Consider the following 57,671-nt stretch of genomic DNA (forward strand, 5'->3'; position numbering starts at 1 on the left):
ACGACGTGACATCATAGACAGAGGAGGCACCCGGAAAATCACCGACCTTTGTTGGGTCGCCGGTTACTGCCAATACGTCGTGAATGCCAAGTTGATGGAGTCCCATCAAGTGTGATTGCAAGCCAATCAGATTGCGGTCCCGGCAGGTAATATGGATCAGCGGTCGCAAGCCAATATCTGATTTCACGATGGATCCAAGAGCAGTGTTGCACACTCTCGGTGAAGCAAGGGAATTGTCCGCTAACGTGAGCGCATCAATGCCTGCGTCCTTCAAGGCTTTTGCTCCAGCCATAAATTTATCTGTGTTCAATTTGCGTGGAGGATCGAGTTCCACGATGATGGATTGTTGTTTTTTTGCCTTTTCAAAGAGGGGTGTGGGAACGTCCTTCTTTTTGGAAGAAGGAAGGATAATCGTTCGTTCCTTTCGCTTCACCTGCTTTTCTTTTAGAGGAGCCACGCCTTCAAGCGCATCGGAAAAGGCCTTGATATGAGCCGGCGTGGTACCGCAACAGCCTCCTATTAATCTTACGCCTTGATCCCGAAACGCTAATGCCGTTTCTTTAAAATAATCCGCATCGCTGTCATACTCAAGCTTTCCATCTACATAAGAGGGAAGACTTGCGTTCGGATAAGCCGAAAGATAAGCAGTCTTTGGAATCGATACCTCTTCCAGGGTGGAAATCATATGATAGGGACCTAAACGGCAGTTGAGCCCCACAATATCAGCACCAAGAGATTCTAAGCGGTTTAAGGCGTCTGTGATGTGCACGCGGTTCTGCAAATAACCAACCTCTTGAAGTGACACTTGCGCAATGATCGGCAAATCCGTTTCTTTTCTAGCAATCTGCAGGACTGTCTCTAATTCCTCCAGGTCATAAAACGTTTCTAGTAAAATACCGTCGACCCCTTCAAGCAGCAGACAGTAGAGCTGCTCGCGGAAGGTACGTTTGATTTCTTCAAGGGGGATGGCTTCTGGTTTGATGGCGCGAATCCCGCCGATTGTACCGACCACATGCGCATCAGGGTGATCCGCCACGGCCCTTTTCGCCAGCCTGACCGCCGCACTGTTTATTTCCTTCACTTGATCCTGCAATCCATAGCGCTCGAGCTTGTGGTAGTTGGCTGCATACGTGTTGGTCTGGATTAGATTGGCGCCGGCGTTCAGATAAGCCTTATGAATATTATAGATTTGGTTTGGTTGCGATAAATTTAATTCCTCAAAGCAGCAATCAGAACCGTAAGAATAGAGGAGGGTCCCCATTGCACCGTCTGCAATTAAAATTTTGTCTTGTTGTAAACTATCTAAGATTCCCATGATATACCCTCCGTTGTTCTTGGTTACCGCTTGCTGCTGTAATGGTATGTTGAAATGCCTGTTCAAAATCTTCTATTAGATCCTCCGCACTTTCAAGTCCTACCGACAGGCGGAGTAGGGAGTTTGTGATGCCACGTTTTAATCGTTCTGATTCCGGCATCGCTGCATGAGACATTTTCGCCGGGAAGGAAAGGATGGATTCAACCGCCCCTAAACTCACAGCAAAAACCGGGATCTCGACCTTGCCGACAAACTTCCGGAGATCCTCTTCGCTGTGCAGTTCGAAAGAAAGAACAGCACCAGGTCCCTGTGCCTGCCTGTGTTGAAGGGTGAAGCCAGGGTGTGTCGTCAATCCTGGAAAATAAACCTTTTTAACGGCAGGATGTTTTTCTAGGTAACTGGCAATTTTATAAGCGGACTTTTGGGACTGCTCCAGCCTTACATGTAACGTTTTGAGCCCTCTTAAGACGAGCCATGCATCTTGGACACCAAGCACCGCGCCGAAGGAATTTTGCAAAAAGGCTAAACGGTCGGCAAGCTCAGGATCCTTTGCCACCGCAAGCCCTGCCACGACATCACTGTGTCCCGACAGGAACTTCGTTGCGCTGTGCAGGACAAGGTCGGCACCAAGCTCCAGCGGCTTTTGCAAGGAGGGCGTCAAGAAGGTGTTGTCGACGAAAGTCCAAGCTCCGATTGTTTTGGCGAGAGTAGACACAGCCGTGATGTCCGTTACTTTTAACAATGGATTGGATGGTGTTTCTACGTAAAGCAGTTTGGTGTTGGCCTGGATGGCCGCCTTTACTTTTCCCAAATCTGTCATATCCACAAACGTATGCGCCACGCCGTAACGGGTAAGAACTTCAGACACCATTCGGTAAGTTCCACCGTACACGTCTTCTGAAATCAATACGTGATCGCCTTGTGATAGAAGGAGGAAAGCAGTCGAGATCGCAGCCATACCAGATGAAAAAGCAAAGCCTCGCGTTCCTTCTTCTAAGTGGGCAATGGTTTCTTCGAGTGCTTCCCGGGTCGGATTGGCAGAGCGTCCATAGTCATATTTGCCAAAGGAATCGATATCAGGCTGATGAAAAGTGGAGGCATGTTGGATGGGCACGCTCACCGCTCCATTACTTTTATCAAACTTATGGCGGTTGTGTAACAGCTTCGTTTGAAAAGAATGGCTCATGATAGGACCTCCTTTTGGATGGAAGCAGCTTTCAGCGCCGCCTCTAAATCTTGTATCAAGTCTTCAGCGTCTTCAATGCCGACCGAAAAACGTAACAATCTGTTGCATACACCGGTCTCTATGCGAATTTTTTCCGGAATGTCCGCATGCGTTTGCGTGGCAGGGTATGTGATGAAGCTTTCCACGCCGCCAAGGCTTTCGGCAAAAGTAATCAGGTTCAAGTTTTGAAGCAGCGGATTGACCCATGCCTCGTCTTGAATGCGGAAGGAGAGCATGCCGCCTCTTCCAGGGTACAGGACGTCTGTGATGGAATCATGTTGAGCTAAGTATGCAGCGATTCGCTTTGCATTATTTTCATGCCTTTCCATGCGAAGGGACAAGGTTTTCATACCGCGGATCAATAGCCAGGAATCGAATGGGCTGAGTACCGCACCTGCTGCATTATGGTGAAGCGATAGCGATTCACAAAGCTCCACGCCTTTTGCGACAATCAGCCCTGCCAGCACATCATTATGCCCGCCAAGATACTTGGTCGCACTGTGAATGACGATGTCCGCACCTAATTTTATGGGATTTAATAGAACAGGAGTGTAAAACGTATTATCACAGATCAGTAGGAGTCCGTGCGCTTTCGCGAGCTCAGAGACTGCTTCTAAGTCTGTTTCTACCATCAGGGGATTGGTTGGAGTCTCTACAAAGATAGCTTGTGTTTGTGAAGTAATGGCTTTTTCGATTTCTGAAAGGTCGGTCGTGTCCACATAGCTACAACACAGTCCCCATTTTTTATAGCCTTCTTCAAAAAGGCGGTATGTGCCGCCATATAAATCCTTACACACGATAAGATGGTCACCGGACTTAAAAAGGGAAAGGATAGTTAGAATCGCCGCCATGCCGGAGCTGCAGGCAAACCCTTGGTCGCCGCTTTCAAGCTCCGCAATCGCCTTTTCCAACACATGTCGAGTGGGATTGCCGGTTCTTGTATAGTCATATCCTGTTGATTGCCCAATACCTTCGTGTCGATAGGCAGTGGAAAAATAAACAGGCGGATTGACAGTTCCAGTGGCAGTTTCTGAGCGATTTCCGATTTGTGCAAGCTTTGTTTCCGTTTTATACATGAATGGGCCTCCTATATGGTAAGTGACAATCGTTTCTTCCAGAGGGCAGGGGCTTTAATGCTTTATCGGATAAAAAGAAAAAGCCTTCTATAAGAAGAAGACTTTTATCGAAAAGTTCATTCTTCTCATCTCTGCAAGCATCACAGCTTGCTGGAATTAGCACCTTTTCAACGTCCGTTCTAACGGGCGCTGCTGGTTGCTGAGGTGTCTTCGGGCCATTCCCTCAACCTCTCTGGATAAGAAAGTTCACTATTTAATTATCTGAACAATTTAATTATTTTACTAATTTACAACAGGTCAGAGTGAAATGCAATGTTTTTTTCTGGATGAATTAATTTTATGCGGTGAAGGAGTGGGGTAGAAGTGAAGTACCAGAAGAATTTTTTTGTCATAAAATGGTCAATCCCAAAAGAGGAAATTAAATGGAGCATGTTATATAATGTTAACTATAAAGTATGTGAAACTTTTCACTAACTAAACTATACAATCCATTTTTCATTAATAGAAAAGAGGGATTTAACATAATGACTGATTTAAAAACGATCGCTAAATCGCATAGAGGCACAAGGGTGACGCTGATCTTGATTGCCATCCTGACAGGGGCAACGGTTATCGGGCAGGCGTATTTTTTCGTCACTATCGTAGATCGAGTCTTCCTAAGGGGCCACACTTTTCAAGAAATCCTGCCATTCCTGGGTGGCCTCCTGGTAGTATTGGCTGCACGAGCGGCCTTGACCTATTGGAGCGGCATTACTGGAGTGAAGCTTGCTGCCAAAGTAAAGCGAGATTTCCGGATTGCGTTGCTGCAGAAATTTTCCAACAGTCCGGTTCAAGCTTCCCTGAAAGGTCAATCCGGCCAAAAGGTGAGCGTGATGATGGATGCGGTGGATGAAATCGATCCGTATTTCAGCAGGTATGTGCCACAAGTCATGCAATCGAGCATCATACCAATCATGATCTTGATTGCGGCATTCAGCCAGCATGTGAATACAGGTTTGATAATACTAATCACAGCGCCGTTCATTCCCATTTTCATGATTGTGGTAGGCTTGAAAACTAAGAAAAAATCAGAAGAGCAGATGGATAAACTGAATGCTTTTTCCGGAACGTTTCTTGATACGTTGCAAGGGCTCACGACGTTAAAGCTTTTCGGTCGCTCAGCCAAGCAACAGAAGACGATTGAAAACAGCAGCTTAAGCTTCCGTGATGCAACAATGGAAGTGTTGAGAATTGCATTTCTGTCTTCGTTGATGCTGGAATTCATTTCGATGCTTGCCATTGGTTTGATCGCACTTGAAGTGGGCTTGCAACTTGTTGTTTTTGAAAATGTTACGTTCTTTACTGCTTTCTTCGTATTGGTATTGGCACCTGAGTTCTACCTGTATCTGAAGGAACTTGGAAGCGCCTTTCATACGGGACGCGGAAGCATGGGAGCAGCGAAAAAGGTAACAGATGAGCTGGCCGAGGAGGAAAATCCTATCGAATGGGGAGACGCTTCATTTCAAAAGGTGCATGGTCCTCCTGCATTACAATTGAACAACCTTGGCTTTCGTTATGGAGATCAAGGGTTTACCATCGAAAATATATCAGTGGATATACCGCCATATACGCAGCTTGCTTTAATTGGGCGTAGTGGAGCAGGAAAATCAACACTGCTCAATCTGATGGCAGGATTGATTCGTCCGTCAGAAGGGGAAGTGCTGGTGGACGGAAAGCCGTTATATGAATACGAAGAAAAAACGTGGTTTGACCAAGTCAGCTATATTTCGCAAAATCCGTATCTTTTTTCAGGAACAATTGCCGATAACATTGCGATTGGCGGGAAGGCGGAAGCTACCCAAGAAGAGATAAGGGATGCTGCGGAAAAAGCAGGTATCCTATCGTTAATTGAATCTTTACCAGAAGGTTTTGAAACGAAGATCGGAGAAGGTGGGAGAGGTTTATCTGGCGGTGAGAAGCAGCGATTAGCGTTGGCGCGGGCCTTTTTGAAAAAGCCGTCGGTCATCCTGTTTGACGAGCCAACAACAGGTCTGGATCTGCAGACGGAGCGTATCTTGCAGGCTTCTATGAAGGAGCTGGCGAAAACGTCGACGGTTATTACGGTTGCTCACAGATTGCATACGATTAAACAGGCAGATACCATTTTACTGCTGGATTCCGGGAGATTGGTCGCCCAAGGGAAGCATGACGAGTTGGTCGAAGCAGTACCGGCTTACCGTGAAATGGTGTCTGTCCAGCAAGGAGGGAGCGCAGGATGAGAGAATTAGCACATGTTGTAAAGCTGGTCATGATGGAGAAGAAGGACATACTCCTCTCCATCTTGCTCGGGTTCTCAGCGGGGATTACGGCAGTGGGACTGTTTGCCTCTAGTGGATATCTCATTTCCAAAGCGGCACTGGCTCCGCCGATCTATACCTTGACCGTGATGATTGCGGTCCTGAAGCTCTTCGGTTTCGCGCGGGCATTTGTTCGTTACGGAGAACGACTATATTCGCACAGGGCAACTTTTACGATTTTAAGTAATCTACGTGTCGCTTTTTATAAAAAAATTGAGCCGCTTGCGCCGCAAATTTTCCAGAAATACAGAAGCGGTGATTTGCTTGCACGAATTGTGGGGGATGTAGAAAGCTTGCAAAACTTCTTTCTACGTGTGTTCTACCCGCCGGTTGTGCTGGTGCTCGTCTTTTTAAGTACGATATTTTTCATTTCCTTTTTCTCTATTTATCTGGCATTGGTAATGTTCGTCGGATTAATTTTGACAGGGTTTGTGGTGCCAGCGTACTTTGCGCTCGGGCAACGCCGATTGCAAAGTCGTGTCAGAGAAGAGAGAGGGGCGCTATCGACAGAGGTGACGGAACTGTTTTATGGGTTCCGCGACTTGAAGATCTATCAGCAACTCGATGTAAAAGAGAAGTTGCTTGCCGATGCTGCCGGTTCTTATGTTGGGGAGCAGGAGCGAGAAGGAAAACAGGCGATGTTCAATCAATCGATGAACACGTTTATTACGTTGCTTGTGTCATGGGCCTTGCTTGCGCTGGGGGCATACCTAACTGTGGAGGGCCAGTTTGAAGGATTGTTCCTGGCAATGCTAGTGATGATTTCCTTGACGGTGTTTGAAAATGCTGCGCCGATGGCTGTTTTTCCGAATCATTATGAGGAGAGCAGACGGGCTGCGGAAAGATTGGATGAAGTGGTCGACGGGGAGCCGGTTGTAGGTGTGGCGTCTTCTGAAACAGTTGAATTACCTGTTGGAACGGCGTTTTCTTTCGAAATGAAGGATGTCCACTTCCGCTATCCTGGAGAATCCCGTTTGACGCTGGATGGGGTGAATATTAGTTTGCCTGCTGGATCGAAGACGGCGATTGTTGGGCCTAGTGGGTCTGGGAAATCGACGTTGTTGCAGTTGTTGTTAAAAATTTATGAAACTGAGGATGGGAATGTCTCGTTGGATGCATGGGATTATGCCTCTGTTGATCAGGAAGACTTGTGGGGCGTGGCAAACGTCGTCCTGCAGGAAAATCACTTTTTCTACGGCACGGTAAGGGAGAATCTCGCTCTTGCTAAAGATGGATTGAGCGATGAAGAAATGGTAGAGGCATTGAGCGCGGTGAAGCTTGACGGGTTTTCCTTGGATGATGCGGTGCTCGAAAAAGGGGAGAACCTTTCCGGCGGGGAGAAGCAGCGCCTTGCTATCGCGCGTGCATTGTTGAGGTCAGAACGTTTGTGGCTCTTGGATGAACCGACTTCCTCCGTGGATGCTGTAACGGAAGCTGCAATTTTTGAAAAACTTTTTGAGGCGGCGGCAGAGGATACCTTGGTGCTGGTGAGTCACCGTTTGACGGGTCTCGAGAAGATGGATCAGATTGTTGTCATGGAGAATGGTCGTGTTGTGGAAGCAGGCACATTTGACGAGTTGATTAGGATGAAGGGGTACTTCTATGAGATGAAAGAGATAGAGAAGAGTGTGTTTATGTAGGTTAGGGGTTTTAGCTTTGGCTAGGCCGTCTGGGGGAGAGATAGTTGGTCCCTCTGGCGGCTTTTTTCTTAGATGATAGGGGTGCTGGATCAATTGTCCGAAGTTTTGGCGAAGTTGACCGAAGATTTCTCAGAGTTGACCAAAGAATTGAGAAAGTTGACCGAAGTTTTGAGTCAAATGACCGAACGCATTTTTCAAATGACCGAAGGCCCAAAATATTTGACCGAACATCCGCCTGTAAATGTCCGAACCCCCACCAAAATAGGTAATGAAATGTCTGAACCAATGGGAAAGTTGTCCGAATGGGTTTTCACACCCCAAAACTGGATCATTTTCCTCTCTTTTTCCTCCAAAATCAATAAAGCCCAAAGCCTAAATTTGCTAAAAACCTTTCCAAAAAACAAACTTCTTCGCCTTTGGAGTTGTTTCGTTCTTCACAATGAGTTCCCAAACTGAAAGTAGACTTTTAACATAAATTACATTGACGTTTAGGAGGAAAGGGTAGTATAGTAGAGTTTAAATGATAACGATTATCATTAGGGTGTCGAAGTAAAAACGATTAATATACATAACTATTGTAAAAAGGGTGTGGAAGTATTGGTACGACGGTTTTTCTCGTATTATAAGCCATATAAGTGGCTGTTTATTTTGGATTTTTCCTGCGCCGTTTTGGTAGGGTTGCTGGAACTTGCGTTTCCGATTGCCGTTAACCAGGTAATTGATAGACTGTTGCCGCAAGAAAATTGGACACTCATCGTCTGGGCGTGTATCGGACTACTTGCCATCTATGCGATCAATACCGGGCTTCATTATGTGGTTACCTACTGGGGGCATATGCTTGGCATTAATATTGAAACAGACATGCGCAGAAAATTATTTCAGCACATGCAAAAACTTTCGTTTGGCTATTACGACAACAATAAAACAGGGCATTCCATTTCAAGGCTTACCAAAGATTTAGAAGAGATCGGAGAAGTTGCCCACCACGGACCTGAGGATGTCTTTGTGGCATTGATGACGCTTATCGGGGCATTTTTCATTATGCTCTCCATCAATTGGAAGCTTGCTATACTATCATTCTTAGTCATTCCGCTATTAATGATCCTTGCCATCCATTTTAATAAAAAAATGACACGCACGTTCCGCAGAATGTTCAGTGACGTGGCTGAAATTAATGCAAGAGTGGAAGATAGCATCGGTGGAATCCGCGTGGTGCAGGCTTTTGCCAACGAAAAACATGAACAGAAGCAATTTGCCGTGAACAATGAAAGCTACCGTTCTACGAAACTAGCTTCTTATAAAATAATGGCCCAGAATGTCACTGCTAACTACATGCTCATGCGTCTTGTTACGTTATTTACCCTGCTGTTTGGTACCTTCTTCGTCATTCGCGGAGAGCTTAGTTACGGAGAGTTTGTCGCATTCATCCTTCTGTCTAACATTTTATTAGGGCCGATTCAGAAAATAAATGCGGTAATCGAAAGCTATCCGAAAGGGATTGCCGGGTTCAAACGATACACAGAAATCATGGAAACAGAACCTGATATTGCAGATGCGCCGGATGCGGTCCATGCAGATTTAGAAGGGGAAATTCATTACCGAAATGTATCGTTCGGGTATGAAGGCAACGAACGAGTATTGAAAAATATCAACCTCACCGTCAGAGCGGGGGAAACAGTGGCGATTGTCGGTCCATCAGGTGCCGGAAAAACGACGCTATGCAGTCTTTTGCCAAGATTCTATGAGTTAGAGGAAGGCAGCATTCTTATTGACGGTTATGATACGCGCGAATTGACGCTAGAATCTTTGCGAAGCCAAATTGGAATCGTGCAGCAGGATGTATTTTTATTTTCTGGAACGATCAGAGAAAATATTGCATACGGAAAACTTGATGCCACAGACGAAGAAATCATGGAGGCGGCAAGACGTTCCCAACTGGATGAATTCATTTCCACGCAGCCACAGGGGCTTGATACCGTCATTGGGGAACGCGGGGTGAAACTGTCTGGCGGACAAAAACAACGTCTTGCCATTTCACGGATTTTCCTGAAGAATCCACCGATCCTGATTTTAGATGAAGCGACGTCCGCACTTGATACCGAAACAGAACGCGCTATCCAAGAATCGTTGACGGAGCTTTCCAAAGACCGGACAACGCTTGTCATCGCCCACCGCCTTGCCACCATCAAAAATGCAGACCGTATTATGGTTGTGACAAAGGATGGCATTGCCGAACAAGGCCGACATGAGGAACTGATTGAGGCAGAAGGAATTTATAGCAGACTGCATCATGCGCAATTCGGATAAAGAGTGAGGAAATTTTTGTAAGGGTGTTTCAACTGTCTCCACGGGGGAATGTATAGAGAAAAGAGCTATCATTTTTCCTAGGAGGAAACGACAATGAAAAAAACGATATTAGGTGTATATGATACAGAGAAGAAAGCTAGAAATGTTGTGGAAGGATTGATTGTCCAGGGATACCGGGCGGAAGAGATCGTCGTGGTTGCACTTGGTGAAGAAATTGGATCCGACTACCCGACAGGAACAAGGGTCGAACATATCACATCAGAAGAAGACGATTCTGTGGTCGACAAACTCCTTTTGCCGGATGAAGCACAGGCACCACAAGGTGTAGGCAACAAACTGCTTGAACTAGGCCTTTCAGACCGAGATGCACCAATGTATGCAACAGATGTGGAAAACGGCAGAATCTTGGTGCTGACGAATGAAAAAGAGAGCCAGGAAGCACGCACGGTTGAGCCTTGTGTGGGAGATCGTGAACAGCAAGAGATGCACTAGACAGGTAGACTTATATAATTTGAGGAACGCTCCCTATAGTGGGGACGTTCCTCTTTTTGTATTCATATAGGAAAGAAGTGTTATGATTCCACCCTTTTTAATGGCTTCGTTGCAGGCCCTTCCAAAACGTCCCCCTTATAGGAGAACCTTGATGCATGACATGGGCAATCCCACGAACGTTCCGCATCATTCCACACCACGTCGCATCCCATATGGGTACAGATAGGCTTTAAGAGGTGATATGTGCCTTCCTTGTCCTTGTATGCTCCAACTTTTTTGCCATCAAGTTGAATTATTCCTCCCTCATCATATTCCAGTTCTTCGATGCTACGGGACTCTCTTTTTATTTTTCCCTTTATCAGTTCTTTTGCAACTGTTGCATTTTCCTTTACAAAATTTTTGGCGCTGCTGAAATCCATCTCGTTTCTGCTCGGATGGAAAAGGTCCGTGTAGGGATTTTCCTTGTTAAGGATATAATCTTTCAATATACAAGCAGCAATTGTACCGTTTGTCATCCCCCACTTCGCATATGCGGTAGCTATAAATACATTTTCAGAACCTTTCTTAACAGGGCCGATGTAAGGCAAGTTATCCAAGGAAAAAATATCCTGTGAGGACCAATGAAAAGGAATGGCTTCTATATCAAAGTACCTGGTACCAAATTGGACGAGCCTTTCATAGTGAGTAGAGGTGTCTCGATCATTTTGTCCGGTAGGATGCCCTTCCCCTCCAAATAGCAATAATTTCTTTCCATCAGGGCCGGGTGCAGATCGAATGGAGCGTGTCGGTTTTTCGGCATTCAAGTACATCCCATCTGGTATGTTTTTTTCATTTGTTTTCGCCGCCAGGGCGTAAGAGCGTTCCACATGTAATCTGGAAAAGAGAAGGCCGTTCCTATCATTGAATGGGTAATGGGTGCTAACGATGACATGGTTACTTTTCACCTTAAATCCGTTTTCCGTTTCAACAACCGAAGAATCCGCCTGTATGTCTGTAGCTCTTGTATCCTCATACACTTTCCCGCCTAGTTTTGTAAAAGCCCGCAACAGTCCATTAAGGTATTTGATTGGATGAAACTGTGCCTGGTCCCGCATCATCACAGCATTGTTTATGGAAAAGGGCAGGGTAAGATCTCCCTTATGAGCAAAGCCCCCATTTATACCAAGCTTAAGATAGGCATTTGCCTCTTTCTCCACTTTTTGCTCCATTTCCTTGCTTGTCGAGTAAATAAATGAAGGGAGTGTCTGGAAATCGCAATCTATCTGCAGGGCGTTGATGCAGTCCTGAATGAAAGATAAGCCTTTCTGATTTGCCTCATAATAAAGCCGTGCTTTTTCTTGTCCGTGTTGATTAATCAAATCTTGATAAATCAACCCATGCTGAGAGGAAATCTTGGCAGTGGTAAACCCGGTGGTCCCGCCGATGACCTTGCCACCTTCTAGGAGAGCGACTTTCAACCCTTCCTTTGCAAGAAGGTAAGCTACGGTGATTCCGGTAATTCCGGCACCGATGACAGTCACATCTGTTAAGACATCTTCAGTAAGCGGAGAAAAAGTATTGGGTGAATCTTGCTCTTTCCAGAGTGAAGCAGGGAAGGATGGTAGTTTTGTATTATTAGACATATTAAAACCTCCAATAAATAGCGTTACTAATTCGTACCCTACCTGATGGGAAAATATCGTCATGCAGAGTATTGGGAGATTCATGGTAAAGTAACTTCGAATATCCCTATGCCAACTTCCATAAAGAAGAAGGTAGCCATTAATTTTCCTGGGTGTTTCGCTGCTTTGGCACGAACTCGGGGTGTTTTGGCACGAACTCGCCACGTTTCCGCACGAACTCGGGCATTTTTGGCACGAACTTGCCACGTTTCGGAACGAACTCTGCCCAACATAGCCTCAGCTCGTCCTCAGAACGGTCCAATCAACCCCCATTCAACAAATTTAATCGAATACGTTTTGAAACGAAAGAAATTTTAAGGTAATATACAAAGTGGAAGAGTTACTAGAATTAGCTCGATAAAACATATAAGCAAGGAGAGTACTCATGACAAAAGTTTTAGTACTAGGACATAAAAACCCAGATACAGATTCCATCTGCTCAGCCATCGCTTATGCAGAGTTGAAAAAACAACTAGGCATGGACGCAGAGCCGGTTCGTTTAGGTGAGTTAAACGGCGAAACAGAATATGCGCTAAAAGAATTCAACAGTGAAGTGCCGCGTCTTGTGGAAACTGTTGCAAACGAAGTAAAGGAAGTAATTTTGGTTGACCACAACGAGCGCCAACAAAGCGTAAGTGATATCGATCAAGTTCGCGTCCTTGAAGTAATCGATCACCACCGTATTGCAAACTTTGAAACGGCCGATCCTTTATACTACCGTGCAGAGCCAGTAGGTTGCACCGCGACAATTTTAAACAAGCTATACAAGGAAAATGGAGTGGTAATCTCTAAGCCAGTTGCCGGATTAATGCTTTCTGCCATCATTTCTGATTCCCTATTGTTTAAATCCCCAACTTGCACAGAGCAAGATGTACAAGCTGCAAAAGAACTTGCGGAAATCGCGGGTGTAAATGCAGATGAGTATGGATTAGCGATGTTAAAAGCAGGAGCAGACATTAGTGACAAAACAGTAGAACAGCTTATCTCCCTTGATGCAAAAGAATTCCAAATGGGCGACTACAAAGTAGAAATCGCACAAGTAAACACGGTTGATACAAACGATGTTCTTACAAAACAAGCAGAGTTAGAAGCAGTAATCACTGCGAACGTTGCGGACAAGGACTTAGATTTGTTCTTACTTGTCGTAACGGATATCTTGGAGAATGATTCTGTTGCACTTGCACTAGGATCCCAAGCTCCGGTTGTAGAGAAAGCATACAACGTGAAGCTTGAGAACAACACTGCTTTGTTGAAGGGTGTTGTGTCCCGTAAGAAACAGGTTGTACCTGTGTTGACGGATGCATTGACAAAATAATAGATGTCTTCGGATAGATGGCGCATGGATTGATTCTTTTGGTGAGTTGGTCCGTGCGTTTTTTTAGGTTTTTTGATATCCCCATAAAAAAGTTACCCAAAAGTGATCCAAATCCTCAACCTAAAACGTTAGGTTCCTAAAGAACCTAGACCCACCCTAAAACATACCAACATTTTAAAGTATAAAAGGAAAGTGTTATATATATAGATAGAGAGATTTGACAAAGAGAGAAGAGGGACGCCCATGAAGACAAGGTTACTGGCATTGTCATTAATAATTGTACTGCTAATAGCAGCTGGTTGCTCGAACACCAACTTAAACAACAGCGACAACGCCGGCGAAGAACTTAAAGAAAAAGATTGGAGCGACATCACCGAACTTGCCGAGGGCTCCAAGGTTCGCATTTTTATGTGGGGCGGAGATGAAGGAATTAACCGCTACATGGATGAGTGGGTCGCGCCTAATTTAAAAGAAGCGCATAACATCGAACTAGAACGAGTCCCAATGGATACAAATGAAATCCTTCAAAAACTATCCACGGAAAAGCGTGCAAACAAAGAAGAAGGTACCATCGACATCATCTGGATAAATGGGGAAAACTTCAAGAACGCCAAGGAGTTTGAACTACTTTACGGTCCATTCAGCGAAAAACTCCCAAACTACCAGAACTATGTCGACACGGAAAGTCTGGACGTCCAATATGATTTCGGTACGGAAGTGGAAGGACTGGAGGCGCCTTGGGGGAAAGTGCAGTTCGTCTTCCAATATGATGAAGAAAAAATCCCAACCCCTCCTGCCAACTTCGAAGAGTTAAAAGATTGGATAAAAGAAAACCCAGGAAAGTTTACGTATCCTGATGCAAATGATTTTACAGGAAATGCGTTTCTTAGACATGTTCTGTACGATGCGGTGGGCGGACCGGAGAAATTATTAGAAAACGGCTACGATGAAAAGGTTTTAGCGAATCATGCAGACGCCCTTTGGAGCTATCTCCGTGAAATCCAGCCGTCCCTTTGGAGAAACGGAGAGACCTACCCAGCAACTCTAACCGACTTAGATCGTCTCTATAGCCAAGGGGAAGTGTGGATGACGATGGGGTATAACGAGGCGAGGGCGGAAAGTCTTATCAAGGACGGCATTTTTCCTGAAAGCACGAAATCCTTTGTGTTAGATTCAGGTTCTATCGGAAATACGCACTTCCTGGCCATCCCGTTTAACAGTCCAAATAAAGCAGGTGCGATGGTGGCGATCGATTTCTTGATGTCCCCAGATGCACAACTTGCCAAATATGAGTCGACATATTGGGGAGAAAATATGGCGCTTGATCCGACAAAACTGCCAGAAGACGCACAGGAAAAGCTAGCCAATATGGATCGCGGAGCTTCTGTCCTGTCACCGGAAAAGTTGAGTGAAAGCCTGTTACCAGAAGTGGATGCAGAATATGTGAATTGGTTGAAGGAGCATTGGGTCAATGAAGTGGTTCAAAAGCAATAACTGGAGTCTTGCACTCCTACCAGCTTTTCTTTTTACATTCTGCCTTGTCGTCTATGGGCTGTTTATGGCGGCACAGGAGAGTGTGACAACCTTAAACGGCTTTTCCTTGGATGCATATAAAAACATATTTGATAACGAGGCTTTCCTGGAGTCGTTAACATACAGTCTCAGGATTGCCTTCGTTTCAACGGTACTGTCTCTCGTATTGGGTCTTTTACTAACTAAATTTCTATTTGAAACTTTAAACAACCACTTGGCAAGGACAGTTGTTTGGTTGCCGATGCTATTTCCTCATTTTGTTTGGGGATATATGATGATTTTGCTTTTTTCGCAAACAGGTTGGTTCTCCACCATGTTGCATGCCATGTCCATCATTGATAGTCCTGATCAATTTCCGGTACTGACGAATGACCGCTATGGAATTGGCATCATCCTTACATATACGTTAAAAGAAATTCCCTTTGTCGTGCTAATGTTGTTGCCTGTATATGCACAGCTTAACCGGGATTTGCCGAATGTGGTGATGACTCTTGGCGGCAACAAGTGGCATGTTTTTAAAACAGTGGAGTGGCCGTGGCTGTTTCCGGTGCTGATGGAAGCGGGGCTGATTGTTTTTGCCTTTATTTTGGCGGCATTTGAAGTGCCGTACTTACTTGGGACGACCTATCCGAAAATGGTATCTGTCCTTGCGTATGAGTGGTTTTATCAAGGGGACTGGAGCAAAAGGCCGGAATCATTTGCTGTGATGATGACAGTGACCGCGATAATCTTTGGTCTGCTTATCATCCTATTAAGTTTGGTTTCAAGGTCACGGTATCGGATGATGAAAGGAAACGGGATGTAGGATGAGGAAAAATAGAAAATGGAACATATTGTATATATTTTTCGCGTTCGTTCTCTTTTTTCCTGTCCTGCTATTGTTGGTGAAAAGTGTATCGTACGGTTGGCGGTGGGGAGAAATTATTCCAACATCATTTTCCGCCAGAGGCTTTGACGTCCTACTGAATGATTCGCGTTTTTATTCGGCGATTGGAATGTCGTTTTTGATCGGGAATATGGTCATTCTTCTAAATCTGTTGATCGCTGTACCGGCTGCAAGGGCACTGGCTTTTCACACTTTCAGAGGAAAATCGCTCGTTGAAGTGGTGCTTCTTCTCCCAATCCTTATCCCTAGCCTTGCGGTGGCGATGGGAATTCACATCACGATGATACGGTTGGGCTTGGCGGACCAGTGGCTTGGTGTTGTGTTGGTTCACCTCATCCCGACGGTACCTTATTCTATAAAAATTTTACGATCAGGTTTTGAAAGACTAGGGCAGAAGTGGGAGGAACAAGCAAGCTCCCTTGGCGGCACAAAAATGGCAATCCTCTACCGAATTTATTTACCGCAATTATTGCCGAGCTTTCGAAGCATGGTGTTTTTAATTTTTGTGATTTCCCTAAGTCAATACGCACTAACATCCATCATTGGTGGTGGAAACGTATTGACGTTGGCAATGTTATATTTTCCGTTCTTGTCGTCAGTGGATGAAGCAGTCATTGCTAGTTTTTCAATCGTGTTTGCACTGCTACCGATTTGTGTGATGATCGGGTTTGAGCTAGTGTTTAGACTGGTGATTCCTTATCAGAAAAGGGTGTTTTTAGATTGAATGAAAAAATAGTAATCGAAAAATTATCGAAAAGTTATGGTGAGAAATGCATCATTAGTAATATGAGTTTGACGATTGAGCAAGGAGAAATCATCAGTGTTGTCGGTCCTTCAGGAAGTGGCAAATCGACTTTGTTGAAGTGCCTTGCAGGACTTGAACCCGTTTCAGCAGGAAGCATCAAAGTAGGGGAAAAGGATATCACCTCCATGCAGGCCAATCAGCGTCCAATCGTAATGATGTTTCAGCAACCGCTTTTGTTTCCGCATATGACTGTCTTGGAAAATGTCATGATCGGTTTATCTTTTAAAAGAAAAGGGACAAAAGCCGAGCAAAAAGAGCAGGCTGCTAATTTTCTCATGAAAGTTGGACTTGAGGGCTACGGAAAAAATTATCCTTATGAACTTTCCGGCGGTCAGCAACAAAGGGTGGCACTTGCCCGCGCATTGATTACGAATCCGCAACTTATGTTGTTGGATGAGCCATTTAGCAGCATTGATAATGAAAAAAGGGATGAATTGCGCTTGTGGGTGAAAAATTTATTGAAAGAAGAAGGTATTGCCAGCCTTTTTATCACTCATGATATAGAAGAAGCGATGTTGATGGGGGATAGGGTCGTGATATTTGCTGAGCAAATAGTCCAGCAGGTTGGCAAGCCGCTGGACGTGTATGAAGAGCCGGCAACACCATTTGTGGCAAAATTTTATTCTGATGGTCTGTTAATTGGAACGGATTCCTTTGTTCATTCGAAAAAATTAACTGTAGTGATAGAACAGTCAGAGGAATGCTATCAATCCTACGCAGGTAAAGTCGTACAAAAAAAAGTAAAACACGGCAGCCTTTTTTATGATATTCAGATAGAAGCCCTTCATCAAAAGCTTACACTTCCTAGTGTGGAAAATTTAGATCTATCCCAGCACGTTTGGGTAACGGTGAAAAAAGAACAGGATGTAGTGCATCTTAAAAATTCGGTATAAAAGGAAGGTTCCTATGCTTGATACGCATGCCCGAAAATATGTACAACCATTAATATCAAATACGGCGGAGCAATTGTTGAAGTTCGGATTCACACCGAACCAGGTTACTGTCATTTCTTTTTTCATTGGCGTGTCATCCGGCGTTTTTTTCTATTTTGGCCTGCCCATCATAGCAGTATTGGTGCTCTGGATTTCGGGCTTTCTTGATGCGGTCGATGGCACCATGGCCCGCAAAACGAAGTCCTCTCCGTGGGGAACGGTGATGGATGTCACGTTTGATCGACTGGTGGAGATCAGCGTCATCCTCGGCGTGGCATTTGTCTATCCTGAAATACAGTGGGCATTGTTATTGTTGAGCGTTTCTATCATTTTTTCTATCACGGTCTTTTTGACTGTGGGGGCAGTTTCTGAAAAGCAGGGAATGAAGTCCTTTTACTATCAAGCCGGACTTGCAGAAAGAACAGAAGGCTTTATCTTACTCACTCTCATGATGCTCCTGCCTGCATTTGTCCTCTGGACCACCTTGATATTCCTCGCAGTCGAAGTAATAACAGGCCTCCAACGTTTCTTCGAAGCAAAAAGAATACTGCAGTAAAAGAAATATCTTAGCTGGTGATTGGAGCAAAAAGGTGAAGACTCATGCGGGGGAGTAGCGACATTGTTGAGACCCCTGAAGCGTTGTAAGGAGGCTCAAGGTCGCCCCGCGGAAAGCGAAGCCTTTTGCAGAGATCAACAGTGGCTTTCATGCAATTTCCCCACAAAAAAAGCTGGAAAGTTTCAGTGACAACACTGATTCTTTCCAGCTTTTTTCTTTGTTTATATACCTAAGGCCTTCTGCGGCCAGCAAATAAGTTAAAGACTAATGCGATTAGTGCTAATACAAGAATAATGTGAATTAGGTTCCCTGCGATATCAAAAGAGAATCCAAGTAACCAAAGAATAAGTAATACTGCAAAGATTGTCCATAACATAGTGATATGCCTCCTAAACATCTGACGTAGTAGCTGTAGTCTTGTTTTTCCCTTCAGCCACTCCTATTACTCCTACTAATAATTGCCTGTTAATTACCTGACGCCACGTCTTCTTCCAAATAGGTTAAATACGATAGCTAACACTGCAAGAACTAAAAGAATGTGAATAAGTCCTCCGCCGATTTCCATTGCGAAACCAAGTAACCAAAGAACTAATAGTACTACAAAGATTGTCCATAACATGTGATTTTCCTCCTAATATAGTTTTGGTATTTTTTTTCAACGTCTACACAGAAGGTAATTCCCTAGCGTGTAAAATGTTAAACCAATATTTTTTTTAATTGTTTCAAGGGGAGTAGATTAGGACAAAAGTTGGAAAAAGAGTTTGTCCCAATAATTAGGTTTTAAATTATGTAGAAAAGGAATGGAGTAACTAGTGACGAGCTATCAGAAGTCACAAATTGAAGTGGGAGGTGAAGTTGATTATGAATCAGACAACCATGAAAGGTAAGTGGAACCAGATGAAAGGTGACGCCAAGAAGAAATGGGGAAATCTCACGGATGATGATCTTCAACAAATTGAGGGAGATCGTGATAAGCTGGTAGGCAAAATTCAGGAACGCCACGGGAAGTCAAAAGAAGAGGCAGAACGTGAAGTAGACGGTTGGATGTAGGTCAGTACTTAAGCTTCTTTTTAAAAATTACTTAAAGGAGAGGATTTAAGATGGCTAGCAACAATAACAATATTAATAACAGCAACAATAACAATAGTAATAACAACAACAATAACTCTAACAGCAACAATAACTCTAATAACTCTAACAACAGCAGCTCTAATAGCTCCACCATGACGTACGAGGAGCGCGGACGCAAGGGCGGAGAGAAGACAAAGCAGGAGCATGGTCAAGAGCATTTCGAGGAAATCGGCCAAAAGGGCGGTAACAAGACGCTGAACGAGCATGGCAAAGAGCACTTCGAAGAAATCGGACAAAAAGGTGGAGGCAATAACTCCAACTCCAATTAACAAGTGCCACAACCATAGATAAGAATCATAGGGCAGCCGGAAAAACAAAGGCTGCTCTTTATCATTTGGGAAAGTAACAGCGTTGTTAACAACATACCAAAGATAGGAGTGGAGAAAATGAGTGAAGAACGATTTTATTCCGTACAAACAGATGGCCAACCGACACAAGAACAAGGCAAACAACCTGGTGACGAAAATGAAATGATACCAGAACCAATCTGCGATAACCCTGATTATAAGGGAAGCGGCAAACTAAAAGGAAAAAATGCCATCATCACTGGCGGGGACAGCGGGATTGGTCGGGCAGTAGCAATTGCCTATGCAAAAGAAGGAGCAAATGTCAGCATTGTCTACCTTGATGAGCATGAAGATGCAAAAGAAACAAAACAAATAGTGGAACAATACGGCGCAAAATGTCTGTTGTACTCAGGTGACATCGGCCAAAAGGATTTTTGCACAGATGTTGTTAAGCAGACAGCGGAAGAACTGGGAGGGTTACATATTCTCGTAAACAATGCCGCTGAACAGCATGTGCAAGAGAAAATCGAGGACATTTCTGAAGAACAGCTATTACGTACGTTCCAGACTAATATCTTCTCCTACTTTTATTTTATCCAGGCCGCAATGCCATATCTGGATAAAGGAAGTTCCATCATCAACACCGCTTCTGTGGTGGCCTATAAAGGAATGCCTGTATTAATGGACTATTCCGCAACCAAAGGAGCGATTGTAGCGTTGACGCGTTCCTTGTCAGAGAACATTGTGGGCAGTGGAATCAGAGTGAACGGTGTAGCACCTGGACCAATTTGGACGCCGCTTATTCCGGCATCCTTTGATGGAGAACAGGTAGAGGAGTTCGGTACCAATTCTCCAATGGGGCGTCCGGGCCAACCTGCTGAACTAGCTCCGGCCTATGTTTACCTAGCTTCAGAGGATTCCTCCTATGTGTCCGGACAAATGATTCACATTAACGGTGGGACGGTAGTGAACGGTTAAGAATATTTATTTTTGGGGGACAGCTCATGCTGTCTCTTTTTTATAGGGAAAATGTAATACAAGTTGATTTCCGTTCCAGGCGCTTCGCTTGCCTGCGGGCGGTCTTTGAGCCTCATCACTCCGTTGCGGGGTCTCACCTGTCCCTTCCTCCCGCGGGCGTCTGCGCGCCTTCCACTACAATCAACAAGGTTATTTCATTGACTTAAGGTTTAAAACAGCTATCTTAATGAGTTTCATTTGAAAAAAGGATTTCCTCAGAATTTGTAGAAATTTAAGGAAAGGAAAGGAGTGGGGAAATCCATGAGCCTGCAAACTTATATCTATTTACTAAGGTTGCCTGAAAGATTATATGATCCTGAGCAGTGGACGGAAGAGGAAAAAACAATAGTATCCCGACATTTCAGCTACTTAAAAAAGAATGTGGACAATGGAGTGGTGATACTTGCGGGAAGAACGGAACAGACGGATGAAACCGGGTTTGGTATCGTCATATTTTTAGCAAGAAATGAAACCGAAGCAGAAAGGTTTATGAACAACGACCCTGCCGTATCAAGCGAAATTATGACAGCAGAATTGTCACCTTACCGCCTTGCGTTAATGAATGAAAAGTTCTCTATAGGTGTTAAATAAAAACAGGACAGTGGCACGGGCTGTTCCACTGTCCATGAATGCTGCTTACACGCCGGCAAACTGCTGGCTTTCTGTTTCAAATGCATTTTCCTCAATCTCAAAACCAAGGTCTTTGATCATTTGGTGATCTTGGTTGGATGCTTGGCCGCTAGTGGTCAAATAGTCACCGACAAAGATAGAATTCGCCATGTAAAGCCCCATACTTTGAAGTGTACGAAGATTGTATTCGCGGCCTCCTGAGATCCTAATCTCTTTTGTAGGATTCACAAAGCGGAACATCGCAAGGATCTTCAAGCATTTTAGTGGAGTCAGATCATCCATGCCGGCAAGCTTTGTCCCCTCTATTGGATGCAGGAAATTGACTGGGATAGAGTCGGCATCTAATTCTTTTAGCGAAAATGCCATTTCTACTATGTCTTCGAGCGTTTCACCCATCCCGCAAATCACACCAGAACAAGGCGAGATCCCTGCACTTTTTAATGTTTCAAGTGTGCGGATGCGATCCTCATAATCATGTGTTGTGGTAATTTCACTGTGATGGCCTTTACTTGTATTGATATTATGGTTGAAACGGTCCACCCCGGCTTCCTTCAAGAGTTTTGCTTGTGCATCATTTACCAGCCCCAGACAGGCGCAGATTTTCATAGTATCTACATCTTTCTTAATATCTTGAACGGCTTGCACCACTGTGTCCACGTCTCTATTTGTCGGCTTACGTCCACTCATGACGATGCAGTAGGTGCCGATTTTATTTTTCTTGGCTTCTTTTGCTCCGTCGACGATGATTTTTTTGCTGACTAGCGGGTAGCTGTCAATTTCGGTGTCGGCTTTCATGGATTGGGAGCAGTAGCCGCAATCTTCTGGGCATAAGCCGCTCTTTGCGTTGATGATCAGGTTCAGTTTTACTTTTTTTCCGTAATAGTGTTTGCGGATATGAAAGGCTGATTGAATGAGTTCTAATACGTTGTCGTCGTCTTCGTTTAAAATTCGCAAGGCTTCGTCCGGTGTTATGTTATAGCCTTCTACTACTTTTTCTGCTAGCTGTTTCCAAGTCAAAGTAATCACTCCTATTGAGTTTTTGCAAAAACAGTTGATTTCCGTTCCAAGCGCTTCGCTTTCCACGGGCGGTCCGGGAGCTTTTCATCGTACGAAGAAAATGCGTTAGCCTTTTCGAGGAGTCTGCGCGCCTTCCATTACAATCAACAATGTTGCTGTATAATTTATATGTAAACTTACTAACAATAAAAGTTTACATATAAAAGTGGTAGCTGACAAGGGGAAGTAGTAAATCTGATGGAAAATTGCAAATTGTTTTGTAAGCGGTTATAATTATTTTTCCGGCAAAAGAGAACAGAAAACCGTTGCGTACTTTGAAAAGGTTCCTTAAGGGATAGTTACCATGAATGGAGAAAAACTCTAGTTCATGGTTTTTTGCGTCTCTACAAAAACCTCGGGAGTGTGAAGAGTTTGGCAGAAATGAAGAAAAAGCATCCTGATTTTGATCAGGAAGCAGAACGGCTTAGCTTTACCAAAAAGTATATGGACATTGTCATCAAAGCAACAGAGTTGGATGAGGAATCGTTTAAATCCAGTTTTAAAGAAGCGTTGGATGGAACTGACTTTTCAGACAGTAGTTTAAGTTATTTGAACATGCTCACCAATGCGAACATGCTCCAGCGGACGACAGAAGAGATTCGGAGCCTCAAGAAAATCTACCATAAGCCCTACTTTGCAAGAATTGACTACAAGCGGGCCGGCAAAGAAGAAGAGGAGGTCCTTTATTTTGGGAAAGCCTCTTTATTTGACCGAGAAACCCAAGACCCAATCATTGTCGATTGGCGTTCCCCGATAGCCAACCTATACTATGACGGCAGGCTCGGTGAAGTGGAGTACGAAGCGGAAGGGGAAACGTATGACGGCTACCTTTCCTTGAAACGTCAATATATTATGGAAGACGGCGAACTTCAAGACATAAGGGATGTTGATTTAACGACGACGGACGAGCTTTTACAAGAATCGCTTTCCGGAAGTTCCAGCAACCGTCTGACTGATATCGTCTCCACGATTCAAGAAGAACAGAACCGTATTATTCGTGCCGACTTAAATAAACCGATTATTGTCCAAGGAGCGGCAGGGAGCGGAAAGACGACCATAGCGTTACACAGAATCTCTTATTTTATCTACACCTACCAGGATCAATTCCGACCGGAACAACTGATGATCCTCGCACCGAACAATCTATTCATCGATTACATCTCTGAAGTCCTCCCAGAGCTTGGGGTGGACCGGATCTTACAGACAACCTTTATTGATTTTGTCTTAAGCTGCATCGGCAAAAAGGTGAAATTGCGACCTCCGTCCGAGAAATTGATGGGCTTTATTAACCACGAGTATGAAGATCCTGAAATGGTCCAATGGTTAGCAAGCTTCAAAGGCTCGCTCGAATTCAAAGACATCATCGACCGCTATCTATCTGACATCTTAGAAACACTCATTCCAACAGAAGATTTCTACCTGACTTCTAAGTTCAAACTCTACACTGCTGAAAAAATGGAAAACCTGATTCGCAACGAATATACCTACCTCCCGTATTATCGTCGAGTGGAAAAGGTGAAAAGCGTTCTGCAAAACTATGTGCGGACGGAGAAAAAAGTACTCTTGCATAAAGTGGAGAGATTCTACGACAACAAACTCGACAAAGCTCTGTTTAACATGAACCTTGATCCTGCTAAACGAAAAAGCTATGTGACAAAAGCAATGGACAAAAAGGATGCGATGATAGAGGAGATCAAACGGGAATCCAGAACCGCCGTTAACGCTTTTATCCGCAAGCTTCCTAAGCACACACTTTTTCATTATTTTAAAGAGTTGGTAACAGACCGGGCCACTTTTTCGAAGTATGCAAGTGATTATTTGGATGACTATCAGATCAAGTACTTTGTCGACCATCAAGTGAAATTACATAGACAAAAGCAGTATGAGCTAGAAGACTTGGCAGGGTTACTTTATTTGCAGCACCATTTGTATGGGATAGATAAAGAGTTGCGTGCTCGAAATGTGGTCATTGATGAAGCGCAGGATTATAGTTATTTTCAGCTTGCGGCTTTAAAAAGTGCGTTGGAAACAGATATGTTCACTATCGTAGGGGACTTGGCACAAGGGATCCATTCTTATCGCGGCATTCAGGATTGGAACAAGGTGAAGGAGGCAATTTTCCCAAGGGCTGCCTACACGACGTTGCAAAAAAGTTATCGTACAACAGTGGAAATCATGGAATCGGCTAATGATATTTTAAAGCTATTGCCTTTTGAACTTCCAAAAGTGGAGCCTGTGGTGAGGCATGGTGCGAAACCGACCTTTCATAAATGGTCTACCTCTGGTGGGGCGGCTGAAATGGCGGGCATGCTAGAGGCGGAAATAGAGAAGTTGTATAAAGACGGTCGAAAAACAATCGCAGTGATTGGCAAAACCGAGAAGGAATGTAAGAAGATTGAGGGGATGCTTGGCAAGGTTACAGACTTAAAGGTGCAACTGCTCTTGGAAAATGAGGAAATCAACCAAGAGGATGTCGTCATCGTCCATGCGCAGTTGGCGAAGGGACTGGAGTTTGATGCTGTGTTGTTGTGCACGTTGGATGAGGTGTTCACCGAAACCGAAATTGACGTAAAGCTGTTATATGTGGCGATGACAAGGCCGCTGCATCATTTAAGCTTTTATGGAAATGACAAGGGAGACTTTTTGCTTGAACATGTTTCGGATGGGAAGATTTTAATAGAAGAATAAACAAAATGAGACAGAGCCTTTTTATTTTTAATAGGGGCTCTGTTTTTTTAAGAAAGCAAGTAAATTCCGTTGATTTGCGTTCCAGGCGCTTCGCTTGCCTGCGGGCGGTCCGTGAGCCTCCTCGGCTTGCAGCCTGTGGGGTCTCACCTGTCCCTTCCTCCCGCGGGCGTCTGCGCGCCTTCCACTCCAATCAACTGGGTGGCTTCATTAAACTTAGGTTTAAAAAACCTTCTAATTGAGTTATCTGAAAAGCATTAACATATATTGACGTAATTTCTAGCTGTGGATTGGAGCAAATGGTGGAGACTCCAGCGGGGGAGTAACGGTAGGTTGAGACCCCGCAACGAAGTGAGGAGGCTCAAGCACCGTCCCGCGGAAAGCGAAACCATTTGCGGAAAGGAACAGCGGCAATTAAACAATCAGGTGAAATTTCCAAATTTAATTGCATTGTCTTTTCCTGCTACTTCTTCAAACGGCCGCGCAGGACCAATACAATAAATCCAACCGCAACTAAAGCCAAGATTACTTTTCCTGCCGTATTCCATTGCAGTACCTGATACACAGAAAAAGCTTCTAACATCAAGGCTGGAATCTTTCCAACCGTACTCGCGACGGCAAACCCGACCAAGCTGATCCGGCTAGTTGCCCCCGCCAATGTAACAAGACCGGATGGCGCAAATGGGAATAATCGTAAAGCGAGAACTAATAAAAATGCTTCCCTGCCATCAGTCTCCTGCAATCTTATCAGCCATTTATTTTTCATCAACGCATCCGGTGCGAACTTCTTTATGCCTTTACGATACAACCAAAAGCTTACGACTGCCCCAATCGATTCCCCTAAAAAAGAAATCAACGTCCCCCACCAAAATCCAAAGAATGCCAGATTGGCAGCGGTAAGGAACACACTAGGCATAAAAGCGAGTATGCTTATGATGGTATTGAAAAGAATACTAAGTAGGATAGCAAACGGTCCTACTGCTGAAAACCATTCTAGTACTTGATCTTTCCACATGGTAAAGTACCTCTTCTGAAGTTATTTTAAAATTATAAATTCAATTTCTTTACATACCGTATAGGGGTATGTTACGTTATACGAGATAGGAGGTCAAGAACGATGGAAAACCTTCCAGTTGAAACTTTAAATGAAGAGTGTTGCCATACAGACAAAGGTGAGCGTAAAAGTCACCATTCTGAAGAGCAGAAGAAGGCGTTGATCTCACGCTTGAACCGTATTGAAGGTCAGGTGCGAGGGGTTAAACGTTTGATTGAAGAGGACACCTATTGTGATGATGTGCTCACTCAAATCTCTGCAGTACAGTCTGCGCTAAATGGACTTGGGAAAATGCTTTTAGAGGGACATATGAAATCCTGTATCGTGGAAAGAATTCAAGATGGCGATACAGAAGTGATAGATGAACTATTAGTAACAGTTAAAAGACTGATGAAATAAGGGGAGATAAAAATGGAACAAGTAACATTAAAAGTAAATGGTATGAGTTGCGGTCATTGTGTTAAAGCGGTGGAAGGAAGCGTTGGGGAACTTGAAGGCGTGAATTCCGTTAAGGTGGATCTTGCATCCGGAACGGTAGCAGTAGAATACAAAAGCGAGCAAGTAACAGTAGATAAAATTAAGGAAACAATCGACGAAGAAGGTTATGAAGTAGCATAATCAACCTAAGTCAGATACGTGCTTTTCTTACGAGAACAGCACGTTTTATTTGCAAAATAATATACCCCCTATAGGTATAAAGGAGGTCAGCATGATGAGCGATCAGAAGAAAATAGAAACCAGATTACAGATAACGGGAATGACTTGTGCGGCTTGTTCCACAAGGGTTGAAAGAGGATTGAACAAACTGGCTGGAGTGGATACGGCCAATGTGAACCTTGCCCTTGAAAACGCATCTGTCACCTATGACCCGGAACAGGTATCTGAAAAAGAAATAGAGAAAATGATTCAGGACCTTGGCTATGATGTCGTGAAAGAAAAAGCAGAATTCCTTATCACCGGAATGACGTGTGCGGCATGTTCGAGCCGAATCGAAAAGGTGCTCGGAAAAATGGAAGGCGTTAATTCTGCCAATATAAATCTTGCTTTAGAAAGCGGAACCGTGGAATATAATCCTTCCAAACTAAAGCCATCTGACATCATTGCCCGCATTGAAAAAGCGGGTTACGGTGCTACGGAAAAAGTAGAAAAAAGCGAAAGCGCCGAGAACTTCCGTCAAAAGGAATTAGAAAAGCAACAAGGCAAGTTTGTTTTCTCGTTAATCCTAACAATCCCGTTGCTTTGGGCAATGGTGAGTCACTTCTCCATTACTTCTTTTATTTATCTGCCTGATATGCTGATGAACCCATGGGTGCAGCTCGCACTTGCAACCCCTGTTCAATTTTTCATTGGCTGGCAATTCTACACAGGTGCATACAAAGCGCTGAAAAATAAAAGCGCGAATATGGACGTATTGGTGGCACTCGGAACAACTGCAGCGTATGTGTACAGCTTGTATTTATCGATTGAATCAATCGGTTCAGGTGCGCATATGGTCGAGCTGTATTTTGAAACAAGTGCAGTCATTATCACCCTAATTATTTTAGGAAAGCTTTTTGAAGTGAGAGCGAAGGGGCGCTCTTCCGAAGCAATCAAGAAATTGATGGGCCTACAGGCAAAAACGGCCCTTGTTTTACGAGATGGAAAAGAAATAGAAATCCCATTGGATGAGGTCCTGGTAGGAGATATCGTTTCTGTTAAGCCGGGGGAGAAAGTTCCTGTTGATGGCGAAATTGTCGAAGGGCAATCAGCGGTGGATGAGTCCATGCTGACTGGAGAAAGCATTCCTGTCGATAAAAAATCAGGAGATTCTGTCTATGGTTCTACTATAAATAAGAACGGCTTTTTGAAAATGAAAGCAACAAAAGTCGGAAAAGAAACAGCCCTTGCTCAAATCATCCGGATTGTAGAGCAGGCACAAGGCTCCAAAGCACCGATTCAGCGCCTGGCAGATAAAATTTCCGGCATCTTCGTTCCAATCGTTGTCGGAATCGCGGTCCTTACTTTCTTAGTTTGGTATTTTATCGTCGATCCAGGAAACTTCGCGCAAGCATTGGTGAACTTGATTGCGGTTCTGGTTATTGCTTGCCCGTGTGCACTTGGACTTGCAACGCCAACATCTATCATGGCGGGATCCGGCCGGGCAGCCGAACTCGGTATCCTTTTTAAAGGCGGCGAGCACCTAGAGCAGACGCACCGCATTACAACTGTTGTGCTGGACAAAACAGGTACGGTAACAAATGGAGCACCTGTGCTAACCGATGTAAAGCTTGAAGCTGGTGAGGATGAAGCGGCAATCCTTGCAATGGTAGGAGCAGCGGAGAAACAATCCGAACATCCATTGGCGCAAGCGATTGTGGAAGGAATCCAAGCAAAAGGGATCGAGTTTGGCTCTGTGGGGTCATTTGAAGCAATACCCGGCTATGGTATCGAAGCGGTCGTAGGAGAAGACACAGTGGTGGTTGGTACGCGTAAATTAATGAACAAGCACCATGTCGCTGCCGAGCACGCAGAAGAAGTGGTCCGTGAGCTTGAAACGAATGGAAAAACGGCTATGCTCATTGCGGTGAATGGAGAATACAAAGGCATCATCGCGGTTGCAGACACCATAAAGGATACTTCTAAACAAGCAGTAAAACGGTTAAAGGATATGGGGCTGGAAGTTGTCATGATGACAGGCGATAACGAACGGACAGCAAAAGCCATTGCTCACCATGCCGGAATCGATCAAGTCATTGCCGAAGTACTTCCGGAACAAAAAGCGGAAGAAGTAGCAAAGCTTCAAAAGCAAGGCAAGAAAGTGGCAATGGTCGGCGACGGCATCAATGACGCCCCAGCCTTGGTAACAGCGGATATCGGGATGGCAATCGGAACCGGCACAGATGTCGCGATGGAAGCAGCAGACATCACGTTAATGCGCGGTGACCTAAACAGCATAGCCGATGCCATCATCATGAGTAAAAAGACCATTACTAACATCAAACAAAATCTATTCTGGGCATTTGCCTATAACTCCATGGGGATTCCAATTGCGGCTTTAGGCTTCTTGGCGCCGTGGGTGGCAGGAGCAGCAATGGCATTCAGCTCGGTGTCCGTTGTATTGAATGCACTCAGATTGCAAAAAGTGAAACTTTAATAAGGTCGATAAGGTGGGAACACGATGAAAAAATGGATTGGATCTGCGCTTGTTTATCTGTTGTTAGTGGTCGGAGGCTATACGGCGTATTCTTTTTATGCAAGTGAAGATGTATCGCAAGGCGAGGAAGGCAGTCATGACGAACATCAGGATGAAGAGGCCCTTGGCGAAGAAGAACATGGTGAACATGAAGAGGAAGGGAATGACGGTGGGCACGACGATCATGGCGAACATGAAGGGGAGTCCGCTAGTGAAGTTCAAGCAGATGTAAAGCTAGAAGGGGAAGAAATGATCATCACGCTGACAGACCTTGAAGGCAACCCGATGGATAGCCTTGAAGTAAATCACGAAAAACTGATGCATCTAATTGTAATCAGTGAGGACTTGGAGGTTTTCAAGCATTTACATCCAGAAAAGGTTTCTGCAGGTGTTTTCACTGCGAAGGCAGATTTGGAGGATGGAATGTACCAAGCGTTTGTCGATATCAAACCGAGTGATTTGCAGTATGTAAATGAAGCCCACCCAGTGATGGTTGGGGATCATGACAGTCATGAGGATGCTCATGTCCATTTAGAACCTGAAACACAATGGACGAAGGAACAAGAGGGCTATTCCGTAACACTTGATGTGAACAATTTTTCGGTAAAAGAAAACGTTGTGTTTTCTTTTGACATAGAAGGGGCATCGCCAGAGGATTATCTTGGTGCGCTCGGACATGTGGTCGTTGTGGATGAAGGATTAGAGGAATTTATCCATGTACACCCTCGTGAAGGAGAGGAACCAGTGTTTGAAGCGCACTTCAGCAAGCCTGGCATGTATAAACTTTGGGCCGAATTTAAACTGGACGGGAAAGTGTACGCCTTCCCTTATGTGTTGGAAATCACAGAATAAAGGGGATTTGTTGGTATGGGAGAAAAACTAGTCAAGCTCGCGGTCAACGGAGGAATAGATTTTGGGGCTAAGTTGAATGGCAAACAGCTATCGATGCTTGCACGATATATGGGAGAAGAACAGAAGTTAGAAGTCACCACCTTTCAACAATTGTATGTGGACGTTCCGCGGCTTGATGAGCTGAAGGAGCAGGTAATGGCATAGGAAGTCGAGTAGTAGTGTTGCTCAGGGAGCCAGCGGATGATTTTGATTGTCCGCTGGCTTTTTTGTGTTTTTATTTCCACCCTCCAATGTAACCTTTTTACATCCCCCTCGTCTAACCGTATAAAAGGGGGCAATTACATGAAAAAAAAGGTAATTATCTTTTCTTCTATTATAGTAAGCCTGGCCATCATCTTCGCGTTCATCTATCAATCGAGAGAACCTTTCGCGGTTAATGGCACTGGCAATCCCTATTCTGAAAAAGACACGCAAACCGTACTCTCAGATAAAAAATGGTTACTTACTTTTACCAAAGAGTTCAAACAAGAAAGCATCAAAGAAAATGAGTCTATCTATGTGACGGACAAGGACGGCAACAAGGTAGAAGCAAATCTGGAAGTTTCAAAAGACTTTGTCACAGTTTCTCCTCCAGAAGGCGGCTATGACCCAAACAAAGGACCATATGAGCTTCACATCAGCGGAGAAATTGAATCGGTGGACGGCAAAACGCTCGGAAAACAAAAGAAAATCAAATTCACGGCTATGAAACAATTGCCGACGGTTGCTTCCAATAAAGAACTAAATTCATTGTTCACAGCCCGACTGGAACAAATGAAACAAGAGCGGGAAGAAAGTAAACAGTTCTTTAACTTTGGTAGGAGTGGCGATGAATCAACATCAAGCTCTGAGGACAGTGACGGCGCTGCAAATGCCGATATGGCAACCGAAAGCGAATCCAGCAGCAGTGGCAGTCCAGACGGCCATTCCGAAACAAACGTTCAGGTTCAAGGAGTGGATGAAGCGGACATCGTAAAAACAGATGGCGACTTCATCTATCAAGCAACCGATCAAAAGTTAAAGATTACAAAGGCAGACCCTGTCGAAGAAATGACCGTCCTGACAGAGCTACGTTATAAGGACTTTAATCCGTATCAACTGTTTTTGGATGGCAATCAGCTAGTGGTCATCGGTCATTATTGGGATGAGAAGATGATGTACGGCGAAAGTAAAAGTAGTGAAGGCGATATGATCATGCCGATGCATGAAGCAACGAAGGCCGTTATTTATGATATTACAGACCGAGCCAATCCAACTGTCCAAAAAACAGTCACCCTAGAAGGCGGTTATGTCTCAAGCAGGAAGATAGATAACCACGTTTACTTAATCACGAACAAGTACGCTAATTTTTGGATGCTAGAAGAGCACCCTGAGGCAGACTTAAGACCGCGAGTATCCGATACACAGGGAGAGGAAGAAGGAGAAATGGAAGGTGTTCCTTATGAGGATATCCGTTATTTCCCTGATTCCACAGAAGATAATTTTATGACGATAGTTACCATCGATTTGAATCAACCACAAGAGGATGCGTCCATTACAACTTATGTCGGCAGCGGAAATCAGATCTATATGTCAAAAGAAAACCTATATGTCGCGGTGCCGAACTATGGGTATGGCCCGAACTGGGCAAATAATGAAAGTACGGAAGTCTATAAATTTTCCGTTGATGGCATGACTGTGGAATTTCGGGCCAATGGAGCCATTCCAGGTCATCTTTTAAACCAATTTTCCATGGATGAGTATAAAGGGCATTTCCGAGTGGCCGCAACTAAAGGGCAGGCATGGGATGAAAATTCTCCGTCAAGCAACCACCTCTTTATTTTAGATGGTGGAATGAATGTCGTCAGCAGTGTGGAAGACTTGGCAAGGGGAGAGCGCATCTATTCTGTCCGCTTCATGCAGGATAAGGCGTATGTGGTGACGTTCAAGGAAGTGGATCCACTATTTGTCTTTGACCTGAGCAACCCGGCTGAGCCAAAAGTGCTTGGGGAATTAAAGATTCCCGGCTTCAGTAATTACTTGCACCCGTATGATGAAAATCATTTGATTGGTTTTGGATATGATACGAAGTTGGAAAAAGATCAATGGGGGACACGGGTGTTGACGAACGGGGTGAAGATCTCCTTGTTTGATGTGAGTGACCCGACAAATCCGCTTGAAAAACATACGGAGATTATCGGCGGGCAATCTACCCATTCGCCGTTAAATTATGATCATAAAGCACTTCTTTTCAACAAGGATAAAGATATTTTCGCCTTTCCAATCACCAAGTATAACGAAAATCAAAAAGATGGAAGCTACCGACTCGACTTTGAAGGGGCAATGGTATATGGAATCGACCCGAAAAAAGGATTTACCCTGCATACCAAAATAACGCATCAGCAGGAAAACACGTTATATGAAGACTGGGAGAACATGGTCCAACGTATTCTGTATATCGATGACCACCTCTACACCGTTACACCAAAAGAAGTAAAAGCGACAAAAATCACATGGTAGTTAGTTAAAAAGAATGTTAAATTATTCAAAAACCAGGTTGATTGGAGTGGAAGGCGCGCAGACTCCTCGAAAATGCTAACGCATTTTCTTCGTGCGATGAACTGCTGTCGAAGCCTTCTTTGTCCTATGGGAGGAAGGGACAGGGAAGACCCCGCAGGAGCTTTCGGACCCCATGGAAAACGAAGCGCCTGGAACGGAGATCAACCCTCATGTAACTATAAAAATTTGAGAGAGCGGATCGCCCCCGCTCTCTTTTTTCACGAAAAAGCAGGAAATAATGACAACAATCGCCGGCATTTTATTTCCTAGGAAAAGAAACTTGTCGAAAATAATCTAGGCTTTTAGGTTTGCACTCTACACCTCAGTGGAATGACATTCATATATTAAGGAAAAGATTTTATCTTTTCCACCTACTTAAATGGACGAAGCAGTTTCGAATTCTTGTATGTAGGTGCTATAATGAAATAATTGAAGTAAGGACATAAAGGTGAAAAATATAAAATAGATCATCTCTTTGAGGGGGAAGCAATATGAAAACAAAATTGCATTTATTATATGGCGGGAAATCAGCGGAACACCAAGTTTCCTTGCAAACAGCATTAGCTGTAACAAAGGCTTTAGATACAGATAAATTTGAAGTATATCCGTTATACATAACGGAAACAGGAGAATGGAAGCGCGGTGGCTTGTTGAATGGACCGGCAGAGAGCGTACACCAACTGAAGCTGGAAGAGGGCGGCACAACCATCGCACCTCTTGCATTGACGAACGAAGAAGAAACGGAAGAGACTCAAACAGTCGTGTTCCCACTATTACATGGCCCGAACGGGGAAGACGGAACAGTTCAAGGAATGTTGGAACTTTTAAACCTTCCTTATGTAGGAAACGGTGTGTTGGCATCATCTGCTGGAATGGATAAAGTTATCATGAAAAACCTTTTCGACCAAGCAGGATTGCCACAAGTTGGCTATGCACACTTCCTTCGTTCTGAATGGGAAAAGGCTGCAGATACAACATATGAAAAAGTAGAATCAGAGCTTGGGTATCCATGCTTTGTTAAGCCTGCAAACTTAGGGTCCAGTGTTGGGATCAGTAAAGCGAAAAACCGCAAAGAATTGGAAGCGGCTTTCCGTGAAGCGTTCGACTATGATCGCAAAATCATCGTGGAACAAGGTTTGGAAGGTGCCCGTGAAATCGAGATTGGCGTACTTGGTAACGACGAGCCGGAATGCTCGGTGATTGGAGAAATCGCTCCTAAGACAGAGTTTTACGACTACAAAGCAAAGTATGAAGATGGCGATACGGCCATGATCATCCCTGCGGAGATCAGTGAAGACATCTATGAGCAAGTAAAAGAAATGGCCATCACTGCTTTTAAAGCAATTGATGGAGCAGGCCTTGTGCGCGCAGATTTCTTTTTAACAAAAGAGGGTAAACTGTACATCAACGAAGTAAACACAATGCCAGGTTTCACGCCATTCAGCATGTTCCCATTATTATGGCAGCATACTGATGTGTCCTACCCACAACTAATCGAAAAACTAGTAGGATACGCACAACAACGCCACGAAGAAAAACAAAAAATCAAGCATACATTTAAAAAAAAGATTTCTCCTGTAGATTGAAGTGCAAGGTGTGAGACTCCAGCGGGGGAGTAACGGTAGGTTGAGACCCCACAGGCGTAGCCGAGGAGGCTCCAGCAGCGCCCCTAGGAAAGCGGAGCCATTTGCGGAAATCAACAGCGGTGTCTAAACAACATATTAAATCAGTTACATTTTCAGTGGCCCCGGCGAAGCCGAGGAGGCTCAAGCACCGTCCTCTGGATAAGCGAACACCTGGAACAGAAATCTACAGGGAATTAAACAATACAGATAAACAGGCAGGGGGTGGGTCATCACGAGAAGAGTATAAACGCGTGATGTCAGCTCCTTCTCTGTGTATAGAGAATAGGAGGGACACCCAAAATGATTAAAAGAACACTAAAACAAATACAAGAAATGGCGCAAGGCCAGCCAATCTCTTCCGAATACAGCGCCATCGTGGTAGAGGGCGTATCAAAAGATACACGCGAAGACATGAGCGGGAAATTGTACATACCGATTATCGGGGAGAATTTTAACGGCCATGCATTTGTCCGTGATGCCATCGAGAAAAAAGGCGCAGTTGCCTCCTTCTGGCAAAAAGACCAACCAGAGCCACCGACAGACCTGAACCTTATAGTTGTGGACGACACCATCGAAGCGTTGCAACACCTAGCAAGCAGTTATCGAAACCAAATCGGTATGAAGGTTGTGGGAATCACCGGAAGCAACGGGAAAACCACCACAAAAGATATGGTCACTTCTGTGTTAGAGACAACATTCCGCGTGCACAAGACGGCCGGAAACTACAACAATCATATCGGCTTGCCGTTAACGATTCTTTCCATGAAAGAAGATACGGAAGTTGCGGTGTTGGAAATGGGGATGAGTGGCCGAGGAGAAATCGAGCTGCTTTCCTCCATCGCCAAGCCAGACGCTGCCGTTATCACCAATATCGGGGAGTCTCATATGCAGGACCTCGGATCGCGTGAAGGAATCGCAGAAGCTAAACTTGAAATTGCTGCCGGCCTTAAGCAAGATGGCAAGCTCATCATCAATGGTGATGAACCGTTATTGACAGACAGAGTGGGAGGCAAGACCAACGTCATTCCGTTTGGCTTGAAGGCTAACAATGACTACCAGGCAAAGGACATTACGTTAAAAGGGAGAGGCACTCATTTTATAATAGAAGAAACAGAGTATTTCATCCCGGTACTTGGTGCCCACAATGTGACCAATGCCCTTGCTGCCATCATCGTTGGAGAGCTTTTCGGTGTGTCTGAGGTGAAGCGAAAAAAAGGCTTGGAGCAACTTGTCATCACTGGTATGAGGAATGAAGTGGTGGAGACATCCGGCGGTTGGACGGTCATCAATGATGCCTACAACGCAAGTCCTACTTCCATGAGAGCTGCATTGGATTTGTTGGGCAGCCTTGACGGATATGGGAAAAAGATTGCCGTTCTTGGCGATATGCTGGAACTTGGTGACATGGAAAAGACGTTTCATCATGAAATTGGGCAATATGTAAAAGAAAAGAATGTGGATTATGTCTTTACATTCGGTGCCCTCGGCATGGAGATTGCAAAAGGTGCCCAGGAAGTGATGGAACCTTCCCATGTTAAACCGTTCATGAACAAGCAAGAATTAACCCGCGAACTGCTGCCGCTTTTAGAAAATGGTGATGTGGTGATGGTAAAAGGCTCACGAGGCATGAAATTAGAAGAGGTTATTGAAGGAATCAAGTAATTCCTTATTTTCAAGGAATACAAACTTCTTTTAAAGAGAAAATTAATAGTAAGCATGCTGCATTTGCTCAAAGTTGTGCGGAAAGAAAAATATTTTGCCGATTTATTCGGCAGAGGGGCGCGATTGAAAGCGTAACCTCCTATAAGTTGGCATTAACCTTTATTGCTATTTAGTAACCAAAGTGTTATGATAACAGGTAATGTGTTTAATATGTCTACTTATAAAGATTAGGCAAGCGCTCTGACCCGTGCCTAATTTATTAATTTGTATAGATAAAGGAGTAGGAATAATTTGGCGTTATTTAAAGAATTAGGTTTATCAGAAGATATCATGAAGTCGATCGACAGAATGGGGTTTGAAGAAGCTACCCCTATCCAATCGGAAACGATTCCTGTTGCATTAACTGGTAAAGATGTTATCGGTCAAGCTCAAACAGGTACAGGTAAAACGATTGCATTTGGTCTTCCATTGCTTGAAAATGTAGATGTGACAAACGAATCCATTCAAGGTATCGTTATCGCACCAACTCGTGAATTAGCTATCCAGGTTGCTGAAGAAATTTATAAAGCTTCTTACCATAAACGTGCTCGTGTTCTTTCCGTATTCGGAGGCCAGGACATCAGCAGACAGATTCGTTCATTGAAAAAGAACCCGCACATCGTAGTTGGTACTCCAGGTCGTTTACTTGACCATATCAACCGTAAGACTCTTCGTCTTCAAAATGTGAACACGGTTGTTCTTGATGAGGCAGATGAAATGCTGAACATGGGATTCATCGAGGATATCGAAAAAATCCTTGCTGAAACACCAGAAAAGAAACAAACATTACTTTTCTCTGCTACAATGCCTGCACCAATCCGTGCAATCGCTGAGCGTTTCATGAGCGAGCCTGTAAATGTAAAGGTACAAGCGAAAGAACTAACAATATCCAACATCCAACAATTCTACGTGGAAGTTCCGGAAAAGAAGAAGTTCGACACATTGACTCGTCTTCTTGACATCCAATCTCCAGAACTTGCTATCATCTTCGGTCGTACAAAGCGTCGTGTAGATGAGCTATCTGACGCATTGAACGTGCGCGGATACTCTGCAGAAGGAATCCACGGTGACCTTTCTCAAGCGAAGCGTATGAGCGTACTTCGCAAGTTTAAAGAAGGATCCATCGATGTACTTGTTGCAACAGACGTAGCAGCTCGTGGCCTTGACATCTCTGGTGTTACACACGTTTACAACTTCGACATCCCACAAGATCCTGAAAGCTATGTTCACCGTATTGGACGTACAGGTCGTGCTGGTAAGAGCGGATTGGCGATCACATTCGTTAGCCCTCGTGAAGTTAGCTACTTGCACCATGTAGAACGTGTAACAAAACGTAAAATGGACAAATTGAAGGCACCAACTCTAGACGAAGCACTAGAAGGCCAACAAAAAATGTCCATGGAGAAATTAACGCAAGCTGTTGAAGCGAAAAACCTTGGTTTCTACCGCAATGCAGCGGAACAATTATTAGAAGAGCACGATGCAGTAACGCTTGTATCTGCAGCTCTGAAATTGTTCACAAAAGAGCCGGACGAAACTCCAATCCGTCTTACTGAAGAAGCTCCAATGCACTCAAGAAGAGGTGGTGGTGGCCGTGGCGGCGACCGTAACCGTGGTGGCGGAAAGAGCTCTAGCGGCGGTGGAAAAGGCGGCTGGAACAAACGCTCCGACAGCCGTGGCGGCAAGCCAGGCGGCGGTTCTGGTTCAAGGGACGCAAGCGCAAAGCGCCAAGGCTACAAACGTTCTTCTCGTAAAGAGCGCGTATAATTAACATTTGAGAAAGCTCGAAAACTGACTGGATTTAACCCGGTTGGTTTTCGGGCTTTTTTTTGTTGTTGGTGGGGGGGAGGGTTTCCGCTAGTGAGGTTAATTGTAAATAAAAGGGTTCTATACGCCCAAACGATCAAGAAATTGGAGTGAAAGGTCAAATAGAAGGTCTCTATACGCCCGAACGACCAAGAAATCGGGGTAAATGGTCAAATAGAACGGTTCTATACGCCCGAACGATCAAGAAATCGAAGTGAAAGGTCAAATAGAAGGGCTCTATACGCCCGAACGACCAAGAAATCGGAGTGAAAGGTCAGATAGAACGCCTCTATATGCCCGAACCCTCACACAATCAACGCGAAACGTCTAATAGAACCCATATAAATTCCAGTTCCCCTAATTTTCACTCCCCCTTCATCTCCAAGAGAACCCAACCCACCTCCCAAAAAGAACAAATCCCCCCTCACTTGGGCATACTACCTCTAAACAATTCCTAACCAAAAGGAGGTCCCTCATCACTATGACCATCGTAAAACTCGGCTATGTCGCCATGAGCGTGCATCTCACCAACGCTTCCCCGTCCAAAACAATGACCTTTGCCCAGTTCAGCAAAATCAAGGACCGGGACGCGGCAATCGAAAAGCTAGAACGCATCTCAGTCGAAAACCTAGAAAACTGCCTGCGCCTACTCAAGCACAATGTCGCAAACGATATTCAATTTTTCCGGTTCAGCTCCAAACTGATTCCGCTCGCAAACCATGAAGAGGTAAAAGACTGGAAATTCATGCGGCCGCTAAAAGGAATCCTATCCCAAATAGGCGACTATATCGAAGAAAACCCGATGCGTGTAGACTTTCATCCGGATCATTTTGTACTGCTCAATTCTAAGAAAAAGGAAATCATCAATCAGACCATCAAGACGCTCAGTATGCACCGCTCTCTTTTAAAAGGAATGAGGGTTCCCACACAGCACCGTTGTGTTCTCCATATTGGTGGAGGATATGATGACAGGGAGTTGGCGCTGGAACAATTTATTCATAACTTTGCGCTTGTTCCGCAGCCTATTCAGGAAATGCTGATTCTTGAAAATGATGATACGACATTTCACTTACGTGATGCTTTATATGTTTGTGAAAAGCTGAATGTACCGCTTGTTTTTGATTACCATCATCACCTTGCACACTTTGAAGAGGAAGCAGAGGGATGGGAGCAGGATTGGGGGCGGGTGGTACAAACATGGGAACATTCGCCGCTGCCTGTGAAGATGCATATTTCAAGCCCGAGGGACGAAAAGAATTTCCGTGCCCATGCCGATTATGTGGATCCTAAAATGTTTATGGATTTCCTCCAAGGCATCAAAGGAAGCGTGCCCGAAATCCATTGTATGATTGAGGCCAAGAAAAAGGATGAAGCACTATTTCAACTGATGAAAGAGCTGAAAAGTTATCCTGAAATAGAGATTATCGACGGGGCTTCCTTCAAAATTAAATAGAATTTTCCAACAGAGGGCCATCCATAGTATACTAGGAAAAGCGACAGCTAGAATGTGATTTGGAGGGAGAGCAAATGAGGCCGGAGCCTAAACAGATGATAGATAGAAAAGCTTTGTCGGTATGGAGGATCTCCGCCGCACTGAATTCTATATTTTACGTCCTGCTTATTGTGGGATTTTGGTTTATACAACGTTCATTTGAATTCCCTTGGTGGACACTGCTAATTGCGGGGGTTCTGTTTGTACTGATCTTCTTATTAACCGTCGTTATTTTCCCATCTATGCAGTGGAAACGCTGGCGGTTTGAAGTACATGAACATGAAATTGACTTGCAGCATGGCATTTTTATCAAAAAAAGAACCTTGGTGCCGATGGTCCGGGTGCAGCATGTTGATACACGGCAGGGGCCGATTTTGAAAAAGTTCCATCTCTCCACGGTGCTGATTTCAACTGCGGCAACCATTCATGAGATACCGGCTCTTGATGAAGAACAGGCAGACCAAGTCAGGGATTACATATCAAGGCTTGCGAGGGTGACAGAAGATGATGTCTGAAAAAAAGAGGATGCATCCGGCTGCCATCGTTGTAGCTTTTTTCAAACAACTGCGTGAACTTTTGTTTCCGATTATTATTTTCGTATTCTTTGGGAGTAGTTCTGGAGAAGGTTTTTTCAGCATCATTTACATAGCTGTAATGGTTTTATGGTTCGCGGGTTTAATTGCAATTGGTGTGGTCTCTTGGTATCGATTTTACTATTGGATAGAAGATGGGGAGCTGCGTATGGAATACGGTGTTTTTGTGAAAAAACGCCGGTTCATCCCGCAAGAACGGATCCAGACTTTAGATACTTCGGAAGGAATTATCCAGCGTATCTTCGGTTTAGTAAAAGTACAAATAGAAACAGCAGGTGGCGGAACGGAAGCGGAAGCAAGTTTGACGGCAGTAACAAAGGACGAGGCAAACAAGCTGAGGGAAGCTTTATTGTATTATAAAAATAAAGACGAAGTATATGGTCCAAAGCTGCCTGTTCAGCAGGAACCGAGCGCGGAGCCTGTAGAAAAGCCAACATATAAAGCATCCTGGAAAACACTCTTTATTGTGGGAACAACTTCAGGGGGGATCGGTGTTGTGCTTTCGGCAGTCATCGCGTTCACTTCCCAATTTGATCAATTTGTCCCATATGAGGATATCATCGACCGTTTCGGGATGGTCTTGCAGACAAGTGTGTATTTTATTGCTTCGATCGTTTTTGTTGTTTTGTTTGTGTCGTGGCTCATTTCTATTGTGATGACGATGTTTAAGTACGGGAATTTCACTGTCACCAAACAAGATGATGAACTGCAAATATCCAGAGGTATAATTGAAAAGCGGCAATTGACGATTTCCCTGAAAAAAATACAAGCGATAAGGATCTCACAAAACCTGTTGCGACAGCCTTTCGGATATGCGACCGTTTATGTGGAGAGTGCAGGAAGTTCAGGAGGAAAAGAATCTGACTTTTCCACGATTCTGTTTCCATTGTTGAAGGTTTCTGAAGTGGAAGCCCATTTGAAGCAGTTCGTCCCGTCGTACCTTCTTGTACAAGAGGTTCACGGTCTGCCCAAGAGGTCGGTGATTCGGTATCTTATCCGTTTAATGGTCCCGGCAGCACTGCTATCCACTCCAATCGCTTACTTCTTTCAACCGTATGGGTATCTTGCCTTTTTGTCGGTGGTGGTTGCCGGATTGCTAGGCTACAGCCAATATAAGGCTGCAGGTTGGGCAATGGAAAGTGAGCAGCTTCAACTTTCTTATCGACATTTAAGTAAGAACACTGTGCTTGTGCGTAAAAAAAGAATTCAATCCTTTGAATTGCGGGAGTCATTTTTTCAAGGGAAAAGAAAACTGTTTACAATTAAAGCTGCCATCAAAACCGGTCTTGGAGGCAAAGATTTTCAAGTGGTGGATGTGGAGCAACATGACGGCGAACAAATTTACGAGTGGTATTCTTATGAAAAAAAGCAAGGGGATGTCATGTGAGGTGACAACCCTTGCTTTTGTTTTTGAAGATAGAATTTACATAAACCTTGAAAGAATTCCAAACAACACCAATGCGCCTAAGACGATCCAAAAAATATTTTGTTTTCCGCCTCGTGGTGCGCTCGGTCTGCCGATATTAGGGAATATGGCGCGCAATGATCTAGGGGATGTGGCTGGTCCTCTTCCCAGGAAAAATGGTGCTAACACGGTACCGGCAAAGAATCCGAATAAGTGGGCAATCCAATTGATGTTAGAATTCAGGAAGGTCATCACAAGCCCGACTCCCAAAATGGTCAAAATAACTTGGGAATTTGCTCTGTCCAATAGGTCCGGTCGTAAGAATACCATGTAAAAATATAGGCCGAATATCGCAAATATGGCACCGGAAGCTCCGAGATGACTGTAAATGTCAGGTTTTAATAGTAGGGTGGCAACGTTTGCTAGAATACCACCTAACAAATAGAAGGTAATAAATTTCCCTTTTCCTAACATCCGCTCTACGGCCGGTCCGAACAGGACAAGCGACAGAGAGTTAAATAGAAAGTGAGTCAAGCTGGCATGCAGGAAAATGGGGGTAACTAGCCGCCACCATTCTCCTTGCCAAATAAACAGGTTGAATCCAACGGTAAGGTTTAAGAAAGTCGGAGAAAATTGTACAACCAGCCAAAGTATAAGGTGGATGGCAACAATTGTGGTAATAATAGGATATAATCTTCTAAAAGTACGAAAGTTTTCCGTTCGGACGAACATCCGCTTCACCCCTTGTTCTTTAATATAGCTCTTTTCAGATTATCATGTTAGCTCCTAAAAGTCTTTTTAGGAGAATCAGAAAATATATCATTACTATATGAAAGAGGTTGGTCAAAGTATGATTATTGGAACTGGAATCGACATTGTGGAGCTTGCCCGCATCGAAAAATTGATGAACCGCCAGCCTAACTTTGTGGATCGTATCCTAACACCGCTGGAAAAAGAGAGGTTCAACACGCTAAGTGAAAAAAGAAAAGTGGAATTCCTCGCAGGTCGTTTTGCTGCAAAGGAGGCCTTTTCCAAGGCGAAAGGAACAGGCATCGGGAAAGAACTCAGTTTTCAAGACATGACTATAGGGTCCACGGAGAAAGGGAAGCCGTATTTTTCTGAGCCTGAAATAACAGGTGGTAATGTCCACTTGTCCATTTCTCATAGTGATCAATATGCCATCGCCCAAGTAATTATCGAAAGCTTGTCAAGCTAGTCTGCATATTCCCCGAAACTGGTTCATATACATAATTCAGAAAGGAGACAAGGTGTACAAGTAGAGGTTCAGCCTACCTGTGTCTGGAGGAGGGCCTGGTATCTCTGCACTCTCACTTTTCTCTAAGATAATCATGTAATGAAGGCAAAGGGGATGAATAATTTGAGAAAAGCATGGCTATTGGTAGTGGTTGGCCTTGTGAGTATCCTTGTTCTCGCAGGGTGCGGTACGAAATCGCAGGAAGATGTAACAGCTTCACTTGGTGCGAAAGTAGAAGAGATGAAGGGGTATGAATCAAATGCGAAGATGACCCTTCAAACTGGAGCGGAGCCACAAGTGTATGAGGTGCAAATCGGTCATAACAAACCGAACTATTACAAGGTGAATTTGAAAAATGCGGAAAAGGATCAAAGCCAGATCATCATCCGCAATGACGAAGGTGTATTTGTCTTAACGCCGGCGCTTAACAAGAGCTTCCGCTTCCACAGCGAATGGCCGCAAAACAGCAGCCAGGCCTATCTGTTCGAGTCGCTTGTGAATGACATCAAAAATGATCCGGAAGCGAAGTTCACCGCAACAGAAGAACATTATGTATTTGAAACGAAAACAAACTATCAAAATAATAAGCTTCTTCCGACTCAGGAGATTACACTGAGCAAAAAAGACTTGTCGCCTGTTTCTGTAAAGGTGATGGACCCAGATAAGAAGCCGTTGGTTCTAGTGGAATTCTCTGATTTCAAATTTGATGCAAGCTTTGATGCCGATGCATTTGATGTGAAAAAGAACATGACAGGTGCCCGTGCAAGCCTAGAGTTGCCTGCATCTGGACCTGTTACCGAAGAGTCGGATGAATTTTCGGCGATGACACCGTTAGATACGCCTGCAGGTACAGATCTTAAAGAAGAAACGGTTGTAGAAACAGCGAATGGAAAACGTGTTGTCATGACGTATGAAGGCACAAAGACCTTTACGTTGATTCAAGAGAAGGCGCGCAACTCGGAAGTGCCGACATCCCAGCTTGTCAACGGTAACCCGGCGGACCTAGGTTTCACGGTGGGCGCTATGACAGAAAACAGTCTAACATGGACCTACCAAGGCGTAGACTTCACCCTAGCATCCAAAGACCTCTCCCAAGAAGAAATGCTCATGGTCGCCCGCTCCGTCCAAGGCGCAGCCATCAAATAGTTCAACACCAACTAGCAGGCCCGTTGCAGACGGGTCTGTATTTTTTTTTTCGAAAAGGGGTCAGACCCTCACAGGAATTTCGCTCTCCCTGTCGAAGGGGCTTTCTTCACATGACTTTGGGGCGTTTTTTGGTTATGATAGGTACATATTAATTTGAGGTTGTAGATAGGTAAAGGAAGTGCTAAGGAAGATGTCGAGCTTTCATCGGGATACTTGGGTTGAGGTAGATTTGGATTGTATTTATGAAAATGTGCAGGCGATACAGGAGCATGTGACAAAGGGTGTCACGGTGATTGCGGTCGTGAAGGCGAATGCATATGGGCATGGAGATGTGCAAGTGGCAAACGTGGCGTTGGAAGCAGGTGCGAAGTATCTTGCTGTTTCTTTTTTAGATGAGGCGATGTCTTTAAGGCAACAAGGAATAACGGCACCAATCCTTGTACTCGGTGCTTCAAGGGTTTCAGACCTGCCGCTTGCTGCGAAAGAGGATATCACGCTTACGGTTTTCCAAAAAGAATGGGTAGAAGAAGCAACTTCCGCATATCAAGGTACAGAAGTGGTTAAACTGCACCTGAAGCTAGATACGGGGATGGGAAGAATCGGGGCGAGAACACAAGAAGAAGTCGCCCAAATACTAGAGTTGATTGACAAAGCCCCAAACCTGCAAATTGAGGGGATTTATACGCATTTTGCTACCGCGGATGAGTTGCAATCAAGTTATGTGGAACAACAGTTTGAAAGGTTTCACTCTTTGTTAAATCAAGTCACAAACCAATTCAGCATCCCGATGATCCACTGCGGAAACAGTGCCACTACGCTAAGATTTCCTACAAGGATCTTCAATGCGGTACGTGTTGGGATAGCGATGTATGGGCTAACGCCATCACCGGAAATGGAACCAGAACTGCCTTTTCCGCTAAAAGAGGCATTCTCCCTTCATACCAAACTTGTACATGTAAAAAAATTATCCATTGGCGAGAGCGTCAGTTATGGGGCCACCTACACGACAAAAGAAGAAGAATGGATTGGAACGGTGCCGGTTGGTTATGCGGATGGATGGATTAGAAAATTACAAGGAATGAACATTCTAGTAGACGGAAAGTTCGCTCCAATTGTTGGAAGAATCTGCATGGACCAGTTTATGGTTAAATTGCCACATGAACTTCCAATTGGGACCAAGGTGACGCTTATAGGAAAACAGGACGGCAAGAAGATCAGCTCAAACGATGTTGCTGCCAAGCTTGACACCATCAACTACGAGGTGCCGTGTATGATCAGCTACCGTGTGCCCCGCATGTTTTTGCGGAATGGGAGTATAATGGAAGTGAGAAACTATTTGCAAGACAAACCATTAGAATAGTAAATGGTAATTTTCTGCATAAAAAAGGGTTTATATAGTGATAATAGAGAAGAATTCGCTAAATGGACTTTGCAATTATCGGCAATGATGGTATTATGGAATATGGAATAGTATTATGTGTCTGTAGTTCTTGGAGGTGTATGCTGTGTCTGAATCCAGCGCAACAACTGAAATCTTGATTCGATTACCTCAAAACTTAGTGTCGGAATTAGATGGTTTGGTAAAACAAGAAAACGGCAATCGAAACGAATTAATCTTTCAAGCAACAAAGATGTATCTTCGCGAGCGCAAAAAGCGTCAAATTCGCGAGTCCATGAGACGTGGCTACATGGAAATGTCTAAAATCAATCTAAACATTGCATCTGAAGCTTTCTTGGCTGAATATGAGGCGGAGCATACGGTTGAACGCTTAGTTAGCGGGGGGTAATCATTTGATTGTCAAACGCGGTGACGTTTATTTTGCTGATTTATCCCCGGTTGTTGGGTCTGAGCAAGGAGGCGTTCGACCAGTACTTGTCATCCAAAATGATATCGGAAATCGATTTAGCCCGACCGTTATAGTAGCTGCCATTACTGCTCAAATCCAAAAAGCCAAACTCCCAACACATGTAGAGATCGATGCGAAGCGTTATGGTTTTGAACGTGACTCTGTTATCCTGCTCGAACAAATTCGAACAATTGATAAACAAAGATTAACGGACAAAATTACTCATCTTGACGAAGAGATGATGGACAAAGTGGATGAGGCGCTTCAAATAAGCTTAGGACTTATTGACTTTTAATATTTGAATCCGTTTTTTCGATAAGAAGCTATTCACAAGCGCGTGAGTAGCTTTTTTATTTTGTATCGACACAATACCCCTAGCTGTATGCGGAAATCAACAGCGGTGTTGTACCAAATCACACTCATTTCTAAGAAGATACCACCATAATTAGGTAAATAAACCACATTTATGGATGAACTGGGATTAAACATATTTGACTTTTAAAACAATAAAAATTTATAGTTGTATTAGTATAGCTAAAATTATTTGTCGAATTTATAAATATATCTATTACCGAAAAAAGGAGCCGGGATAATGAATCAAAACATAATCACGTATATTGATGAAAACCGAGAGACTATTTTTAACCAATGGATTGAAGGCATGGATGAAATCGGTGAAAAGAAAGAATTGAAAGCCATTTCTGATAAGGTGTACCTGAGCACAAGCAGAGAATACATCAATTTATTATTGAACAACATTAGTAAAGATTTGGACAACCTTTCTGTGATATTAACCGATTTTGCCGAGAAAATTGTTCGATTCGGTTGGCCTCTCATTTATGTGACAGAAGGTCTTTCATTATTCGGGAAGATTGTATTTGAGGGAATGACGAAAGAGGAAACGGACGATAGCCAAAAAGTTGCCCTGATGTATGATTTTGATCAATGGCTCCGACCGGTCTATAACGAGATTGTAAAAACGTATACAGGGTCTTGGGAACATACAGTGTCTATGCAGAAAATCGCATTACAAGAATTGGCTGCACCCCTTATCCCGGTATTTGACAAGATTTCTGTCATGCCGCTTGTGGGTACAATCGATACAGAACGCGCAAGACAAATCATGGAAAACCTTCTTCAAGGTGTTGTAAAGCACCGTGCTGAAGTGGTCTTAATAGATATTACAGGTGTACCGGTTGTCGATACGATGGTAGCGCACCATATTATTCAGGCAGCGGAAGCGGTAAGACTTGTAGGTGCAAAATGCTTATTGGTTGGAATTCGTCCTGAAATCGCCCAGACTATAGTTAATTTGGGCATTAACCTGGATCAAATTATTACGAAAAACTCCCTGAAAAAAGGGATTGAAACAGCGCTTGAAATGACAAACAGAAAAATTGTGACTGCGGGGGATCAAAAGTGAGAATACCTATATTAAAACTTCACAATTGCCTATTAATCTCTATTCAATGGGAACTAGATGATCAAACAGCGTTGCAATTTCAAGAGGATCTTCTAAATAGAATACATGAAACAGGAGCAAATGGAGTTGTCATTGATTTGACCTCTGTTGATATGATTGATTCATTTATTGCAAAAGTGCTTGGAGATGTAATCAGCATGTCGAAACTTATGGGAGCGCAAGTCGTTCTGACAGGGATTCAACCTGCTGTAGCCATCACTTTAGTGGAACTCGGAATCCAATTGGATGAAGTGTTCACGGCACTAGATTTAGAAAAGGGTCTAGAGAAATTACAACAGGAACTGGGGGAGTAAACGATGACTGTCCAATCCTGTGTAAAAATAAGAAACGAATGGGACATAGTAGCTGCCCGACAAATGGGTAGAAATGTTGCCAAAGATCTCGGTTTCGGCACAGTAGACCAAGCGAGGATAACTACAGCAATTTCTGAGTTGGCTCGGAATATTTATTTGTATGCAGGTACAGGTCAAATTTGTATTGAAGAAATGGATGAGTATGGAAAAAGAGGACTGAAAGTGGTTGCCACAGATGATGGTCCTGGAATTCCTGACATTCGACAGGTGATGGAAGATGGCTTTTCCACATCAGGAGGCCTTGGAGCCGGATTGCCTGGAGTAAAGAGGTTAATGGATTCGTTTCAGATAGATTCTTCTTCTGGGGAAGGAACGACAATCCATGCCGTAAAGTGGGTTCGCTAGAAGGGGGGATAACCCGTGAATTATGATAAATTAGAATCAGAATATAAAGAAATACTTTCTGCCTACCTGAACCGCCAGTCAGAGGAAGCCCTCTATAAAGGGCAGGAATTCAGTCGCAGAATACTTGGGGAGAAAGTTTCTCCCGAAGAAATTATCAGTGTGCATAAAGCGATGCTGCAAGATCTTTCTCCAGAGATACCGGATAATATCCTGCATTCTTTGGATTTCCTACTTGAAGTGATGATCGGTTATGGGATTGCTTACAGGGAGCATCAAAGCCTTCGCCACAGGCAACAAGAGATTCAAACGGAGATTGAAATTGCAGCTAATGTCCAGCAGACACTACTTGAGACGAAAATTCCTGAGACGAATTCAGTGGAGATAGGCGCGATAAGTGTTCCTGCCAAACATATGAGCGGGGATTATTATCATTTTGTCCATAACGAAAAGGATTCGTTTAGTGTCGCTATTGCGGATGTTATCGGAAAAGGAATTCCGGCTGCGATGTGTATGAGTATGATCAAGTATGCGATGGACAGTTTACCAGATACTAGAGTTGCGCCAAGCTATGTTCTTGGCAATTTAAATAGAGTAGTGGAGCAGAATGTCGATGCGAGCATGTTCATCACGATGTTCTACGGTATGTATGACCTTCACAAACACCTCTTCTCATTCTCTTCTGCGGGGCACGAACCACCGTTGTATTTTGATGCGAAGAAAAATGAATTCTATGAACTCGATGCGAGAGGGCTTGTCCTTGGTATCGATAGACTTGCAACCTATCAACAGTATGAAAAAAGCATCGAAGTCAATGATATGGTAATCCTTTTCTCTGATGGAGTGACAGAGTGCCGTACAGAGGAAGGATTTATCGAGGTTGATAAAATAATAGATTTAATCAGGTCATATATCCACTTACCGCCTCAAGCCATTGTCGAGCTTGTATACAGAGACCTTGAGAAAATCCAGGACTTTCAGCTCAGAGATGACTTTACTTTAATTATTTTAAAAAGAAAGGTTTAAATGTTTGAGAAGCGGGTATTTAGTATTGGGATGACCTAAAAATGGAATTCTAATTCATGTTTGAGGTGACGAAAGAATGAATATGGACATTCAGATAAAAGAAGATTTAAATCAGACGCTTGTCGTCCTAGAAGGGGAAATAGATGCCTATACTGCACCAAAGGTAAAGGAAAAGGTAGCCCCTTTATTAGAAGATTTTTCAGGAGAACTAGTATTTGATTTATCAAGTGTTAATTATATGGACAGCACAGGCTTAGGGATGTTTGTAGGTTTCTTTAAAACCGTAAAGGCAAACAACGGTGTCTTTCGTCTGGTAGGGTTATCGGATCGTTTAAAGAGATTGTTTGATATTACAGGTTTAGCAGGAATCATGGAGATAAAATAGGCTGCATGTAGCAGTCGATAAATAAGTTCACTTAAAGGTGGGGGAACAATGAACCGGGCTTATGATTATATAGAAATGTCGTTTCCAGCGAAGGCTGAGTACGTCGGAGTCATCCGACTTACCTTGTCTGGAATTGCGAATCGTATGGGCTTTTCATACGATGAAATTGAAGATATCAAAATTGCCTTAAGTGAAGCTTGTACCAATGCGGTCGAGCACGCTTATAAGCAGGACGAAAAAGGTAATATTCGAATCGGATTCGGTATTTACAAAGACCGACTCGAGTTAGTGGTAGCTGACAATGGACAAAGCTTTGATTTCGACAAAGTAAGGGAAGAATTAGGTCCATACACCGAGTCGCAACCAGTAGAAACTTTGCCAGAAGGAGGGTTAGGATTATTCTTAATCCAAACGCTGATGGATGATGTGAAGGTGCACAGCAATCAGGGCGTTACAGTCTTCATGACAAAGTATGTACAAGGAGAGCAGGTGGAAAGGGATGCGGAATCAATCTCCGTCCAGTAAGCTGGATGTTAATATGCTATTAGAGCGGTACCAACAAGACGGTTGTGAAGTATCGCAGTTGCAATTAGTAGAGCATTATACTGCACTTGTTGAATCCATCGCTCGAAAATATTCAAGAGGCAAAGCCTTTCATGAAGACCTCTCTCAAGTAGGGATGATTGGATTGCTCGGTGCCATGAAGCGTTTCGATGCAAGTTTTGGCCGAAGTTTTGAAGCATTTGCTGTTCCAACGATTATCGGAGAAATTAAACGTTTCCTTCGAGATAAAACTTGGAGTGTCCATGTTCCGCGCAGGATCAAGGAAATTGGACCGAAGATAAAGTCTGCTGTGGAAGAATTGACAAATGAACTTCAACGTTCACCGAAAGTATTTGAAATCGCTGATTACTTGGAAGTTACCGAAGAAGAAGTGTTGGAAGCGATGGAGATGAGCCAGAATTATCAAGCTCTTTCTGTCGATAATGCCATCGAGGCTGATTCTGATGGAAGCACGGTAACCATTCTCGACATCGTAGGAAACCAAGATGCCGGGTTTGATCAAGTGGATCAGCAGCTTCTATTACAAAAGATTTTCCATGTGCTTTCAGAAAGAGAAAAACAGATTATCGAATGCACATTTTTCAAGAATATGAGTCAAAAAGAAACAGGGGAAAAGTTGGGTATTTCGCAGATGCATGTATCAAGACTGCAACGCAAAGCGCTAACCAAGCTGAAACAAGCATTCATGGAAGATAATGCAAACACGGAGATTTTTTCATGATTGAACAATTCAAACATGAAAAAGCGAACGTGAATGCCTACCAGAATGCGAAAAACGGAATGTATTTTTGTGGGGACAGCTACTACGTAAATACAACGGATGACTACTTTTTATGTGTAGTTGCAGATGGTTTAGGTAGCGGAGAATATGCACACGATGCTTCACAAGCAGTTATTTCCGCTGCCAAAGACCATGAAACTGAGGACGTTTCCGTTATCATGAAAGCTTGTAACGAAGCGATGAGGAATAAGCGCGGTGCAGCGGTTTCTGTGCTGAAAGTCAACTATGACCAGCAAGAGGTTGTGTACAGCTGTGTTGGGAATATTCGATTTTTCCTATATCCTCCGACAGAAAAGCTTATCTACCCACTGCCGGTCAAAGGCTACCTATCTGGAAAACCCCAAACACTTAAAACTCATCGTTTTCCCTACAGTTCCAAAATGAAGTTTTTCATCTACTCAGATGGTTTGAATATCCCATCCGTAAAAAAATACATCAAAGACATCCCATCCGCCACCTCATTGCTTGAAATAGCCGCAATGTTCACAGGCAACGGCATGGACGATGTAACCATCATCTCAGGTGAAATTCACTAGGGAGATCGTATTCTAGCTTTTTGCAAATGATTGTGGAAACTTCCGTTGATCGCAGTGGAAGGCACGAAGACTCCTGCGGGAGGAAGGGACAGGGAAGACCCCACAGGGCGAATGCCCAAGGAGGCTTCCGGACCGCCCGCGAAAAGCGAAGTGCCTGGAACGGAGATCAACAGTTAGAGGATATTTTAAAAATATTAGGGTTTTCAATTAAGCCAAGGCTGACATTTCCATGTTAGTCTTTTTTCTTTGTCCGAATAATTTGCTAAAATAGAAGATGGGTTAATATGTTGGGAGGCTACAAAATTGGAATGGAACGATAAAAATGAGCAATTGGTCAACCTATTAGTGAAAGACGTAGAAGTGACAAAAGGACAAGCCAAGAAAGTAATAGCACTTTTAGAAGAAGGCAACACCGTTCCTTTTATCGCCAGATACCGAAAAGAACAAACAGGCTCTCTAGACGAAGTACAAATCAGAGCTATCATGGAAAAATGGCAATACATACAAAACCTTGAAAATAGAAAAGAAGAAGTTACCCGCCTCATCGAGGAACAAGGGAAACTCACACCAGAACTGAAAGCAAGCATTCTAAAATCAACCAAACTACAACAGGTGGAAGACCTCTACCGTCCATACAAACAAAAACGACGCACAAAAGCGACCGTTGCCAAAGAGAAGGGATTGGAACCATATGCCGAGTGGCTGCTTACGTTCCCGTCCTCCCCTTCCCTTGAAGAAAAAGCGGCAGAATTTTTCTCAAAGGAAAAAGAAGTTGCAACCGTTGAAGAGGTATTAGAAGGAGCAAAGGATATTCTTGCGGAAACCTTTTCTGATGAACCAACTTATCGACAATATATCCGCGACGTTACCTATAAACAAGGCAAGGTCGTATCAGCCGTTAAGAAAGCGGAGAAAGACGAAAAAGAAGTTTTTGCGATGTATTACGAGTATGAAGAAGCGATCTCACGAATCCTACCGCATCGAATCTTAGCAGTGAACCGCGGAGAAAAGGAAGAAGTTTTGCGAATTTCCATAGCTGCTCCAGCAGAAAGAATCGTGGAATACCTTAATCGCCAAGTGATTAAACGAGAAACTTCCATTGCTACACCTCTCATAAAGGAAGCAATTGCGGATGGATATAAGAGATTGATTGAGCCCGCGATAGAGCGTGAAATCAGAAAAGAGCTGACAGAGAAAGCGGAAGAGCAAGCCATCCATATTTTCTCGGAGAACTTAAGAAACCTCCTTCTTCAACCACCTCTTAAAGGACGAGTGGTTTTAGGGGTGGACCCTGCTTATCGAACAGGTTGCAAACTTGCGGTAGTCGATGAAACAGGCAAAGTTCTTCATATAAGTGTCATCTACCCGCATACATCTGGGGAGAAGAAACGAGAAGAGTCCATTAATAAGCTATTAGACGTACTATCCACGTTCAAAATTGAAGTAGTGGCAATAGGAAATGGGACGGCATCAAGGGAGACGGAGCAATTACTAGCAGATGTCATCCAACAAAGCGGAAAGAGCATCTCTTACTTGATCGTTAATGAAGCGGGTGCGAGTGTATATTCCGCATCTGACTTGGCGAGAGAAGAATTCCCGGATCTTCAAGTGGAAGAAAGAAGTGCTGTCTCTATTGCCCGCAGACTGCAAGACCCGTTGGCGGAGCTTGTGAAAATAGACCCGAAATCGGTTGGAGTCGGTCAGTACCAACATGACGTGGCACAAAAGCGTTTAGCGGAATCCTTGAATTTCGTTGTAGAAACCGTTGTAAACCAAGTGGGCGTGAATGTGAACACCGCATCTTCTTCTTTGTTGCAATATGTAGCAGGATTATCAAAGACCGTTGCTACTAATATCGTGAAAAAGCGGGAAGAAGAAGGGAAGTTCGCTAGCAGGTCAGACCTAAAAGGTATTCCGAGACTAGGGGCGAAAACCTATGAGCAATGTATCGGCTTCTTAAGAATTATAGACGGAAAACAACCGCTGGACAGAACGGGCATCCACCCGGAAACGTATAGCGATGTTAAGAAGTTATTGAAGCAATTAGGAACGTCTGAAAAAGAAATCGGAACGGAAAAGCTGCAGCAGGCGCTGAAAGATGTAGATGTGGCAAAGCTTGCCGAGGACTTAAACATCGGTCCTATTACTCTTCAGGACATCATCGATTCTCTCATCAGACCGGAAAGAGATCCTCGTGATGATATGCCTACCCCGCTTCTTAAACAGGATGTATTGAAAATGGAAGATCTGCAAAAAGGAATGGAACTAGAAGGAACAGTCAGAAATGTCGTGGACTTCGGCGCATTTGTTGATATCGGTGTAAAGCAAGACGGCCTTGTCCATATCTCAAAACTGAGCGATCGCTTTGTAAAACATCCGCTTGACGTTGTCTCTGTCGGTGATATTGTCACTGTCTGGGTCGATGGAGTGGAAGTAAACAAAGGACGGGTATCCTTGACCATGCTGCAACCGGAAAAGCAAGAAGTCTAAGAAGATAAAATAGCCCCCGAACAACCATGCAAACAGGTTGTCGGGGGTTTTCTTAAAATATATGAACACATAAATACTGTTGATTTCCGTTCCAGGCGCTTCGCTTGCCTGCGGGCGGTCCGTGAGCCTCCTCGGCTTGCGCCTGTGGGGTCTCACCTGTCCCTTCCTCCCGCGGGCGTCTACGCGCCTTCCACTTCAATCAACTAGGTTATTTCATTTTCAACTATTCTTCTTATGATAGAAAAACCAGCACTGATTCAACATTTTTATCTGATATCGATCTTTCTCCAGGTATGCGCGTTGCATCTGCTTCCTAAACCAAGTCGGCATCTTTTCACTACCTCCTTCAATCTTTTACTTGAAGGCTCATAATGCGGGGCTGTTTAGGTAAAGATTGTTGCAAGTTAGTGAGTGTATGAGTGGATTGAGCGGAAGGCACTCGACTCCGGCGGGAGGTAGCGGTAGACTTGAGACCCCACAGTGCAGCGAGGAGGCTCAAGCACCGCCCCGCGGAAAGCGAGTGCCTGCAGCGGAAAGGAGGCAAAATTTCAAAAGGAAAACAACAATCCTATAGAAAACAGCCTAACATTAATGACTTATTTTTTTCTATACTATGCAGTATAATGGGGAGGGTTCGAATGAAAGGTGGAAGACACATGGAAGACAAAGAACTACAGAAGTTAATAGAAGAAATCTCCCTAAAGCATTTCAACAGACCTTTCCTTCACAAAGCTTCCTTTAATCATCGCCTGAAAACAACCGGCGGAAGATACCTCACTTCCACAAGTAACATTGAAATCAATAAAAAGTATTACGATGTACTAGGGATGGACGAGCTAGTAGGCATCATCAAACACGAACTATGCCACTACCACCTGCACATTCAAGGTAAAGGCTATAAACACCGAGATGCTGATTTCCGATTCTTACTTAAAAAAGTCGGGGCACCAAGATTCTGTACGCCCATTCATACAACTACATCCAAGCCGAAAACTTTTCGTATATATGAATGTGTGGATTGCCACCTGCAATACAAAAGAGTAAGAAGAGTGAATACAAACAAGTATAGATGTGGAAAATGTAGAGGGAAGTTAAGAGAAATAGAAAAGCTTGTTGACACACAACTATAAAATATGATAATTTATTCTAGTCGCTGTTTTAAAAAACGGCTGGATGACAATTATGATAATATATCATTTTTGTTCCGAAAAAACTTGACTTTTAAGTACAAGCTTATTAAAATAAAAGCAGTCGGTTGCGACGAAAGAACTTAATTATTACCGTTTTTATTCCACCATAGCTCAGCGGTAGAGCATTCGGCTGTTAACCGAAGGGTCGTAGGTTCGAATCCTACTGGTGGAGCCAAATGGAGAAGTACTCAAGTGGCTGAAGAGGCGCCCCTGCTAAGGGTGTAGGTCGTGTAAGCGGCGCGAGGGTTCAAATCCCTCCTTCTCCGCCATCTATTAAGGCCCGTTGGTCAAGCGGTTAAGACACCGCCCTTTCACGGCGGTAACACGGGTTCGAATCCCGTACGGGTCACTACAAAGTGGGATGCAAAACATTCTTGTTTTGTTTCCCATTTCTATCTGGAGGATTAGCTCAGCTGGGAGAGCACCTGCCTTACAAGCAGGGGGTCGGCGGTTCGATCCCGTCATCCTCCACCAGAGGGACTTTGTTTCCTTTATACTTTGAGAGTGAAGTGGATTTTAGTGTCGATATTATTCCGCCTATTTCCTTCAGAAATAGACAAAATAATATCTGCGGTGTAAGCTCATGTAGCTTACTCTAAGAAGTTAAATTCACGGAGCATATTCATTGGGCTATAGCCAAGCGGTAAGGCATCGCACTTTGACTGCGACATGCGTTGGTTCGAATCCAGCTAGCCCAGCCAACTTTATAACATGTATGCGGGTGTGGCGGAATTGGCAGACGCGCTAGACTTAGGATCTAGTGTCTTTGACGTGGGGGTTCGAGTCCCTTCACCCGCACCATACATTTATACTAGCCATTCATTTTCGCGGTCGTGGCGGAATGGCAGACGCGCTAGGTTGAGGGCCTAGTGGGGGCAACCCCGTGGAAGTTCGACTCTTCTCGGCCGCACCAAAAACACCGAAAAAATAATTCCGAAAAAGTGTTGACACGAAATGCTGGATTTGATATTATAGTTAAGTCGCCTCTGAGAGGGACATCAAATAAACAACTTATATGAAGCGCCCGTAGCTCAATTGGATAGAGCGTTTGACTACGGATCAAAAGGTTAGGGGTTCGAGTCCTCTCGGGCGCGCCATTACTTTTAAAGTAAACGGGGAGTAGCTCAGCTTGGTAGAGCACTTGGTTTGGGACCAAGGGGTCGCAGGTTCAAATCCTGTCTTCCCGATATTGAATATTGCGGGTGTAGTTTAATGGTAAAACCTCAGCCTTCCAAGCTGATGTCGTGGGTTCGATTCCCATCACCCGCTCCATAATATTGAATGATCTTTGAAAACTAAACAAAACAACAGCGTCATAACGTCGGTTCTTCGGAACACGACAAAATGATTTTAAGTAACACAAGCTAGCAAATTTTGAGCAAAAGCTCAGACTCTTTATTGGAGAGTTTGATCCTGGCTCAGGACGAACGCTGGCGGCGTGCCTAATACATGCAAGTCGAGCGGACCTTTTAAAAGCTTGCTTTTGAAAGGTCAGCGGCGGACGGGTGAGTAACACGTGGGCAACCTGCCTGTAAGACTGGGATAACTTCGGGAAACCGGAGCTAATACCGGATAATATAAGGAACCTCCTGGTTCTTTATTGAAAGATGGTTTCGGCTATCACTTACAGATGGGCCCGCGGCGCATTAGCTAGTTGGTGAGGTAACGGCTCACCAAGGCGACGATGCGTAGCCGACCTGAGAGGGTGATCGGCCACACTGGGACTGAGACACGGCCCAGACTCCTACGGGAGGCAGCAGTAGGGAATCTTCCACAATGGACGAAAGTCTGATGGAGCAACGCCGCGTGAGCGATGAAGGCCTTCGGGTCGTAAAGCTCTGTTGTTAGGGAAGAACAAGTGCGAGAGTAACTGCTCGCACCTTGACGGTACCTAACCAGAAAGCCACGGCTAACTACGTGCCAGCAGCCGCGGTAATACGTAGGTGGCAAGCGTTGTCCGGAATTATTGGGCGTAAAGCGCGCGCAGGTGGTCCTTTAAGTCTGATGTGAAAGCCCACGGCTCAACCGTGGAGGGTCATTGGAAACTGGGGGACTTGAGTGCAGAAGAGGAAAGTGGAATTCCAAGTGTAGCGGTGAAATGCGTAGAGATTTGGAGGAACACCAGTGGCGAAGGCGACTTTCTGGTCTGTAACTGACACTGAGGCGCGAAAGCGTGGGGAGCAAACAGGATTAGATACCCTGGTAGTCCACGCCGTAAACGATGAGTGCTAAGTGTTAGAGGGTTTCCGCCCTTTAGTGCTGCAGCTAACGCATTAAGCACTCCGCCTGGGGAGTACGGTCGCAAGACTGAAACTCAAAGGAATTGACGGGGGCCCGCACAAGCGGTGGAGCATGTGGTTTAATTCGAAGCAACGCGAAGAACCTTACCAGGTCTTGACATCCTCTGACACTCCTAGAGATAGGACGTTCCCCTTCGGGGGACAGAGTGACAGGTGGTGCATGGTTGTCGTCAGCTCGTGTCGTGAGATGTTGGGTTAAGTCCCGCAACGAGCGCAACCCTTGATCTTAGTTGCCAGCATTCAGTTGGGCACTCTAAGGTGACTGCCGGTGACAAACCGGAGGAAGGTGGGGATGACGTCAAATCATCATGCCCCTTATGACCTGGGCTACACACGTGCTACAATGGACGGTACAAAGGGCAGCAAAACCGCGAGGTCGAGCCAATCCCATAAAACCGTTCTCAGTTCGGATTGCAGGCTGCAACTCGCCTGCATGAAGCCGGAATCGCTAGTAATCGCGGATCAGCATGCCGCGGTGAATACGTTCCCGGGCCTTGTACACACCGCCCGTCACACCACGAGAGTTTGTAACACCCGAAGTCGGTGGGGTAACCTTTTGGAGCCAGCCGCCTAAGGTGGGACAGATGATTGGGGTGAAGTCGTAACAAGGTAGCCGTATCGGAAGGTGCGGCTGGATCACCTCCTTTCTAAGGAATGTACGCTTGTTGTTTTGTTTAGTTTTGAGAGAGCATTCTCTCAATGTAGATAAATCTTCGGATTTATCCTTAGACAATTCTTACGAATTGTCCCAGTTGTTCCTTGAAAACTAGATAATGTAACTAATATCAAGATATTCACAGAATATCGTTCA

Annotated in this window: 54 protein-coding genes, 10 tRNA genes, 1 rRNA gene and 1 riboswitch (1 of these 66 running past the window's edge); of the genes, 54 read left to right on the top strand and 11 right to left on the bottom strand. The window is 44.2% G+C overall.

From position 1 onward, the window contains the following. The 3 genes in view from B4U37_RS01230 to B4U37_RS01240 are tightly spaced (each overlapping or abutting the next) and all read right to left on the bottom strand, a layout consistent with a single transcriptional unit that may run on beyond the window. Window positions 1-1,315 carry the 5' portion of a bifunctional homocysteine S-methyltransferase/methylenetetrahydrofolate reductase gene (locus B4U37_RS01230; RefSeq protein ID WP_088016745.1) on the bottom strand. The gene continues 548 nt to the left of window position 1, outside the view, so 1,315 of the gene's 1,863 nt are visible here — the first part of the coding sequence; its start codon is at window positions 1,313-1,315; the stop codon falls past the left edge of the window. Further along, window positions 1,299-2,501, bottom strand: a complete 1,203-nt coding sequence (gene metC, locus B4U37_RS01235; protein WP_088016746.1) for a cystathionine beta-lyase — start codon at window positions 2,499-2,501, stop codon at window positions 1,299-1,301. Before metC ends, B4U37_RS01230 begins: the two co-directional genes overlap by 17 nt. Further along, window positions 2,498-3,616 carry a methionine biosynthesis PLP-dependent protein gene (locus B4U37_RS01240; RefSeq protein WP_088016747.1) on the bottom strand — a complete coding sequence of 373 codons (1,119 nt, stop codon included), beginning with the start codon at window positions 3,614-3,616 and terminating at the stop codon, window positions 2,498-2,500. Before B4U37_RS01240 ends, metC begins: the two co-directional genes overlap by 4 nt. Window positions 3,617-3,738: 122 nt before the next feature. After that, window positions 3,739-3,859: riboswitch (SAM riboswitch) on the bottom strand. Between the two features lie 281 nt (window positions 3,860-4,140). On the opposite strand from B4U37_RS01240, the gene cydD reads away from it, so the two are divergent. The 5 genes from cydD to B4U37_RS01265 all read left to right on the top strand — a co-directional run bounded on the left by cydD (window position 4,141) and on the right by B4U37_RS01265 (window position 10,391). Further along, window positions 4,141-5,874 (top strand): thiol reductant ABC exporter subunit CydD, encoded by a 1,734-nt coding sequence (cydD, locus tag B4U37_RS01245; RefSeq protein WP_088016748.1) that lies wholly within the window; start codon window positions 4,141-4,143, stop codon window positions 5,872-5,874. Continuing rightward, window positions 5,871-7,592, top strand: a complete 1,722-nt coding sequence (gene cydC / locus B4U37_RS01250; protein ID WP_088016749.1) for a thiol reductant ABC exporter subunit CydC — start codon at window positions 5,871-5,873, stop codon at window positions 7,590-7,592. The genes cydD and cydC overlap by 4 nt, the downstream gene beginning before the upstream one ends. A gap of 72 nt (window positions 7,593-7,664) precedes the next feature. Then, the gene (locus B4U37_RS01255) at window positions 7,665-8,048 is read left to right on the top strand and encodes a hypothetical protein (RefSeq protein ID WP_157663674.1); all 384 of its coding nucleotides are present in this window, start codon (window positions 7,665-7,667) and stop codon (window positions 8,046-8,048) included. A 141-nt stretch (window positions 8,049-8,189) separates the two neighbouring features. Next, window positions 8,190-9,899 (top strand): ABC transporter ATP-binding protein, encoded by a 1,710-nt coding sequence (locus tag B4U37_RS01260; RefSeq protein ID WP_088016751.1) that lies wholly within the window; start codon window positions 8,190-8,192, stop codon window positions 9,897-9,899. Between the two features lie 93 nt (window positions 9,900-9,992). After that, on the top strand, window positions 9,993-10,391 hold the full coding sequence (locus tag B4U37_RS01265) for a general stress protein (RefSeq protein WP_088016752.1): 399 nt from the start codon (window positions 9,993-9,995) through the stop codon (window positions 10,389-10,391). A gap of 80 nt (window positions 10,392-10,471) precedes the next feature. Here B4U37_RS01265 and B4U37_RS01270 read toward each other — a convergent pair whose 3' ends face one another. Further along, window positions 10,472-12,013 carry an FAD-dependent oxidoreductase gene (locus B4U37_RS01270; RefSeq protein WP_088016753.1) on the bottom strand — a complete coding sequence of 514 codons (1,542 nt, stop codon included), beginning with the start codon at window positions 12,011-12,013 and terminating at the stop codon, window positions 10,472-10,474. Window positions 12,014-12,093: 80 nt separating this feature from the next. Then, the gene (locus tag B4U37_RS01275) at window positions 12,094-12,285 is read right to left on the bottom strand and encodes a hypothetical protein (RefSeq protein ID WP_088016754.1); all 192 of its coding nucleotides are present in this window, start codon (window positions 12,283-12,285) and stop codon (window positions 12,094-12,096) included. 152 nt (window positions 12,286-12,437) lie between these two features. Between B4U37_RS01275 and B4U37_RS01280 the strand changes: the two genes are divergently transcribed. The 6 genes from B4U37_RS01280 to B4U37_RS01305 all read left to right on the top strand — a co-directional run bounded on the left by B4U37_RS01280 (window position 12,438) and on the right by B4U37_RS01305 (window position 18,079). Then, window positions 12,438-13,367, top strand: coding sequence for a manganese-dependent inorganic pyrophosphatase (locus B4U37_RS01280; protein ID WP_088016755.1), 930 nt, complete (start codon window positions 12,438-12,440; stop codon window positions 13,365-13,367). A 243-nt stretch (window positions 13,368-13,610) separates the two neighbouring features. Beyond that, window positions 13,611-14,861 (top strand): ABC transporter substrate-binding protein, encoded by a 1,251-nt coding sequence (locus B4U37_RS01285; protein ID WP_088016756.1) that lies wholly within the window; start codon window positions 13,611-13,613, stop codon window positions 14,859-14,861. Beyond that, a complete protein-coding gene (locus B4U37_RS01290) occupies window positions 14,839-15,705 on the top strand; it encodes an ABC transporter permease (protein WP_088016757.1) in 867 nt (288 codons plus the stop codon). Before B4U37_RS01285 ends, B4U37_RS01290 begins: the two co-directional genes overlap by 23 nt. A gap of 28 nt (window positions 15,706-15,733) precedes the next feature. Next, window positions 15,734-16,510, top strand: a complete 777-nt coding sequence (locus tag B4U37_RS01295) for an ABC transporter permease (protein ID WP_245840026.1) — start codon at window positions 15,734-15,736, stop codon at window positions 16,508-16,510. Further along, window positions 16,507-17,484, top strand: a complete 978-nt coding sequence (locus tag B4U37_RS01300) for an ABC transporter ATP-binding protein (RefSeq protein ID WP_088016759.1) — start codon at window positions 16,507-16,509, stop codon at window positions 17,482-17,484. The genes B4U37_RS01295 and B4U37_RS01300 overlap by 4 nt, the downstream gene beginning before the upstream one ends. A gap of 13 nt (window positions 17,485-17,497) precedes the next feature. Beyond that, complete coding sequence (locus B4U37_RS01305) at window positions 17,498-18,079, top strand: CDP-alcohol phosphatidyltransferase family protein (protein ID WP_088016760.1); 582 nt, start codon at window positions 17,498-17,500, stop codon at window positions 18,077-18,079. Between the two features lie 229 nt (window positions 18,080-18,308). Here the strand turns inward: B4U37_RS01305 and B4U37_RS21730 are convergent, their stop codons facing one another. After that, window positions 18,309-18,455: a lmo0937 family membrane protein gene (locus B4U37_RS21730; protein ID WP_010195114.1), complete on the bottom strand. Its 147-nt coding sequence runs from the start codon at window positions 18,453-18,455 to the stop codon at window positions 18,309-18,311. Between the two features lie 93 nt (window positions 18,456-18,548). Beyond that, complete coding sequence (locus B4U37_RS21735) at window positions 18,549-18,698, bottom strand: lmo0937 family membrane protein (RefSeq protein WP_148989869.1); 150 nt, start codon at window positions 18,696-18,698, stop codon at window positions 18,549-18,551. Between the two features lie 242 nt (window positions 18,699-18,940). On the opposite strand from B4U37_RS21735, the gene B4U37_RS01310 reads away from it, so the two are divergent. The 4 genes from B4U37_RS01310 (at window position 18,941) to B4U37_RS01325 (ending at window position 21,105) form a co-directional block, all read left to right on the top strand. Next, window positions 18,941-19,129, top strand: coding sequence for a CsbD family protein (locus tag B4U37_RS01310; protein WP_088016761.1), 189 nt, complete (start codon window positions 18,941-18,943; stop codon window positions 19,127-19,129). A 50-nt stretch (window positions 19,130-19,179) separates the two neighbouring features. After that, on the top strand, window positions 19,180-19,479 hold the full coding sequence (locus B4U37_RS01315; protein ID WP_088016762.1) for a stress-induced protein, KGG, repeat-containing protein: 300 nt from the start codon (window positions 19,180-19,182) through the stop codon (window positions 19,477-19,479). Between the two features lie 117 nt (window positions 19,480-19,596). Further along, window positions 19,597-20,475 carry an SDR family oxidoreductase gene (locus tag B4U37_RS01320; RefSeq protein ID WP_088016763.1) on the top strand — a complete coding sequence of 293 codons (879 nt, stop codon included), beginning with the start codon at window positions 19,597-19,599 and terminating at the stop codon, window positions 20,473-20,475. A gap of 300 nt (window positions 20,476-20,775) precedes the next feature. Beyond that, window positions 20,776-21,105, top strand: a complete 330-nt coding sequence (locus B4U37_RS01325) for a YciI family protein (protein WP_088016764.1) — start codon at window positions 20,776-20,778, stop codon at window positions 21,103-21,105. Window positions 21,106-21,150: 45 nt separating this feature from the next. Here B4U37_RS01325 and bioB read toward each other — a convergent pair whose 3' ends face one another. After that, window positions 21,151-22,161: a biotin synthase BioB gene (bioB, locus tag B4U37_RS01330; RefSeq protein ID WP_088016765.1), complete on the bottom strand. Its 1,011-nt coding sequence runs from the start codon at window positions 22,159-22,161 to the stop codon at window positions 21,151-21,153. Window positions 22,162-22,581: 420 nt separating this feature from the next. On the opposite strand from bioB, the gene helD reads away from it, so the two are divergent. Continuing rightward, window positions 22,582-24,888, top strand: coding sequence for an RNA polymerase recycling motor HelD (helD, locus tag B4U37_RS01335; RefSeq protein ID WP_088020079.1), 2,307 nt, complete (start codon window positions 22,582-22,584; stop codon window positions 24,886-24,888). 460 nt (window positions 24,889-25,348) lie between these two features. On the opposite strand, the gene B4U37_RS01345 is transcribed toward helD, so the two are convergent. After that, the gene (locus B4U37_RS01345; protein ID WP_088016766.1) at window positions 25,349-25,900 is read right to left on the bottom strand and encodes a TVP38/TMEM64 family protein; all 552 of its coding nucleotides are present in this window, start codon (window positions 25,898-25,900) and stop codon (window positions 25,349-25,351) included. Window positions 25,901-26,002: 102 nt separating this feature from the next. Here B4U37_RS01345 and B4U37_RS01350 point away from each other — a divergent pair, with 102 nt between their 5' ends. The 12 genes from B4U37_RS01350 (at window position 26,003) to B4U37_RS01410 (ending at window position 41,144) form a co-directional block, all read left to right on the top strand. After that, window positions 26,003-26,338: a metal-sensitive transcriptional regulator gene (locus B4U37_RS01350; protein ID WP_010195132.1), complete on the top strand. Its 336-nt coding sequence runs from the start codon at window positions 26,003-26,005 to the stop codon at window positions 26,336-26,338. A 12-nt stretch (window positions 26,339-26,350) separates the two neighbouring features. After that, the gene (gene copZ / locus B4U37_RS01355; RefSeq protein ID WP_010195133.1) at window positions 26,351-26,557 is read left to right on the top strand and encodes a copper chaperone CopZ; all 207 of its coding nucleotides are present in this window, start codon (window positions 26,351-26,353) and stop codon (window positions 26,555-26,557) included. Between the two features lie 94 nt (window positions 26,558-26,651). After that, window positions 26,652-29,072 (top strand): heavy metal translocating P-type ATPase, encoded by a 2,421-nt coding sequence (locus tag B4U37_RS01360; protein ID WP_088016767.1) that lies wholly within the window; start codon window positions 26,652-26,654, stop codon window positions 29,070-29,072. A 24-nt stretch (window positions 29,073-29,096) separates the two neighbouring features. Then, a complete protein-coding gene (locus B4U37_RS01365) occupies window positions 29,097-29,963 on the top strand; it encodes a DUF8832 domain-containing protein (protein ID WP_088016768.1) in 867 nt (288 codons plus the stop codon). Window positions 29,964-29,978: 15 nt separating this feature from the next. After that, a complete protein-coding gene (locus B4U37_RS01370) occupies window positions 29,979-30,167 on the top strand; it encodes a hypothetical protein (RefSeq protein ID WP_198317065.1) in 189 nt (62 codons plus the stop codon). A 138-nt stretch (window positions 30,168-30,305) separates the two neighbouring features. Continuing rightward, a complete protein-coding gene (locus tag B4U37_RS01375) occupies window positions 30,306-32,501 on the top strand; it encodes a beta-propeller domain-containing protein (protein ID WP_157663675.1) in 2,196 nt (731 codons plus the stop codon). Between the two features lie 530 nt (window positions 32,502-33,031). After that, entirely contained in the window at window positions 33,032-34,126 is a 1,095-nt protein-coding gene (locus B4U37_RS01380) for a D-alanine--D-alanine ligase (RefSeq protein ID WP_088016770.1), read from the top strand. A 339-nt stretch (window positions 34,127-34,465) separates the two neighbouring features. Beyond that, a complete protein-coding gene (locus tag B4U37_RS01390) occupies window positions 34,466-35,827 on the top strand; it encodes a UDP-N-acetylmuramoyl-tripeptide--D-alanyl-D-alanine ligase (protein ID WP_088016772.1) in 1,362 nt (453 codons plus the stop codon). A 291-nt stretch (window positions 35,828-36,118) separates the two neighbouring features. Then, window positions 36,119-37,633, top strand: a complete 1,515-nt coding sequence (cshA, locus tag B4U37_RS01395; RefSeq protein WP_088016773.1) for a degradosome RNA helicase CshA — start codon at window positions 36,119-36,121, stop codon at window positions 37,631-37,633. A 520-nt stretch (window positions 37,634-38,153) separates the two neighbouring features. Next, window positions 38,154-39,125 (top strand): UV DNA damage repair endonuclease UvsE, encoded by a 972-nt coding sequence (uvsE, locus tag B4U37_RS01400; RefSeq protein ID WP_088016774.1) that lies wholly within the window; start codon window positions 38,154-38,156, stop codon window positions 39,123-39,125. Window positions 39,126-39,199: 74 nt separating this feature from the next. Then, window positions 39,200-39,679, top strand: coding sequence for a PH domain-containing protein (locus B4U37_RS01405; protein ID WP_088016775.1), 480 nt, complete (start codon window positions 39,200-39,202; stop codon window positions 39,677-39,679). Then, a complete protein-coding gene (locus tag B4U37_RS01410) occupies window positions 39,669-41,144 on the top strand; it encodes a PH domain-containing protein (protein WP_088016776.1) in 1,476 nt (491 codons plus the stop codon). The genes B4U37_RS01405 and B4U37_RS01410 overlap by 11 nt, the downstream gene beginning before the upstream one ends. Before the next feature lie 36 nt (window positions 41,145-41,180). On the opposite strand, the gene B4U37_RS01415 is transcribed toward B4U37_RS01410, so the two are convergent. Next, window positions 41,181-41,894 carry a rhomboid family intramembrane serine protease gene (locus tag B4U37_RS01415; RefSeq protein ID WP_010195154.1) on the bottom strand — a complete coding sequence of 238 codons (714 nt, stop codon included), beginning with the start codon at window positions 41,892-41,894 and terminating at the stop codon, window positions 41,181-41,183. 118 nt (window positions 41,895-42,012) lie between these two features. Here B4U37_RS01415 and acpS point away from each other — a divergent pair, with 118 nt between their 5' ends. The 14 genes from acpS (at window position 42,013) to B4U37_RS01490 (ending at window position 53,370) form a co-directional block, all read left to right on the top strand. Beyond that, window positions 42,013-42,378, top strand: coding sequence for a holo-ACP synthase (gene acpS / locus B4U37_RS01420; RefSeq protein WP_088020081.1), 366 nt, complete (start codon window positions 42,013-42,015; stop codon window positions 42,376-42,378). Between the two features lie 162 nt (window positions 42,379-42,540). Next, a complete protein-coding gene (locus B4U37_RS01425) occupies window positions 42,541-43,563 on the top strand; it encodes a LolA family protein (RefSeq protein WP_010195160.1) in 1,023 nt (340 codons plus the stop codon). Between the two features lie 190 nt (window positions 43,564-43,753). Beyond that, window positions 43,754-44,923, top strand: coding sequence for an alanine racemase (gene alr / locus B4U37_RS01430; RefSeq protein WP_088016777.1), 1,170 nt, complete (start codon window positions 43,754-43,756; stop codon window positions 44,921-44,923). A gap of 145 nt (window positions 44,924-45,068) precedes the next feature. Next, entirely contained in the window at window positions 45,069-45,350 is a 282-nt protein-coding gene (locus tag B4U37_RS01435) for a CopG family ribbon-helix-helix protein (protein ID WP_010195162.1), read from the top strand. A gap of 4 nt (window positions 45,351-45,354) precedes the next feature. Further along, a complete protein-coding gene (gene ndoA, locus B4U37_RS01440) occupies window positions 45,355-45,705 on the top strand; it encodes a type II toxin-antitoxin system endoribonuclease NdoA (RefSeq protein ID WP_010195163.1) in 351 nt (116 codons plus the stop codon). 297 nt (window positions 45,706-46,002) lie between these two features. Then, a complete protein-coding gene (locus tag B4U37_RS01445) occupies window positions 46,003-46,833 on the top strand; it encodes an RsbT co-antagonist protein RsbRA (RefSeq protein WP_010195164.1) in 831 nt (276 codons plus the stop codon). Then, window positions 46,830-47,186 (top strand): STAS domain-containing protein, encoded by a 357-nt coding sequence (locus tag B4U37_RS01450; protein WP_010195165.1) that lies wholly within the window; start codon window positions 46,830-46,832, stop codon window positions 47,184-47,186. The genes B4U37_RS01445 and B4U37_RS01450 overlap by 4 nt, the downstream gene beginning before the upstream one ends. Before the next feature lie 3 nt (window positions 47,187-47,189). Then, the gene (locus B4U37_RS01455) at window positions 47,190-47,591 is read left to right on the top strand and encodes an anti-sigma regulatory factor (RefSeq protein ID WP_010195167.1); all 402 of its coding nucleotides are present in this window, start codon (window positions 47,190-47,192) and stop codon (window positions 47,589-47,591) included. Between the two features lie 15 nt (window positions 47,592-47,606). Then, on the top strand, window positions 47,607-48,614 hold the full coding sequence (locus tag B4U37_RS01460) for a PP2C family protein-serine/threonine phosphatase (RefSeq protein WP_010195168.1): 1,008 nt from the start codon (window positions 47,607-47,609) through the stop codon (window positions 48,612-48,614). 76 nt (window positions 48,615-48,690) lie between these two features. Then, window positions 48,691-48,999: an STAS domain-containing protein gene (locus B4U37_RS01465; RefSeq protein ID WP_010195171.1), complete on the top strand. Its 309-nt coding sequence runs from the start codon at window positions 48,691-48,693 to the stop codon at window positions 48,997-48,999. Between the two features lie 48 nt (window positions 49,000-49,047). Next, window positions 49,048-49,524 (top strand): anti-sigma B factor RsbW, encoded by a 477-nt coding sequence (gene rsbW, locus B4U37_RS01470; protein WP_010195173.1) that lies wholly within the window; start codon window positions 49,048-49,050, stop codon window positions 49,522-49,524. Continuing rightward, window positions 49,499-50,284, top strand: coding sequence for an RNA polymerase sigma factor SigB (sigB, locus tag B4U37_RS01475; RefSeq protein ID WP_010195175.1), 786 nt, complete (start codon window positions 49,499-49,501; stop codon window positions 50,282-50,284). Before rsbW ends, sigB begins: the two co-directional genes overlap by 26 nt. Next, a complete protein-coding gene (locus B4U37_RS01480; protein ID WP_010195176.1) occupies window positions 50,281-50,880 on the top strand; it encodes a PP2C family serine/threonine-protein phosphatase in 600 nt (199 codons plus the stop codon). The genes sigB and B4U37_RS01480 overlap by 4 nt, the downstream gene beginning before the upstream one ends. Window positions 50,881-51,183: 303 nt before the next feature. After that, on the top strand, window positions 51,184-53,370 hold the full coding sequence (locus B4U37_RS01490; RefSeq protein WP_088016779.1) for a Tex family protein: 2,187 nt from the start codon (window positions 51,184-51,186) through the stop codon (window positions 53,368-53,370). A 219-nt stretch (window positions 53,371-53,589) separates the two neighbouring features. Here the strand turns inward: B4U37_RS01490 and cmpA are convergent, their stop codons facing one another. Then, window positions 53,590-53,700: a cortex morphogenetic protein CmpA gene (cmpA, locus tag B4U37_RS01495; protein ID WP_088016780.1), complete on the bottom strand. Its 111-nt coding sequence runs from the start codon at window positions 53,698-53,700 to the stop codon at window positions 53,590-53,592. Window positions 53,701-54,026: 326 nt separating this feature from the next. Here cmpA and B4U37_RS01500 point away from each other — a divergent pair, with 326 nt between their 5' ends. From B4U37_RS01500 to B4U37_RS01555, 12 genes are all read left to right on the top strand, one after another. Next, window positions 54,027-54,500 carry a SprT family protein gene (locus B4U37_RS01500; RefSeq protein ID WP_088020083.1) on the top strand — a complete coding sequence of 158 codons (474 nt, stop codon included), beginning with the start codon at window positions 54,027-54,029 and terminating at the stop codon, window positions 54,498-54,500. 160 nt (window positions 54,501-54,660) lie between these two features. After that, window positions 54,661-54,735: transfer RNA gene (locus tag B4U37_RS01505), tRNA-Asn, on the top strand. Window positions 54,736-54,738: 3 nt separating this feature from the next. After that, a tRNA-Ser gene (locus tag B4U37_RS01510) sits at window positions 54,739-54,829 on the top strand. A gap of 8 nt (window positions 54,830-54,837) precedes the next feature. Continuing rightward, window positions 54,838-54,909, top strand: a tRNA-Glu gene (locus B4U37_RS01515). 49 nt (window positions 54,910-54,958) lie between these two features. Then, window positions 54,959-55,034, top strand: a tRNA-Val gene (locus B4U37_RS01520). Between the two features lie 152 nt (window positions 55,035-55,186). Beyond that, a tRNA-Gln gene (locus B4U37_RS01525) sits at window positions 55,187-55,261 on the top strand. Window positions 55,262-55,277: 16 nt separating this feature from the next. Further along, window positions 55,278-55,361, top strand: a tRNA-Leu gene (locus tag B4U37_RS01530). 26 nt (window positions 55,362-55,387) lie between these two features. Continuing rightward, window positions 55,388-55,473: transfer RNA gene (locus B4U37_RS01535), tRNA-Leu, on the top strand. Between the two features lie 107 nt (window positions 55,474-55,580). Continuing rightward, window positions 55,581-55,657: transfer RNA gene (locus B4U37_RS01540), tRNA-Arg, on the top strand. A gap of 16 nt (window positions 55,658-55,673) precedes the next feature. Continuing rightward, window positions 55,674-55,747 (top strand) — tRNA-Pro (locus B4U37_RS01545). A gap of 11 nt (window positions 55,748-55,758) precedes the next feature. Further along, a tRNA-Gly gene (locus tag B4U37_RS01550) sits at window positions 55,759-55,832 on the top strand. A 123-nt stretch (window positions 55,833-55,955) separates the two neighbouring features. Continuing rightward, window positions 55,956-57,507, top strand: a 16S ribosomal RNA gene (locus B4U37_RS01555). The last annotated feature ends 164 nt before the right edge of the window (window positions 57,508-57,671 follow it).

Origin of the sequence: Sutcliffiella horikoshii (assembly GCF_002157855.1) — a bacterium.
GTDB classification, from domain to species: Bacteria; Bacillota; Bacilli; order Bacillales; family Bacillaceae_I; genus Sutcliffiella_A; species Sutcliffiella_A horikoshii_C.

Bases quoted from the DNA above. Each gene is read 5' to 3' on its own strand.
- B4U37_RS01280 (WP_088016755.1), top strand. From the start codon at position 12,438: ATGACAAAAGTTTTAGTACTAGGACATAAAAACCCAGATACAGATTCC.
- B4U37_RS01465 (WP_010195171.1), top strand. From the start codon at position 48,691: ATGAATATGGACATTCAGATAAAAGAAGATTTAAATCAGACGCTTGTC.
- B4U37_RS01275 (WP_088016754.1), bottom strand. From the start codon at position 12,285: ATGTTGGGCAGAGTTCGTTCCGAAACGTGGCAAGTTCGTGCCAAAAAT.
- B4U37_RS01265 (WP_088016752.1), top strand. From the start codon at position 9,993: ATGAAAAAAACGATATTAGGTGTATATGATACAGAGAAGAAAGCTAGA.
- rsbW (WP_010195173.1), top strand. From the start codon at position 49,048: ATGAACCGGGCTTATGATTATATAGAAATGTCGTTTCCAGCGAAGGCT.
- cydD (WP_088016748.1), top strand. From the start codon at position 4,141: ATGACTGATTTAAAAACGATCGCTAAATCGCATAGAGGCACAAGGGTG.
- B4U37_RS21730 (WP_010195114.1), bottom strand. From the start codon at position 18,455: ATGTTATGGACAATCTTTGCAGTATTACTTATTCTTTGGTTACTTGGA.
- B4U37_RS01360 (WP_088016767.1), top strand. From the start codon at position 26,652: ATGAGCGATCAGAAGAAAATAGAAACCAGATTACAGATAACGGGAATG.
- B4U37_RS01380 (WP_088016770.1), top strand. From the start codon at position 33,032: ATGAAAACAAAATTGCATTTATTATATGGCGGGAAATCAGCGGAACAC.
- B4U37_RS01370 (WP_198317065.1), top strand. From the start codon at position 29,979: ATGGGAGAAAAACTAGTCAAGCTCGCGGTCAACGGAGGAATAGATTTT.
- B4U37_RS01310 (WP_088016761.1), top strand. From the start codon at position 18,941: ATGAATCAGACAACCATGAAAGGTAAGTGGAACCAGATGAAAGGTGAC.
- B4U37_RS01415 (WP_010195154.1), bottom strand. From the start codon at position 41,894: ATGTTCGTCCGAACGGAAAACTTTCGTACTTTTAGAAGATTATATCCT.
- alr (WP_088016777.1), top strand. From the start codon at position 43,754: ATGTCGAGCTTTCATCGGGATACTTGGGTTGAGGTAGATTTGGATTGT.
- B4U37_RS21735 (WP_148989869.1), bottom strand. From the start codon at position 18,698: ATGTTATGGACAATCTTTGTAGTACTATTAGTTCTTTGGTTACTTGGT.
- B4U37_RS01315 (WP_088016762.1), top strand. From the start codon at position 19,180: ATGGCTAGCAACAATAACAATATTAATAACAGCAACAATAACAATAGT.
- B4U37_RS01375 (WP_157663675.1), top strand. From the start codon at position 30,306: ATGAAAAAAAAGGTAATTATCTTTTCTTCTATTATAGTAAGCCTGGCC.
- B4U37_RS01445 (WP_010195164.1), top strand. From the start codon at position 46,003: ATGAATCAAAACATAATCACGTATATTGATGAAAACCGAGAGACTATT.
- B4U37_RS01365 (WP_088016768.1), top strand. From the start codon at position 29,097: ATGAAAAAATGGATTGGATCTGCGCTTGTTTATCTGTTGTTAGTGGTC.
- cydC (WP_088016749.1), top strand. From the start codon at position 5,871: ATGAGAGAATTAGCACATGTTGTAAAGCTGGTCATGATGGAGAAGAAG.
- B4U37_RS01270 (WP_088016753.1), bottom strand. From the start codon at position 12,013: ATGTCTAATAATACAAAACTACCATCCTTCCCTGCTTCACTCTGGAAA.
- B4U37_RS01290 (WP_088016757.1), top strand. From the start codon at position 14,839: ATGAAGTGGTTCAAAAGCAATAACTGGAGTCTTGCACTCCTACCAGCT.
- B4U37_RS01350 (WP_010195132.1), top strand. From the start codon at position 26,003: ATGGAAAACCTTCCAGTTGAAACTTTAAATGAAGAGTGTTGCCATACA.
- B4U37_RS01405 (WP_088016775.1), top strand. From the start codon at position 39,200: ATGAGGCCGGAGCCTAAACAGATGATAGATAGAAAAGCTTTGTCGGTA.
- metC (WP_088016746.1), bottom strand. From the start codon at position 2,501: ATGAGCCATTCTTTTCAAACGAAGCTGTTACACAACCGCCATAAGTTT.
- copZ (WP_010195133.1), top strand. From the start codon at position 26,351: ATGGAACAAGTAACATTAAAAGTAAATGGTATGAGTTGCGGTCATTGT.
- B4U37_RS01255 (WP_157663674.1), top strand. From the start codon at position 7,665: ATGATAGGGGTGCTGGATCAATTGTCCGAAGTTTTGGCGAAGTTGACC.
- B4U37_RS01390 (WP_088016772.1), top strand. From the start codon at position 34,466: ATGATTAAAAGAACACTAAAACAAATACAAGAAATGGCGCAAGGCCAG.
- cmpA (WP_088016780.1), bottom strand. From the start codon at position 53,700: ATGCCGACTTGGTTTAGGAAGCAGATGCAACGCGCATACCTGGAGAAA.
- B4U37_RS01240 (WP_088016747.1), bottom strand. From the start codon at position 3,616: ATGTATAAAACGGAAACAAAGCTTGCACAAATCGGAAATCGCTCAGAA.
- B4U37_RS01455 (WP_010195167.1), top strand. From the start codon at position 47,190: ATGACTGTCCAATCCTGTGTAAAAATAAGAAACGAATGGGACATAGTA.
- acpS (WP_088020081.1), top strand. From the start codon at position 42,013: ATGATTATTGGAACTGGAATCGACATTGTGGAGCTTGCCCGCATCGAA.
- B4U37_RS01285 (WP_088016756.1), top strand. From the start codon at position 13,611: ATGAAGACAAGGTTACTGGCATTGTCATTAATAATTGTACTGCTAATA.
- B4U37_RS01410 (WP_088016776.1), top strand. From the start codon at position 39,669: ATGATGTCTGAAAAAAAGAGGATGCATCCGGCTGCCATCGTTGTAGCT.
- helD (WP_088020079.1), top strand. From the start codon at position 22,582: ATGAAGAAAAAGCATCCTGATTTTGATCAGGAAGCAGAACGGCTTAGC.
- B4U37_RS01500 (WP_088020083.1), top strand. From the start codon at position 54,027: ATGGAAGACAAAGAACTACAGAAGTTAATAGAAGAAATCTCCCTAAAG.
- B4U37_RS01320 (WP_088016763.1), top strand. From the start codon at position 19,597: ATGAGTGAAGAACGATTTTATTCCGTACAAACAGATGGCCAACCGACA.
- B4U37_RS01345 (WP_088016766.1), bottom strand. From the start codon at position 25,900: ATGTGGAAAGATCAAGTACTAGAATGGTTTTCAGCAGTAGGACCGTTT.
- uvsE (WP_088016774.1), top strand. From the start codon at position 38,154: ATGACCATCGTAAAACTCGGCTATGTCGCCATGAGCGTGCATCTCACC.
- sigB (WP_010195175.1), top strand. From the start codon at position 49,499: ATGCGGAATCAATCTCCGTCCAGTAAGCTGGATGTTAATATGCTATTA.
- B4U37_RS01305 (WP_088016760.1), top strand. From the start codon at position 17,498: ATGCTTGATACGCATGCCCGAAAATATGTACAACCATTAATATCAAAT.
- B4U37_RS01480 (WP_010195176.1), top strand. From the start codon at position 50,281: ATGATTGAACAATTCAAACATGAAAAAGCGAACGTGAATGCCTACCAG.
- B4U37_RS01325 (WP_088016764.1), top strand. From the start codon at position 20,776: ATGAGCCTGCAAACTTATATCTATTTACTAAGGTTGCCTGAAAGATTA.